This is a genomic window from Roseitranquillus sediminis (genome assembly GCF_016918935.1).
Lineage (GTDB): Bacteria > Pseudomonadota > Alphaproteobacteria > Rhodobacterales > Rhodobacteraceae > Roseitranquillus > Roseitranquillus sediminis.
This window is the reverse complement of the sequence record NZ_JAFFOB010000011.1, coordinates 1-57671: the sequence shown is the minus strand read 5'-3', so window position 1 is coordinate 57671 and position 57671 is coordinate 1. Positions and strand designations below refer to the sequence as shown.

Below are 57671 nucleotides of genomic sequence, written 5' to 3'. Positions count from 1 at the left end.
TCAAAGCCCAGTCCCGTGTAGCCAGGATGACGAGCGCAACACCCACGCCGACGCCAGCGTGAAGACCGTAACCTCGCAGGTACATGACGAACGCGCACCCCGCGAAAGCAAGACAGGTGAGAAGAAACCGTTCTTCCATCGCAATGCGCCGGAAGACAGCAATTCCCACCACGAAGAGAAGCGCTAACGGCGGTATCCAACCAATCCAAACCGTCGAAAGCAGGAAGCCTACAGCGCTCGCCCAAAGGTCGAAGCGTCGGTAGCCGAATACCCAGAACACCAAACCGACGACGATGTAGAAGACGAACTCGTAGGCCAACGTCCAGTATACCGGTTGCAGCCAGTCCCACGGTGTCAAGGGCGTTGCGTAGGCGATATGGGAGAGCACTTGAGGAACGGTCCAGCTTGGCGGTTCACCGGCAAATCCGGGAGCTCGGGAAGACAGTTCCCATAAAGCGATCACCAGGAGCACGCTGATCAGGTACGGCGGTTCAAGGCGGATGAGACGGCGGGCCATGTAGACCGGAAAGTCTCGTATTGAGAAGGACGGAAATCCTGCTCGGATGGATAGCGGGATGACTACGCCTGAGATGACGAAAAAAGCTTCGACTCCCAACCATCCGTATCTTCCGCTGTCGCGTACCCAGTTACCCTCGTACCCGTTTGTAAGATGAAACCAGGTCACAGAGAGAGCTGCCAGCCCTCGCAGAACCTCGATCGAAGGAATGCGGGTGTGTGCTCTACCGGCCCCGGCCGCAGCCATCACGCCACCTCGAGCTCGGGCAGGAGGTCGCGGAAATAGGTGATGGTGCGGGCGAGGCCCTCCTCGAGCGGCACCTGGGGTTCCCAGCCGAGCTTGGCCTTGGCCTGCCCGATGTCGGGGCGGCGCTGCTTGGGGTCGTCCTGCGGCAGCTCGCCGAAGACCAGCTCCGAGCGGGAGCCGGTCTGCGCGATCACCTGCTCGGCCAGCTCGCGGATGGTGAACTCGCCGGGGTTGCCGAGGTTCACCGGACCGGTGACGTTGTCATCGCTCTCCATCAGCCGGATGAAGCCCTCCACCAGGTCGTCGACGTAGCAGAAGGAGCGCGTCTGCCGGCCCTCGCCATAGATGGTGATCGGCGCGCCGCGGAGCGCCTGGACGACGAAGTTCGACACGACGCGGCCGTCGGCATGGTGCATGCGCGGCCCGTAGGTGTTGAAGATCCGGGCGACCTTGATCTGCAGCCCGTGCTGGCGGTGGTAGTCGAAGAAGAGCGTCTCGGCGCAGCGCTTGCCCTCGTCGTAGCAGGACCGGAGCCCGACCGGGTTGACGTTACCCCAGTAGGTCTCTGGCTGGGGGTGGACGTGGGGGTCGCCATAGACCTCGCTGGTCGAGGCCTGGAACACCTTGCAGCGCAGGCGCTTGGCGAGGCCCAGCATGTTGATGGCACCATGCACCGAGGTCTTCGTCGTCTGCACCGGGTCGTGCTGGTAGTGGATCGGCGAGGCGGGGCAGGCGAGGTTGTAGATCTCGTCAACCTCCACGTAGAGCGGGAAGGTGACGTCGTGGCGCAGGAACTCGAAGCGCGGGTGATTGTGCAGATGGTCGATGTTGCGTTTCGTGCCGGTGAACAGATTGTCGGCGCAGAGCACCTCGTGCCCCTGCTCGAGGAGCCGGTCGATGAGGTGGGAGCCGAGGAAGCCGGCGCCGCCGGTCACCAGGATGCGCTTGCGGCTGTCGTAAAGGCGGGTCATCGGATGAAAAACTCCTTGAACTGAAAATACGTCCCGGCCCGTCCGCAAAGACCCCACGCGGCGTCGCGCTGTCAACGGCCTGCGACGTTCCAGACCGCCAAGCGGAGGGCTTGTGCGTCCTCTGTCCGGTGGGCGCGCTTAAGCCGGTGCTGTTGCATATTCTGCGCCGGATAGAGCGGCGCGGTTAGCTAACGTGAAGACATCACTGAGAAGTTCATCCGGACTTCAAGCGGGTCCACGGAAGAGCCGGTGCGGGCACCCCGGGAGGCCTGCAGGGGCACCGTGCCTGCCTCGACCACTCCGCTCCCGCTGTCGACAGCGGCCAACAAATCGCTCACGCTGCAGCCCACGTTCCTCATCAAGCCACGGACCTGGAATGGGAAGCAGCCGCAATCGCTATCTGCCGAACCGAAGGGACGTTTTGATGTCAGGAATTTCCAGCGGGATAACGATCTCGTTCACCATCCGCATTTCCGGTGCGGCTGAACTGGAAGACATCACGGTCGATCCGGGAGACATAATCGTCGAGCCGGGCGAAAAGAATGCCCTCTTCGCCAACATCGTCACCGACTACGGCGCTGTAGGCGACGGCATAACGAACAACGCGACCGCCTTCAAGAACTTCCAGACCTGGGCTCAGGCCCAGACCCTGCCGATCACGCTGACCGTTCCCGAGGGCGCCTACGTCCAGGGCACGAACTGGATGCAGGGCATCGACAACCTAACGGTCATCGGTCCCGCCACCTTTGCCGACAACCGCCGGGTGGGCGGCGGTGGGCAGCAGCAAACCGCGCAGAAATCGCTAAGACTTGAGGCGGTATCGGAAGGCGATACCGTCCTGATGGTCAAGAACGTCGACCCGGCGCGGCTTCCCGTTTCCTTGGGCGACCCGACCGGCAACCCCAACCGCGACCTCGCCACGCTCATGGCGCTCGTGAGCGAGGGCGATTGGGTTCTGCTCTCGGCATGGGACACGATGGGCTACGGCTACCCGACGAACCCACAGGTATTCGAGTACGCGCAGGTCGCTTCGGTTGATGCCGGGGCGGGAACCATCACGCTCACGGCGGCCACTAGGAACGCCTACCCGGACACTTATCCGGTCTACTGGAACGGCGCGACGCTTCAGCAGGCGACGAACATCTCGGGCCTGTCGGGCACATTCCAGGCGGGCGAGCTGGTCACGGCATCGGGTGGCGCAACGGGTCTGGAGGTCCATTCTTACCCATCGAACTTCAACGGCGCGACAGATGGTGTCCGCTTCACTCTCGACAGCCTCGTGGGCAAGTCGGTGGCAGCCGGAGAGACCTTGACCGGGCAGACATCCGGGGCCACGGCAACAGTGGTCGCGACCGGTACAGGACTCGGGAACTATCGCAACTTCGAGGCGGATCAGGGCGGACCGGCGACGCTCTACGTTCTCGACCCATCGTGGGACACACAGGTCACGCTCCGCGATCTGACATGGCCGACGCTGGCCTCTGGTCAGGTAGCGATGGCAGGCCGCTCGCTCAAGTTTGAGAACGTTGACTTCACCGGAATGACGGCCACGCCGAACAGCCTCTGGCCCTCGGCTGCCAAGACCCTCACCTTCACCGACTGCGATATGAATGCGCCCGAGCACGACAAGCTCGTGGAGACGCTGACGATCCGGCGCGGCTCTGCCACCACCCACATCGTCCAGTCCGCCGGCATCGACCGCATGGTGATCGAGGATCACACCTGTAACAACATCAATGGAACGGTTCGAAATACGGAGATCAGGAATACGACGGTTTCCGGCACGGTCAAGATCAGTCCTGCCGCCTACGGACGCAGCGACAGCGTGGTGATCGAGAACAGCTCGGCGGCCACGCTGACCTGGAACAGCCGCGCCGTTCTGCTGGCTGACGTGACCTTCGATGCGGGTGTGTTCTCCAAGAGCGACGCCGGGTTTGAAGGCGTCGCCGTATTCGGTCGCGAGTGGGCGGTTCCCGGTACGCGGATCGCCCTCTCCAACAGCAGCGGTCAGGTGCTCGACATTGCGACCATCATGGCGTTTTCCGAATTGGGCGGCACGGCCTCCGTCACAACCGATCTAGCCGAACTGCCTGCGGGCGCTGATCGCATCTATCCCCACCCATGCTGGGACGTGACTGCCTCGGGCAACACGGGCGCTCTGGCCGTGCTCAACGGATCCACCAATCAGCCGCTTTTCAGCCACGCGAAACTCACAGGAACCGAGAGTATGACACTTTGGGGCCAACTTGCCGAGCTACGGGTCAACGTCACGGAGACCTACAAGGGCGATCTGACGATCACCGGCCCAGCGCGTACCGGGACATGGACGGCGAAGATCGACCTGAGCAAGGCTGGCGAGCGGATCATCACCGGAGCAGGCGTGACCGGAGCTCAAGTGGGCGATATGCTGCCGGATGCTGGCTGGTTCCAAGGCGCATTCACTGTGCTCGCCAGCGGCGGTACCTTCACTATCGATGCGACCACGGATCAGACGGCATCGCCGCCAGTTGAGGAAGAACCCGCCGTGACATCGCAAACCATCGGCTACTACCCGATGGACGAAGCGACTGGCGACTTCCAGAACGCGGTTTATCCTTCCACGTATCTTAAGCGGAATGACCCGGACGTGACGCAAGTTATTGAGGCCAATGGCCTCGTGCTCGCCCGAACGCAGGACAAAGCAGGCGGCGACGCGATCATCGGTAGTTCGGCGGATGGCATCATGCTTGCTGGCGAACGGCCTTGGTGCGTGCATGGCTTCTTCCGCTGGCGAAACAGTTTCACCACAAACAACACGCTGCTTTCTGCCGGAGCCCCTAGCGCGTGGAGCGGTGGTCCTCTTTTCAAATGGAATAGTCATGTCGGCGTTCTCCGTTTGAGCCTACTCAACGGCAGTGGCTCTAGCGTTAATCTGGACATGAACGGAGTGCCGACCAACAACAGTCTGTTGTATGTCGCGTATGGCTGGGACGGGAAGAATGCCTTCATCAAGCGGTCTTCGGATGGCGCGACTTGGGTAACGCAATCGGTTGCCATGCCCGAAAACCAGATGGAGATCGCCCCTTACCTCAGTAAAATCAGTTCGGGAGGAGCAGCGGTCGATCTTGGAAAATTGTGTATCACACGCGACATCCCGTCTGAGGCGGACCTAACATGGTTCGCAAACGGAATGGCTGGACGCGCGACCTCAGAAGTCACGGATCGCCTAGGCTCATGGCCCGAACTGCAAGAGCTTCCGGCCACAGTGCAGACCGGGGGCGGCACGACCTGGGACGGCACGACGCTCCTGACGCATACCGGCTGGCTCAAAAACACGGCGTCGGTTGCCGACGATCTCTACTGGTGCAAGCCGTACCACCTGCGAGGCATGAACAGCGCGCTGGCAGACAGCCATGGCGACTACGTGTGGTTCATGTCGTCCGACCATTCGGGCGGCGGTATAGTGGTTGGGTTCAGCGAAGACCCTTCGGTCCCGCCTGCTTCGTGGGAGCGTATCTGGGCGGCAGGCGCCTCGGGTGAGCCAGGTGCGAAGAATGCTGACATCTCCGGCTATCACGTTTCATCCGAGACACCGTGCCTAGTCTACAATCCAGACGACGTGAATGGCCGTCCGTTCTGGCTCTATTATCACGATATGGGCCGCTCCGTCGCAGAAAACGATGGCAGCACCGGCTACAACTCACCGCAGGAGACGCGCCTCATCACGAGCAACTCGCTCCTGCGTGGGAGCTGGGTCTATGAAAAGACCGTGCTTCCCGTTCGCAACTACCATCCGAACCAAGTTTTCAACCATCGCGGCTATGCCGTCGTCGTCCGAAACGGACCCGACGATTGGGAGGCATGGCACCTTGGAGCAGACCGGTCAGACCATACATATGCCCGTTCCACCTCAACGGACGGCCGAAACTGGAACATGGACTGGTTTATCGCCCCACCCGACCCAAAGCCGTACTACCGGCGATGGAACCAGCAACAATTCTGCCCGCCAGGTTTGCGATTGGAGGCACCGCTAGACATCTTCACCTTCCGTGGTCAGCGCTATGTGCTTTCGCACATGAATAGAGCCAACAGTGCCCGTTGGTCCAGCTTTCGCGACCCGAACAAGCGGTATGTCTGCATTGCGCCGCTCGGTTCTGACGGTTTTATCTCAGGCCCGCCGATCATTCTCTACGAGGCGACCGGACAGTACTACGACGCGGCGGATGGCAGTTACAACAGCGCAGAGCGAGCCGCAGATCACGACGGCTACATCCAGTCCACCAAGTGCCATCTCGACGGCTCCACGCTGCACCTCTACATCAAGCACCGCTACAAGGCGCCGTCGTTTATCGTTTACGCGACAGTAGATCTTTCACCTTTGGCTGGATGAGGAGCGATCATGGGCGTGCTGCGCGAGCAGGCGGTCGGCGCGACGACGGCGGAGGTATGCCGGCGGCACGGGATCGGCAGTGGTCTGCTCCCCTCCGGTCCCTCGATCATTCTGAGAGTCCTTGGGTTGCATAGCCTGTTCGTTGCGTTTTCGGTAGCGGCCGATCGGCGGAGACTGCCGGCGATCGGAGCCGGTCGGCCGCGGCGCGATTGCGCGCCGCGGCCGGGGTCAGTCCGTCATGGGCGGAGTGCGGCCTGATGGTGTTGAAGTCGCGCCGCCATGCTGTGATGGTGTGGACGGCCTCGCCACCTGATCACCTTGCTGGGTAGCGTGGTCGTCCTTTAGGGCGTCATGTGTGGACGGCCTCTCGGGCGCAGGGGCTTCAACGTGCGGCGCTCGGTCGAGTGCAGTCATGTGTTCGGCCTTTCGTCGCGGCATTGCCGCTGGCCTTGATGAAGTCCGCGGATCGGCTCCCTGATCACAGCAACGGGCTCGAGGCCCTTTGACCCCCCTGGGTTTTGCCAATCCCCGGCTGCGGCCGGATCGTCATCACGTCTCACCACTCTCGCGTCCTCGGCGTCACCCCGTGGTGGAGGCTTAGCCGGTCTCTCAGACGGCGCGCGGCGCGTACCTGCCGTCTGCGTAGACACCGTGAACCTGGAACACGTTCTTCGCCAGATCGAGCCCTACGACTGCGACGTCCTTCATCTCTCGCTCCTACTGTGACGCCCTAAAGGACGACCACGCTACCCAGCAAGGTGATCAGGTGGCGAGGCCGTCCACACCATCACAGCAGCCTTAGAGCAAATCACGCAGTTCCAGCGGGTCCACCGCAATGAGCGCCGTGCCGGCGTCGAGGCGGGCGGCGGTGAGGCGGCCGGTGTAGTAGGCGCCGGTGTCGAGGCAGAGCCGGGCAGGGGTGACGACTGGCTCGGGGTCGTCCCAGTGGCCGTGAACTACGCGCAGGCCGGAAGGGGGGCCGCTCTCCAGGAAGGGGGAGCGGCCCCAGAGCGTTGCCTTCTCGGGTTGGGCGTCGAGCGGCAGGCCCGGGTCGATGCCGGCATGGGCGCAGATGACGTCGCCGGAGCGCCAGAGGGACACCGTCCGTTCGAGGAACGCCACATGCGCTCCCATCGCCGCGGAGAGAGCGGCCGAGGCGGCGCGGAGTTCGTTTGCCTCGGGTTGGCTGGCAGGCACCGGCACACCATAGCTTGCGAGGGTCTGACGGCCGCCGAAGCCGAGCCAGGCGGCGCCGTCTCCGGGGCGCTCCAGGAAGTCCAGGAGCGCTGCCTCGTGATTGCCGCGCAGGACGACCATGCGGGGCCACTCCGCCTGCGCTGCCATGGCGATCTCCAGCGTCTCGCGCGTGTGGTCGCCTCGGTCGACAAGATCACCCAGAAGCACCAGCCAGGGCTCGCGACCGTCGCTCTGCCTCGAGGCATCGTCTGCCAGGCGCGGCAGCAACGCGCCGAGCAGGTCGTGGCGTCCATGCACGTCGCCCACGACGTAGAGGCGATGGCCGGGATCGGGCGTCGGGGTCACGGACCTGGAGGACCGCCCCGCAGCAAAGAGTTTGCGCAGCCAGGAGAACATCGGGCCCTTCTCGCATGACTGTCCGGGTCTGATCTAGGCGCGGCAACCGTCCGACGAATTCGGCCTAAGGTGGCCGCTGTACCATGTTAACCGAGGGCGCGGCGATCATCTCCGGATGGCTTGACCTGCGAGGGATTCCTGTGCGTAAGCCTGAGCTGTTGGTGGAATATTCTCAGGTTAGCGATTTTCATGAAACGCGCGTTGATCACCGGAGTGACGGGGCAGGACGGCTCCTACCTTGCCGAGCTGCTGCTGGAGAAGGGATATGAGGTGCACGGGCTGAAGCGCCGAGCCTCGCTGTTCAACACCCAGAGGATCGACCACATCTACGAGGACCCGCACGACGACCCGCGGCTGATCCTCCATTACGGCGATCTGACCGACACCTCGAACCTGACGCGGATCCTGGCCGAGGTGCGCCCCGACGAGGTCTACAATCTCGGGGCGCAGAGCCACGTCGCCGTCAGCTTCGAGGCGCCGGAATACACCGCCGACGTCGACGGGATCGGCACGCTGCGACTGCTGGAGGCGATCCGGTTCCTCGGCCTCGAGAAGAAAACGCGGTTCTACCAGGCCTCGACGTCCGAGCTCTACGGCCTCGTGCAGGAGGTGCCGCAGCGGGAGACGACGCCGTTCCACCCGCGCAGCCCCTACGCGGTCGCCAAGCTCTACGCCTACTGGATCACGGTGAACTACCGCGAGGCCTACGGGCTCTATGCCTGCAACGGCATCCTCTTCAACCACGAGAGCCCGCGCCGGGGCGAGACGTTCGTGACGCGCAAGATCACCCGCGGCATGGCCAACATCGCGCAGGGCCTCGAGGATTGCCTCTACATGGGCAACATCGACGCGCTGCGCGACTGGGGGCACGCAAAGGACTACGTGCGCATGCAGTGGATGATGCTGCAGCAGGACGCGGCGGAGGACTTCGTCATCGCCACGGGGCACCAGCATTCGGTGCGCGACTTCATCCGCTGGACGGCGGAGGAGCTGGGGATCGAGCTGGAGTTCGAGGGCGAGGCGGCGGCGGAGACGGCGCGCGTGACGCGGGTGACGTCCGACCGGGCGCCGGCGGTGCGCGAGGGGCAGGTCGTGATGCGGATCGACCCGCGCTATTTCCGCCCCGCAGAGGTCGAGACGCTTCTCGGCGACCCGACGCGCGCCCGCGAGCGCCTCGGCTGGGAGCCCGAGATCGGGGTTCGTGAGATGTGTGCCGAGATGGTCACCGAAGATCTGCGCGTGGCACAGCGCCACGCCTTCCTGAAGTCGCACGGCCACGCCGTGCCGATCAGCTTCGAGATCTGAGGTAGCGAAGGGCGCTGCCCGTTCGCTTTCGCGAGCCTGCCATGAGCGACGCCACCCCCGACCTCGGCTTCGGAAGGCGGTGACGAAGGCCGGAAATTGCGCATGATGGGGCGCAGATTTTTCAGGGCGCTGCGCGGCCGAGCGTCAGGCCATGTCCGCGCGATGTTTTCAGGGAGATACTGATGACCGACCGCATCTTCGTCGCCGGGCACCGGGGCTTGGTGGGTAGCGCCATCCTACGGCGGCTGCAGGCGCGGCGCGGGGCCGGCGCCGATCTCGAGACGATCACCCGCGCTCGGGCAGAGCTTGACCTGACCGACCAGCGGGCCGTGGCGGCCTTCATGGAGGCGGAGCGGCCCGACGCGGTGATCCTCGCCGCCGCCAAGGTTGGCGGCATCCACGCCAACAACACCTATCCGGCCGAGTTTCTCTACGAGAACCTGATGATCGAGGCCAACGTCATCCATCAGGCCCACGCGGCGGGGGTGCGGCGGCTGCTGTTCCTGGGCTCGTCCTGCATCTATCCGCGCGCCGTGCCCCAGCCGATGGCCGAGGTCGCGCTGCTGACCGGTCCGCTGGAGCCCACCAACGAGCCCTACGCGATCGCCAAGATCGCCGGCATCAAGCTCTGCGAGAGCTACAACCGCCAGTACGGCGCGTCCCATGGCACCGACTACCGCTCGGTGATGCCCACGAACCTCTACGGGCCGAGGGACAACTTCCACCCCGAGAACAGCCACGTCCTGCCGGCGCTGATCCGGCGCTTCCACGAGGCCGCCGAGGCCGGCGCGGCGCGGGTGACGATCTGGGGCACCGGCACGCCGCGGCGCGAGTTCCTGCATGTCGACGACATGGCCGAGGCCGCGCTCTTCGTGATGGATTTGCCGCAGGCCGCTTACAGGGCGAAGACGGAGCCGATGCTGAGCCACATCAATGTCGGGACGGGCGAGGACGTGTCGATCCTGGAACTGGCGCGGATGGTCGCCGAGGTGACGGGCTTCCGGGGCGAGATCGCGACCGACCCCTCGCGGCCCGACGGCACGCCGCGCAAGCTGATGGACGTCTCGCGTCTGGACCGGCTCGGCTGGCGCGCGAAGATCAACCTGCGCGAGGGGCTTGAGGAGACCTACCGCTGGTACCTCGAGAACGCTGCTGCGGTGCGGGCCTGAGGCCAGGGTGGCGCGGCCGCGCAGGCCGGTGATCCGTACGCTCCTGGGACTCGCCGCGATCGCGGGCGTGGGGCTTCTGACGCTGCACCCCGACGTCAGCCAGTGGCGCGAACCCTTGGGCGTGGTCGACCTGCATGTCGCCCTGGGGCTGGGGCCAGGCGGGCGGCCGGTGGTGGCTCATGTGATCGTCTTCGCGGCCCTGACGGCGGGGCTGGTCGCGCTCTGGGGGTGGCGGGCGTCGGTCGCGACCGCGATGCTCGCGGTGGGGACGGAGCTGGGGCAGGTGGCGGTTCCTGGACGCTCGGCGAGCTGGCAGGATCTGGCGGCCAACGGCGCGGGCGTGGCGGCGGGGCTGGCGATCGCCCTGGCGGCGTCGAGGCTCGGCTCAGCCCTCCGGCACCTGGGCCGCGCGCCCGGCCCGGGGAAAGGCCTGCGCCCAACCGATGCCGAGGATCGCGGCGAAGAGCGCCGCGGAGGCGGGCATCTGCAGCGAAAAGTCGAACACGGCATGGACGCCCCCCGTCACCAGGACCGCGAGCGCCAGCGCCGGTAGCGCCCGGTCCGACCCGCGGACCCGGAGTCCGACCAGCAGCCGCGCGGCGATCCAGACGAACACGAGGTAGAAGACCGCGCCGGCGGGAATGCCGAGCTCGAAGAGGTTCTCCAGATAGCTGTTGTGGGCCATGTCCCACTCGAACCTCGCGGCGGCCTCCGGCAGGTGCGGGCGGAAGGCATCCTGGAAGGCGCCGATCCCCTGTCCCAGCCATGGCCGCTGGAGGATCTGCTCCACGATCGCGGGATAGACGACAAAGCGCAGCTGCTCCCCGCCCGGCGCGATCAGCCGGTCGAGGAGGTCGGAGCCGAGCACGAAGACGACGAACCCGCCGATCGCCGCCAGCACCAGCCAGAGCGTCAGGTTGCCGGCCCGCCGGCCGCCGCCGAGGACGGCGAGCAGCGCGATGAGGCCGAGGACGGCCGAGACGCCCCCCGCCCGCGAGGCGCTGAGCACGACGGCCGCTGCGCAGAGGAGCGTGCCGAGGACATGGATCCAGGCGCCGTCGAAGAAGCTCTCCAGAAAGTCGCGCAGCGCCATCCGCCCGCCACGGCTCCGGCTCCATCCGGCCAAGTGGATATAGGCGGCAAGGTTCGCCAGCATCCCGAAGGCGGCGTAGGTCGCGTAGGAGTTGCGGTTGACGAAGGTGGCGCTGACCGCCGTCCGGCCGCCGTCGAGACCGAGGATCGGGTTCTGTCCCGTCAGTCCCGCCCAGAGGCCGTAGACGGCGAGAGCCGAGGAGAAGATCGCGACGGCGCGCACATAAGCCCAGGCGCGGCTGCTCTCCAGCGCGCTCGCCACCAGGATCCAGGCGATCATGGCGTAGCTCGCCAGGCGCATCAGGATGTGACGGCCGCTGTCGGGATCGGCGCCGATCCGCGGCGTCGCGCCTTCGGGCGCCGCCGCCCAGGCCGGGTGGGCGAGGGCCTGCGGCACCGGCAGCTCCACCTGCACCCAGCCCCAGGCCAGCACCCCCAACCACAGGAGCCCGGGCAGCACCGCCCGGTTCAGCGCGACCGCCGAGGGCCGCAGGACGTGCAGCACCAGCTGCAGCATGAAGAGGCCCGTGGCCGCCGTCGCCAGTGCTGTCCAGACGATGGCGAGATTTGCGCCATACGGAATGACCGAGACCAGGACGAGAGCCAACGTCATCCATCCGAGGATCGCCTGCGCACGCGCATAGGGCCCATCGAAGCGCGCTCCGGTCTCAGCCATGGCCCGTTTTCCCTAAAGTTGTTTTTCTCAATACGCTCGTCGCGCCTTGCGACCGCCTCGCACGTTTATCAGGCAAGCACGAGGGAATCGCGAGGGGATGGCGCGACCAGAATTGCCCCTGTGGCATGGCGGTGGTAATGCATGGTCATTGATTAACGAGACCATAGAGACCGTCGCTTCGGGAGATTGTTCCAATGAGGGCTTTTCGTTCTGTCATTCTGGGGCTCGCGGCGATGGGCCTCACGCTCGCCAGCGCACCGGCCCATGCCAGGGGCAATCCTCACCATCCGATGTCAGTCCTCGAGGCGCGCATTTCGCAGGTCGAGGATGAGATCGAGACGTTGCGCGCCTCGCTGAACGCGATGAGCCCGGAGGAGCAGTCCGCCCTCGCCGAGGAGATCTACGGTCTGACCTTGCGCCTCTCCTACCTCAACGCCTGCAAGATCCACCTGGTGAACCTGCCCAAGGACGAGGCGGTGGCCTTCATCGAGCACGTGATCGGCCAAGTCGCCAGCCCGAGCAATCCTCGGCGCTTCCAGAACAACGGTTTCGGGAACGGCAATCAGGACGCGCCCGGAAACTCGGAGTTCAACAACAACGCCGAGAACGCCGGGGGCAACAACTGATCCCGAGGTCTCGCGCGGCGAGGGGGATCACGCTGGTGCGCGACACGCAGCGCCAGCTGCGCAGGTTCGATCCCGCCTGAAGATTCCGCTGTCCGTGGGAGCCGGTTCCGCCGGTCGCATGCCGATCATGCAGCCGCCTGCGGCGCCGGATGCCCCGCGGCTCACTGAAGGGCGGCGGCGGGAATTGTCTGCAGGTCCGAGGGCGCCCGGACGTCGCCCTGGAGGGCGGTGACCCGCCAGGCGAGGGGGTCGGAGGGGATGTCGAGACGGAGCGCAGAGAGCGAGAGCTCCTCGCTGGCGACGGGCGAGCCGTCTTCGGCGAAGACCTCGACGAGGAAGCTCGCTCCGCCCGAGGCGTCGGAGGTCCAGACGAGCTCGACCGCTCCGTCGCCGGTGCGGGCGGCGCTCAGGAGCCGGGGCGGCGTGGGCGCGGCCGCGGTCGCAGGTTCGGCGACCTCCTCCAGCCGCTGCTCTTCCTCGGGCATGGACGCGGCCGCGTACCAGGCGCGGGCAAGGTGCAGGTTGTAGGGGACGCCGTCGGCGGTCTCGTAGAGCTGGCCCAGATAGTAGGCCGACCGCTCATGGCCGCGGACGGCGGCGCGTGCGAAGGCGATCGCGGCGGCACCGGGATCGGCCACGGCGAGGTCGAGTGCGAGGAGATGCAGGTCACTGGCAGTGGCCTCGGGATCTGCATCCGCGGGCAGGGCGGGCGTGGCCGGGATCGCGCCGAAGGGATCCGCCTCTGCCGTGGCGGGGACCGGCGCGCGAGAGGGGATCGTCGCCGCGGCGGCCAGCGGTGGCGGCAGGTGCTCCTCCGGCGTGGCGGTGCGCGCCAGGTCCCGCTCGGCGGCATAGATCTCGCGATAGCCTGAAAGCCTCGACGCCTCCATCGGGAGGAACTCCGCTCCCTGCAGGAGCCCCCACAGCACCCAGCTGCGCAGATAGGCCAGACGCGGCATCGTCGGGCTGAGCGCCCGGCTGCGACCAAGTGCGGCGAATGCCGCCTCCGGTCTGCCCGTCGCCGCCAGTGCTTGGGCATAGACGAACCAGGTGTGGGCATTGGACGGGTCGCGCGACACCGCCTCGGTCAGAAGCTCGGCCCCACGGCGAGCGCGTTCGGCCACGACCTCGGGCGACGCGATCTCGTCCGGCGCCTCGATCGTCGCGAAGGAGTAGGCATCCGCATTCACGAACCCGGCGCCGGTCTGCATCAGGTAATCCGACCGGGTGTACATCGCGGCGCGATTCTCGGTTCGCGTGCTGCCGGCAAGCCCCTCGATTCGCAATCCTTCAGCGAAAGCCGGCGCATGCCGTACCGCATTGGCTGTGGATAACATGCCCATGAGGCCGAGGAGCAGGGCGAAGATGGGTGCGATTCGCTTGATCATCGCGGCGACACTCCGACGGCGAGGATATCTACCCCAGGTTGAATTTTACGGACACATTCTGCCAAGAATGGGTACTCCGATTGGTTACTCCACCGACGCCCACTCTCCGGTAGAGCCTGCGCAGTGTCCATCTTTCTTGGGTGTGCGTGATGAATCGTGCGGCTCGCCAGCGTGACCGAAAGTCTATGCTTGACGGATCGCTAACGACCGTTAGAAGAAGATTAAACAAAAGTTGATTCATCTGCAATTCATTGAGGCGCTTGTGCAGCCGCAAGTAGATATAACTGTCCCAGCCTTCTTTCAGGGACGTGGCCGGTACCACTACGCAATAAGTGAAAAGAGACCCAGTCATTGGTCGCTGGTCTTCCGGATCTACAAGACCACGTTTGACATCGTCCTCAGCCTGATCGCACTGCCGCTGATCGCCGGCGTGGCGCTCGCTCTGCTGCTGCTCAACCCGTGGTTCAATCCAGGCCCGCTCTTTTATGTGCAGGATCGGCTGGGCCGGTATCGCGAGCCGTTTCACGTAATAAAGTTTCGCACCATGACGGTCGCGCCCGAGGGGAGCCGGTCGGCCGCCGACGGCGTCGAAACGCAGCGCATCACGCCGCTCGGCCGGATCCTCAGGCTCTCGCGGATCGACGAACTGCCAAACTTCATCAACGTGTTACGTGGGGAGATGAGCGTCATCGGGCCGCGCCCCGACACCCGCTCCCATGCCGAGCAGTACCTGATCCAGATCCCTCACTACTCCTACCGCTACCTGGTGAAGCCGGGCATCACCGGCCTCGCACAGATCGAAGCGGGATATGCCGAGGGGGAAGAGGCGACGGCAACGAAGGCTCAATACGATCAGCTGTACGTGGAGACCTCGTGCGGGCGTCTGGACGTGTACATCGCGTGGCGGACACTCGCCGTGATGGCGTTCGCGCTGGGGGCGAAGTAGTCGCTTCGCCGCGCGGTGCATTTTCGGCCTGCTGCCTCGGTTGCAGGGTTGCTTATTAAGTAGACGAGTACGGGTGAAAACGATCGATAATTGGTACCTCGCTGTAACGCGCCCAAACCAGCATCGCCGCGCCGGGGCCAACCTGGACCGGCAGGGCTACAGCTGTTTTATGCCGCAGCGCCTGGCAACAAAGCGCTGCGGACAGAAATTGGTTAACGAACTCGGTCCGCTGTTTCCGGGATATCTCTTTGTCCGGATCGACTCCGATCGTCCGTGGCGACCTGTTCAGTCTACTTATGGCGTCAGCGCCCTCGTCATGCGGGCGGCAAACACGCCGCAGCCCGTTCCGGGCCAGATCATGGCCGATCTGTTCGCGCGCACCGATTCGGACGGCGTGCTTCAGCCGACGCCGAATCTTGCGCCGGGCGATCACGTGCGAATCACTGTCGGCCCGATGGCCGGTTTCGTCGCGCGTATCGAGCATCTGTCACAGCGGGATCGAGTCGGGCTCTTGATGGAAATGATGGGGCAGGCGGTGCGGACCGAGCTGCCGTGCGCGCACCTGATGCGGCTTGCTGGCTGATCCGAGCGATTGCCGCTGCATCGGACGCTCGTCCGTCTGACCCGGCGACTTAGAATAGCCATATTCAGCCAGTTAGATCAGCCGGATCCGGCCGCAGTAGGTAGAGATGTCATAAGACATCTTATGTTTAGAGTTCGGCCAGACCGAGAACCATAACCCTGTCTCTCTTTTGGGCCCAATGATATAGCGAACGCCATGGAACATGTCCGCCCGGTCCCCTCGCATCCCGGCCAGCGCGATCCCTATGGGCACAACCCTGCGGGCAGTCAGCGGCGCGAGGATGAGCCGCAGGAGAGCGAGCTGGACATCCGCCAGATCCTGGCGACGGTCTGGCGCGGCAAGTGGATCATTGCTGTCTCCATCCTGTTCGTCGGCGTCATGGGCGTTCTGACGGCTACGCAGCAGCCGCCCATCTATCAGGCCTCCGCCAAGGTGATGTTCGACATCCCGCGCGCCAATGTCGAGGCTGGCGAGGCAGTGGTGAACACCGCGCTGGGACGGAATGGCCTGCAGAACCAGATCGAGGTGCTGCGTTCGGCCTCGCTGATCAAGCGGGTGATCGAGGATCTGCGCCTCGACCAGAACCCCGTTTTCAATCCCAGCCTGCGGCCGCCGCGGGAGACCTGGCGCAACCGGGTCACCCTGCCCCCCGAGGTGGAGGACATCATGCTGGCCTGGGGGCTAATCACGCCACCCGGGCCACCGCCCGATCCGGAGGTCGTGGCCGAGCGGATGGAGCGGGTCATCATCGAGAATGTTCTGAACGGGCTGCGGCTGCGGCCCGTCAATGATTCCGACGTGATCGAGATCGGGTATGTCTCGGGCAATCCGCGCCTGTCGGCGCAGATCGTCAACGCCATTGCCGACCAGTACATCGTCGATCAGCTGGAGGGGAAGCTCGAGACCTTCCGCTCCGGCACGTCTTGGCTGACCGAGCGGGTGGCCGAGCTGCAGCAGCGCGTGGAAGCCGCCGAGGCCTCCGTGCTCGCGGCTCAGGCCCGCGTGGCGGAAGAGGCGGGTTCGAGCCTCGATGCCCTCAACCAGCAACTGGCGACGCTGACTGGCGCGCTCGCGGCCACGCGCGGCGAGGTCACGCAGATCCAGGCCCGCTATGCCCGGCTTCGCGATGCGCTCCAAGGCGGGGCGGAGATGGGAACGATCTCGGAGCTGCGTGACTCGCCCATCATCGCGAACCTGCGCAGGCGCGAGTCGACGCTCAAGACCGAGGACGATCAGCTGGCGCGGGCGTTCCCTCCCACGCATCCGAGCCGGGAGCAGAACGCGACGGAAATGGCCTCCGTTCGCCGCGAAATGGCCGATGAGGCAAGACTGATCCTCGAGAGCGTGCGCCTCGACCTCGAGACCGCGCAGGAGCGCGAGGCGCAGCTCGCGCGCGACGTTCGCAGGGTCGAGGAGCAGGTGCTGCGGCTCTCGACCAACAGCGTCGAGATCCGCAACCTCGAGCGCGAAGCCCAAGCGAGCCGCATCCTCTACGAGAACCTGCTCTCCCGCCTGCAGGAGACCAACGCCCAGAGGGATCTCCAGACCGCCGACGCCCGGATTCTCACGCCCGCCGAGCCGCCGCTCTATCCGATCAACAGCGCCAAGAATCGCACGCTCATGACTTCGCTCGTCGTCGGCGCGGCGCTCGGGATCGGCATCGTGTTCCTCCTCGACAAGCTCAACAGCACATTCCGCAGCCCGCAGATGGTGGAGCAGATGACGGGCCAGCCCGTCCTGGCGACGATCCCGCGGGCCGGCAGCCGGATGAAGCGCGCGGAGGTCGTCAATCTCCTGCGCAAGAAGCCCACCTCGGCCTTGGCGGAGTCGATCCGCAACCTACGGACCTCGATCCTCTTCTCCAACGTCGACAATCCGCCGAAAGTTGTGATGTTCTCCTCCTCCGCGCCGCGCGAGGGGAAATCGACCACCTCGATGCTGGTGGCGCTGACCTCGCGGCAGATGGGGAAGTCGGCGATCATCGTCGATTGCGACCTCCGCATGCCGGCGCTCCTGAAGGTGCTGGAGGTGTCAAAGGGCGAGAACGAGAAGCCTGGCCTGCTGTCGGTGATCAACGAAAGCGCCGCCATCGAGGACGCGATCTATGTCGAGCCGGATACCGGGCTGCACGTGCTGATGACCCGTCCGGCGGAGCGGGCCGCCAAGATCAACGCGGCTGACGTCCTCGCCTCGGCTCGTTTCCGGGCGCTGATCGAGGAGCTCAGGCGGCGCTACGACATCGTCATACTCGACACGCCGCCGACGCTGGTGGTGACCGACGCGCGCATTGTCTCGGCGCTCGCGGATGCGGTGGTCTTCGCCGTCCGCTGGGACGGCACGCCGCGGGCGGCGGTGAAGGAAGGCCTGCGCGAGCTGACCTCAGTCGGCGCCCGCATAACCGGCGTCGTGATGACCCTGGTCAATGAGCAGCGTGCGGCCTCCTACGCCTACGATGGCTACCGCTACTACAAGGGCCTCTACCGCGATTACTACGAGAGCTGAACGCTCGCTGGCAGGCGCAGGCTGCAGCGAAGCAAAGGGTATTTCCTACCTTGGCAGGTACCCTTTCGCGTGCGAGGCGACCTTCCTCAGGGCCCGCTTCCAGAGCGGGTCCGTGAAGATGACCTCCTTCACCGATGCCATGTCCAGTCGATGCGCATGATCGGCGAAGCGATCAATATGCCTGAGGTGCATCCGCTTGATCCAGTATGTGATGTCGAGCTTCCCGAAGTTGAAACGCCTTTCCAGGAACTCTTCATACATGCTGTTGATCGTCGATACCGGCAGGTCCAGGAACTGAGACCAGTCGTCGACGAAAAGTATCGGGAGATCCTCGAGGTCATCGAAGAACACGGCCTCTCGTTTGACGACAGGAATGACGCCGAGATAGAGGCAGTCCCACATCCTGTAGGTCTCGATCCCAAGTCCGCGCGGGCAGATCGCGAACTTTGAGCGGGAAAGGCGCGCGAAGAACTCGTCTCGGCTGATGGGGTACTGCATGAAGCCCCCCATGTGCTCGCACGTGATGTATTCGCGTTTCGTGAGGTCCTGCGCGAGGCTCACGCGCGACGGGTGAGTGTCCACCGAGAAGTTCGCATAGCACAGGATGTCCCGGTCCTTGAGCTTCTTGGTCCGTTCGGCAGAAGCCCTGGAGCGGAAGTCGCAACCGAGGGGGAAGTACAGAACCCGCGGGTCCCTCGTGTTGACGTTGCACGATACGAGGGTGGCCACGTTCTCCGGCAGATCCTGAACGAATTCGTCGTTGATCTCGAAATGGGTCTTCCCGATGACGACCGAGCAGGCCTCTGATCTCGCGGCTGCTTCCTCGACGAGCTTCTTCAGCTTGGGCCTGTCGACGCGCATCCTGTCGAAGGACATGTCGGGAGAGCCCACGAACCACATGTGGTAACCTCGCCCGGGATCCCTCGCGCGGAGAAAGTCCGCGCCTGAAAGATAGTAGAACGGTTTGTTTCTGAGGGTGTAGATCCGCTGGGCCGCCGGATGCGGCGGAAGGTCCAGGAACTCCGCCAGACGCAGTGTGTGGCTTCCTTCCGGGTCTGGATGGCCCAATTGTCCGAAGCCGCTCATTGGAAGTACGCCGCCTGGCGGCCGAAGAGGTCGGCGTAGCGGCCGTCGGCGGCGAGCAGCGCATCATGCGTGCCGTGCTCGGCGATGCGGCCGCGGTTCAAAACGTAGGTGTAGTCGACGTGGCGGATCGTCGACAGGCGGTGGCTGATGATCAGCGCGCCGCGCCCGCCGATCCGCTCGCGCAGCGTGTCGAACAGCTCCATCTCCGCCGCCGGGTCCACCGCGCTCGTCGGCTCGTCCATCACGATGAACGCTGTCTCGGGCAGGAAGGCGCGCGCCAGCGCCACCCGCTGCCACTGGCCGATCGAGAGCTCCTGCCCGTCGTCGAAGATCCGGCTGAGCGGCGTCTCGTAGCCCTTCGGCAGTGACGCGATGAACGGGTCGGCGCCGGCGCGCCGACCTGCATCGCGGATGCGTGCGGCGTCCGGCGGCCGGCCTGCGTCGCCATACCAGACGTTGTCGCTCACCGTCGCCGCGTACTTCGCGAAGTCCTGGAAGATCACCGAGAAGAGCTGCCGGTAGTCGACCGGATCGAAGTCGCGGACGTCCCGCCCGTCGAGCGTGATCCGCCCTGCGTCCGGGTCGTAGAGCCGCGTCATCAGCTTGATCAGCGTCGTCTTGCCCGAGCCGTTCTCGCCGACGAGCGCCACCAGCTTGCCCGGTGGCAGGTGCAGGTCGATCCCCTCCAGCGTCTGGCGGTCCGTGCCCGGATAGCCAAAGCTCACGCCTTCCATCCGCAGGCCCTCCCGGACCGGCTCCGGCAGGGCCGCCGGTCGCGCCGGCGCGGTCAGCTGCGGCTCGACTGCCAGGAACGAGAAGAGCTGCGACAGGTAGAGCTGGTCCTCGTAAAGCCGCGACAGGCCGTTCACCGCCTCGCGCCCGCTCTGCTCGGCCCGACGGAAGAGCAGCACGAAGAGCACGATGTCGCCCAGGGAGAAGGTGCCCGCCAGCGTCCGCATCACCAGCCAGGCAATGGCGCCAACGAAAACCACCGCGCCCACGACCGAGACGCCCGCCTCGCCGAATGCGCGGGCGCGCTCGATCCGCAGCTGCTCGGCCCGGATCCGGCGCCGCAGGTCGGAATAGGCGTCGCGGAAGACGGCGCCGAGGTCGTGCAGCCGCAGCTCCTTGGCGTGGTAGTCGGAGGTGAGGAGCCAGTCGAGATAGCCCGCCCGCCGCTCGAGCTGCACCCGCTGCCGCTGCCACTCGTAGAGCCGGCGCGTGAAGTAGAGCCGTACCGCCAGGGCCGAGACCACGGCCACCAGCAGGACCGGCAGAAGCCGCCACTCGATGCCCGCAAGCAGGACGAGAACGCCGACGAGGAAGACGAGCGCCTTCGCGAGCCCGAGCACGGTGGCGACCATCTGCGCCGGCCGCTGCGTGCCCGCCTGCCGCGCCCTCTGGAGCGAGTCGAAATAGGCAGGGCTCTCGTAGAAGGCGAGATCGACGGAAACCGCGCGGTCGTGGATCTCGCGATCCACATAGTCGGCCACCAGCATCCCCTGCCGGACGCGCAGGAGGTTGCCCCAGGCCTGCGTCACGAGCGCCGCCAGCGTCGCCAGCCCGGTCGCGATCAGAAGCCCGAAGACGCGACCCGCCGCGTCCATGGCATCCTCGGCCGAGAGCGCGTCGATCAACTCCTTGATCAGCCACAGGCCCAGGATCGCCAACCCGGCCTCGAGCAGGGTGACGAGACCGACCAGGATCGAGAGGCGCCGGGAGGAATATCGCAGCAGACGGACGACCTGCCGCCAGAGCTGCGCCCTCTCCCGCAGCCGGTCACCCAGCTCGGAGGTTCCTGCTAGCCACGACATGTTAGGATCGCCGCTTCGGCTCAATCGCTCTGGATCGCATCCCGGATCACCGGCAGAGCTTCGGCCAGCCGCGATATACTGCTCGGGACCGTCAGTTGCGCGACGGGGTAGCGCGTCGCAACTGCACTGCACTGTCGTAGATGCTTCGCTACGACCTCGCGCGGCATGTCCTCCAGCCTGAAGCGGACGAGGTAGGAGAATTGGATGACGCGCTCCAGCGCTTCGGCGCCGGAAGCCGGCATCAGCACCGGCTCAGAGTCGCGATCGAGGATGCAGATCAGCCCCACTTCCATGCGCTCGGCCGCAAAGCCTGGCCCGATCCGGTGCTGTGACTTGATCACCCCGGGGAAGAGATCCCTCTGGTCGATCATCTCGGAGCTAAGGCCGATGTCGCGTGTCGCCTCGTCCGACAGCTTGATCTGGTCAAAGGCCGGTAACACCCAGCCTCGCCCCTCCGCGTCGAAGCTGATCGCCACGACATCATCGCTCAGCAGCCGGCACCCGGCTGCGACCATTGCTGCGGCAGTGGTCGACTTGCCGGCGGTCTTGTTGCCCAGGAAGATGACGGCGCGATCTTCCAGAGCGATCGCGCTCGCATGCAGGACCAGCATCCCTCGCTGTTCCAGCACGGTCGCCATCACCGGGCCTAGAAGCGGAAAGGAAATCAGCCGTTCGTCCGCGCCCGGGCTCGGCTCGAACTCGACAAGGCCTGAGGGATGAACGGCAAAGCGGCCGACCGCCTCCCAGTGCAGCCACTTGATCGGCCCGGAGAAGTCGAAGCTCTGTGGAGGCAGCTCCTCGAAGCGAGCACGCGAGATAGTCAGATCCACCGGTGCAGCGGGCGATGCCGGACCCAGTTCCGGAACAGGGAAATCGGAGCTGATCGTCATGCCGTACGCCGAGTAGCGGTACGGAGCCGCAGATGTGCGGCTCTCGGCCTCGGGCGACACCCGAACAGGTCGGCAAGAAGGCTGGTTCATGCCGCACACCCTTGGCAGCGGGAGTCCTGTCGGTGCCACAGGTGCACGCAGAGGATGCGCCAGATCATCATGATCTCAGCTCCATTCAATGCATCCGGATTGCGCAAGAGTGCCGCAACATCGTCCCGCAGCGTGTTCATGTTGACGCACTCCGCAATCCGGTCGTCCGGCTGCGCAAGAAGCTCCTCAAGCGCCTCGCGATGTCGTGCCACAAGGCCTTTCGCGAAATGCGGCAGGAAGTTGGTCTTGTCTTGGCGCCGCCGGACGGAGGGCGGCAGGTCGGCGGCCAGACCGCGTCGCAAGATGCTGCGCGTTTGGTTGAGGCGGAGCTTTTCGGAGGCGGGCAAGCCAAGGCAGAAGGTGACCAGCCGGCGGTCGTAGAACGGATAGCGCGCCTCGATACCGGCTGCGGCCGAGGCCCTGTCGAGCACCTCGAATGCGGCCGGAATAGATGGCTGAGTAAGCGCCCTGAGATGATTGGCGCGATCTGAGGAAGAGATCTCTTTGGAGATCCCGGCTACCTCAACGTACCGCTCGGCTATGGCGGCAATGCGAAGAGCCTCGGGGCGCAGATACCGTCGCCACGCCGGGCTGCTCGAGGTGTTCATGCCGCGCGCCTGCAGCAATTGCGTCCCGACCCGGCGCAGAAGCCGGCCAGCCCGAGATCCGGAGGCATGCAACCTCAGCAGCAGGACGAGAATTTTCAGTGGATCTTCGCCGGAGGCTCTGGTGCTTGTTCGCAACAGCGCCAGTGCATGAAGCCAACGCCCCTCCGCCGCAAGCTCCAGAAGTCGCGTGCCGCCGTGCCAGACAACTTCGTCGCCCCCATGTCCGTCGAGCAGAATCTTCATGCCATCGGCTGCCGCCCGTCGGTAGAGGCAGCTCGATTTCGTCAGCCCTGGAGCCAAGAAAGGGCCATACTGCTCGCCCATTGCCGCCTCGATGTCCTGAAGCGGGTGCCACTTGGAAAGGTCGATCTTGACTGGCCGGAAGCCGCCCTTCCGAAGTACGGCCTTAATGAAACGGCTTTCGTCGGCCGGCGGCTCCTCAGGATAGATAATCGAGTAGGTCGGCAACGGCCGTTCTGAAATCGGTGCAGCCACCGTTGAGATGGCAGAAGAGTCCAGCCCGCCGCTGAGCATAGCTGCCACCGATTGAGCATCTGCGATGCGTGCGCGCACCGAAGCGATAAAGATTTCCCGAAAGCGTTCGGCGGGGTTCGTGCTGTCCGTAAGGTCCGGTGCAAGCTCCCAATAACGATGAGTGCGATATTGCCCTGCCTGCCACACCAGGGTATGTCCGGGCATCACGCGACGTAATCCGTTTGGCCCTGCCTCTTCGCCATACTCTGCCAGTCCTGCCAGGTAGCTGATTAGGCGGCGGCCCTCCAGGGGCGCGTCAAGCGGAACTCCAAGCGCGCTTGGCTCGGAAGCAAAGGCGATGCTCTCGTCGCGCAGGACGTAGAAAAGCGGACGAACACCTATGTGGTCGCGGGCAATAAGTAGGCGGTGTTCATTGCGATCCCAGATCGCAAAGGCGAAGTCGCCTAGCATATCGTGGCAACAAATATCACCACCCCAGCGATGATAGGCTGCGACGACGATCTCGGCTTCGGTGGCCGTTGGGGAAAGGTCTAGCCGAGCGGCAAGTTCGGCGGCGTTGTCGAGGCGAATGTCGCCGACGAAGAGATATCGCCCGCGTACAGGTTCGTTCTGAGGCATGCGCCGCCGAAGAGCGTTTGCGGGGGGGCCCAAATGAGCCTGGACGAGAAGCACGTCCTCATCTGCAATCTCGGTGATGCCGTCGGGTCCGCGACGCGCCAGTCCGGCTATCAGTCTAGTAGAATCCTTGCGACTTCTTCCTCCGACAAGTCCTCCAATTCCGCTCACGCTATCCTAGGCTTCGCTGCGGCTCCAGCGGCTGGTCCGGTTTCGTGAGAGATGATGCGGCTGTAGCGCTTGAGCGAGCGCTGATCCCCACCCATGACGACGATGCTATCGATTTCTATCCAAGCATGTGCGCCGAAGCCGCCGCTTGGTGTGAGATTTACGCCGAGATGTAAGACCGAGCGGACGCCGCGACGGGCCAGAAGGACTTGAGCAGCAAGGGCCTGCGTAAGACAACTGGCACCCGGGATCCATCGCGCTGCCCTGCGCACCGCCCTCGGCACGCGCTCTGCATGTTCGCCGGCATGCCCGATAGAGCAGGTCTGGCAGAACTTTAGTAGCTTCTGGTACGGACGCAGCCAGAGCGACGCGCGGATGAAGATTACCCAAGCTAAGGCCTCAAGCAGCAACAAGGTGCTGCCAGTTCGCCTGCTGAGGCCTTTCCTACGGCTCATCATCGTTCGCGGGTACGATCAAATCACGGGTATGTAATTCAGCCACCAGCGTTCTGACGTCGTCTAGCATCTCGTCTTGACTACCGTTGAACTCATCAGCGAGCGCCTGTCCGAGCTCCATGGCAGAACAAGGGCGCTGCTGCAGTCGCGACCACAAGAATGCTCCAGTCGCGTTAAGTGTGAAGTATGTGTTCGAGCGATGGTCGAGGAGCGCCACCTCGTCGCCGAGTGGCGTGCTGATCACGTCCGAATTCGCGACCCAAGGCCGCGCTTCGCTAAACTCGACAACCATCGAACACTCACTGAACGAAGGACTCAAGCCGCAGGCGCAGAAGCACTGGCTGCTACAGCGGCAACTGACTCCCCTCGCGGGGACGTCCACGGGCATGATCATCAACGTGACCATGCCCGCTTCGATGTTTCAATCTTAGGAAAAGACGTCAAAAGGGACGGGCGCCTCCTGACCTTCCACAAGAGTCTGGTCCAGTCGCGAGCCTGTGGCGTTGCCACGCGTCATCTGTTCGACCGTTCCGTGCTCACGCAGAACAGGCTTGGTATACTTCTTCATAGAAATCGTCTCCCTACACATGACGTCGTACTTAGCAGAAGTCTGTAGCCAATGCACATGATTCCGCTTCTTTCGTCAAGAAAGTTAACCTCGGAATCAGCGAAGAAACCATGAGCAGCGGGTCATAGCGATGGCCTTTTCTACTTCGTCTTGCGGCGCCACGGTGCGAACGCAGCCGCAAGCTGTGCTAGATTGCGGAACAATTTTTCCTGCACCTCGCTTCTTGCGAAGCTCCTTGGCTCGACGCGCGAGAGAGGCGGCTGCCAGAACGATGCTCATCGTTCCCGACCCGCGGCGCGGCGTGCCCCTATGATGGCCCTGCCTAACGGATAGAGCCAGTGCAGCCACAGCGGCAGCGGACAGGCCTGGTACTGATCGAGGTTCGGCGTGAGGCGGGAGCGCCAGGCGCGGTGGCGGACGGTCTCGTGCAGCGCGTCTGAGGCGCGCCAGTCGTCGGTGGGGTCGATTCGCTCAAAGTAGAGGCCGCGTTCGGTATCGACGTGGCCGTCGGCGATCATCAGGCAGAAGCGGCGGCTCTCTTCGGCGCGGGCGCGGGCGAGCGGCGGCTGTGCGCTGGGGCGGCCGCGGCTCAGGTCGTCGAAGGCGAGCGTCGCCTCGACCACCTCGCGCAGCGCGAAACGGTCGGCTACGGACCAGGCCCTGGCCTCGTCGAAATCGGGTGCCGACCGGATCGCCGAGATGTCGGCCAGCCAGTTGAGCGACGACCAGAGGTGCCGGTTGTGATGGTGGCAGAGGTACACGAAGAGCTCCGCCGTCGGCATGACGCGCAGCTCGATCCCGGCCATGGAGCACGTCTCGGCCCTATCCAGCAGCGTCTGGCTGTCGACGAAATCCGCCCCATGCCAGAGATCGGCATGCACCTCGATCGGGATGCCCTCGGGCGACACGAGCGGCACGTCGCGCTTGTAGCGGAGCACCGCCTCCACATCGCGCGCGCACTTCGCCAGATGGCCCGTCCGCCGGTCGAGGATCACGCGGTAGCCTGCGTCGGTTGCCCGCTCGATCAGCGGACGCACGTCCGCCTGCCGCACGAGGACGTCGATGTCGCGCGATGTCCTGAGGCTGGGCTGCGCATAGTACCTGGCAAGCGAGACGCCCTTGAAGAACAGGTGCGGCGTGCCGTGGGGGGCGAGGCAGGTCTCGACGAAGACCCGATGCGCCTGCGCGTAGGAGAGCCAGCGGGACGCCAGGACGAGGGTGATCTGCTTCATCTCCTGCCGCAGCGGCGCCTCGGGCGGCAGGAGGTCCAGCGCGGCCACATGCCGATAGACGAAGGGCAGGCACCGCTTTGACATCGCCGTCCGCACCAGCATCGGCCAGTCCGTGACGCTTCGAGCGAGGGCCCGCGCGCGATCCGCCTCCGCCGGGGTCAGCGTCTCGCGCGAAAGCAGCAGCAACAGGGGGGCAATATGCGCCACATTGGGCGCTATCTCTGTAGGCAACACAGACTGTGAAACTGAATACATCTTACTTACCAGCCTAAAGCGACGCGTCAGGTTCCTCGATTGCCGGAGCTATGCTTTTGACGCGTCCTCGCAAAAAATTGTGGCCCTGCAATGGCCGCAAGCCGATTTCCCGTGCAGGATTTCCCGCGACGATTGCGCGAGACGGAACCGTTCGGATCACCACGGCCCGGGCCCCGGCGACGGACCCTTCTCCGAACGTCACGCCAGGGCCGACGAAGGCTTCGGCCGCGACCCAGGAATCGGCCTCCAGCACGATCGGCGCCGAGATCAGCTCGAAGCCCGGTGAGCGGAGGTCGTGGGAGGCGGTGCAGAGATGCGCTCCCTGGCTGACGATCGCCCGGGGCCCCAGCCGGATCGTGTCGACGGAGTAGAGCGTGGCGCCGTCGCCCACGGTGGCGCCCTCGGCGATTTCGAGCCGCCATGGCGCATAGATCCGGGCGCCCGGATAGATCGCGGCGCGCGCGCCGACCTGCGCCCCGAACGCCCGCAGCAGCGCCCGCCGCCAGCCGTGGAAGGGCACGGGGCTCGGCGCGAAGAGGAGCGCCCGGACCATCTGCCAGAGCCCGCGGCGCAGCCTGTCCGAAAGGGGCGGCGCCGGGCGCGGACGTGCCTGGTCGGTGGCGGCGTCCCTCGTGGCCGAACCATCAGGCATCGGCGCGGACCTCGTCGTAGAGCACGTGCGTCCTCTCGGCGCAGCGGTGCCAAGTGAAGGTGCTCTCGGCCAGGCGCACGGCGTTCTCCGACATGGCGGCCGCCGCCGCGCCGTCGCCGAGGAGCGCAACCACCTCCCGCGCGATGGAGCCCACGATGTCGGTCTCGTCCAGCGCCCGGCCGGCGTCCGCCGCGACGATCTCCTGCCAGATGTCGACCTGCCGGGTCGTCAGCACCGGCACGCCGCTGCGCAGGGCCTCGGCCGCCGCGATGGCGAAGTTTTCCTGCTGGGACGGCAGGGTGAAAAGGCTCGCCGCCGCGAGGACACGCCATTTGCAGACCCCCGTCCGCGGCCCGAGGAGCCGCACGGAGCTGCCGAGGCCGAGCTCCTGCGCCTGCCGGGTGAGCGCCTGCACGATCCGCCGTTCGCCGCCGCCGACGAAGAGCAGCACGGCGTTCGGCACCGCGGTCAGGATCGCCGGCATCGCCGCGACCAGCGCCTCCGGGCGCTTCTTCGGATGCAGCCGCCCTAGGAACAGCAGCAGCGGGCGGCCTACGAGGTCGGGGTGCTCGGCCAGAAAGGCCGCGGCAAGCTCGGCGCGCGGCGCGGGCGGGGCATCGGCGCCGAGCGGGATCACCGCGGTCCGGGCCCCAGCCTCGAGGAGCGTGGCCTGATCACGCTCGGCGGCGCTGGTGAAGACGACCCGTGCGGCGTTGGCCACGGTTCGCCGCTCCACCAGACCCCAGTAGATGCGCTTGCGCAGGGACTTCTGCCGTGTCGACCAAGGGGCCGCCATGCCGTGGGGCGAGAGCACGTAGGGCACCCCGGCCCTGCGGGCGGCGGCCGCCGCCGCGGCGACGAGCGGGCTCCAGAGCGTGTGCAGATGGACGATGTCGACGGCGCGTACGATCTCCGCCACCCGCCGCTGCCCGCTGCCGAAGATCGCGCGGGCCTGCGAGGGCACCACCGCTACGCCATGCCGCCGGCCGAGGGCCGCGCCCCCGTCCTCGGTCAGGGCCGCACTCGTCAGGATGCGAGCGGCATACCCGTTGGGGTCGGCGCCTTCGGCCAGCCGCTCGACCACCACCGGCGGCCCGCCGGCCGCGGCATCGAGATACGGCGTCACATGCAGCACCCGCCTCGTCATGTGGCGACAACGGCTGCCGGAGACCGCCCGCGGATCGCGCAGACACGGCCGTAGAGCACCTGCGTGGCGCGCGCCATTGCCTCGCTGCTGAAGCGCGCCCGCGCGTCCTGCCGGGCCACCGCACCGATCTGCCTGCGCAGGCCCGCGTCGTCCAGGAGCCGGCCGGACGCCGTCTTCCAGTCCCCGGCGCTCGCGCAGAGAAACCCGGTCTCCTCGTGGCGCAGCGCCTCCGCCATTCCGTCGGTTCTGCTGGCGACGACCGGCAGGCCGGCATGCAGAGCCTCCAGCGCCGCGAGCGGCAGGCCCTCGAAGCGCGACGGCATCGCGAAGAGGTCGAAGCCTGCCAGCCGCGTCGCCGCGTCCGAGCGCCAGCCATCGACGATCAGCGGCACGCCGGCAGCGGCCGCGTGGCGCTCGAGCTCGCCGCGCAGGGTGCCGTCCCCGATCCAGACGACGCGGATCCCGCGCCCGGCGAAGGGGTGCAAATGGTCGATTAGCGCGAGGGGACCCTTCTGAGCTTCGATCCGGCCGACCGCCCCGACCACGATCTCGTCCTCGCGCACGCCCCAGTCGTCCCGGGCGCGCGCCCGCGCCGCCGCCAGGACGTCCGGGTCGGGAACAGGCACGCCGTTATGGACGACGTGAACCGCCGCATCTCCGCCGAAGCGTGCCGCCAGCTGGTCGCGGGCGGCCTCGCAGACGGCCACATGGTGCCCGCCGGCGCGGGTCAGGACGGCCGCCGCCAGGCGGTCGCGGAGACCGCCGAACCGGGCCCCGAGATCGACCGCCGATCGGCCGACATGGATGGTCGAGAGCCAGGGCAGACCGCTCCGCGCGGCGGCCTGCACCAGGTCGAGCCCGTCCTCCGCCACCTGCTGGTTGACGTGCAGGACATCCACCTCAAGCGCAGCGAACCGGGTCGCAAGCGCCTGGATTTGCGCCCGATCGAGGCATGCTCCAAGCGTCCTCGTCCGCCGGTCGTAAGTCGTCCGGAACGGGATGCGCGTGACCTGCGCCGAACGGCCAAGACGCTCCGCCAGCTCGTCCATGCGGGGCGCATCGGGCACGAGCGCCGTCACCTCGCACCCGAGCGCCGCCAGCCCGTCGGCCAGGAACGCCAGGTAGATCTCGCCTCCGCCGCGCGAGCCGGACCCGGATGAGACGAGCCCCACCCTCACGCGGCAGCCTCGCCGCCCACGATCTCCGCAGTCGCGGCGCGCCAGCGGCGGACGCCCTCGGCAAGCTCCCAGTCCTGCGCCATCCGCTCGGAAGTCCGGCTCATCTCGGCGCGCCGGCCGTCGTCTGCGAGCTGCTCCAGCGCACGTGCCAGGTCCTGCACATCGCCGGTCCGAACGACGAAGCCGTTCCGCCCCTGCGCAACCAGGTCATGCCCGGCGCCCACGGCATCACTGACGATCAGCGGCAGGCCCGTCCCGAGTGCCTCGTTGACGACGACGCCCCAGCCGTCATGCCGGGACGGCAGGCAGAAGATGTCCGCCTGAGCGAACACCTCCGGCAGATCCGCCGGCTCGCGATGGCCGAGGAAATGCACCCGCTCCCGCAGCGCCTCGGGCACCATGGCGGCAAAGCGCGCCTGCTCCGGCCCGCCCCCCAGCAGCTTCAGCCGCAGCCGCGGATGGCGCGAGGCCACCTCACCGAAGGCCGAGATCAGGACGTCCACGCCCTTCCGCTCGATCATCTGCCCGCTGAAGAGGATGTCGATGCTCTCGCGCGCGGCGGTCGTCCGCGCCCGCGCCTCCCGATAGGGCGCGAGGTCGCAGAAATAGGGGATGTTGGAGACAGGCTTGCCCGGGAAGAGGTCGCGATACGCCCGGGCCGCCCCCGACCCAATCGCTGCGATCCCGGCCGCCTTCGCAAGCGGAGCCTGAAGCTGCCTGCGCACGAGGCTGCCCAGCAGGCCGCGCTTCGAGAACCCCGGCACCTCTCCCCAGAAGACGAACGGCCGCCCCTGTCGCGCAAGCCGGCGCATGACCACCTGCGCCGTCGGCGCCGAATAGTCGCTGACGACTACGAGATCCGGCAGCACCTCCTCGATCTCCGCCATCACGTCCGGATTCCAGTGCGCCGATGGCCCCAGCTGCGCCAGCGTCCGCCCCGCCATGACCTTCTCGAACGGATGAAGCTCCGGCAGCTCCCACTCCCGATCATGCGCCCCGCCTGTGTAGTACCGCACGGCAACATCCATCCCCGCCGCCGCCATCGCGGCGAACAGCTGCCGCTGGTAGGGCGACGGCATGACGGTAAAAAACAGAATGGCCAAACTGGGAAAAGCTCCGAAAGAGTCTAGCCGATAGTATTCATATAAAGCTGATAAAACCTGTCATACATCTTCTCATAAGAAAATCGTTCAAGCGCCACCTTTCGCGCGTTCTCTCCAACCCTTGTCAACCTGTCAGGATTAAGCAACACAGATAAAAGCTTGTCGTCAAAAGCGGTCGGATGTCCCGGGTCATACAAAAATCCGCTGCACCCATCGATGATCTGATCCTGCGCACCCTGAAGATTGCTTCGAAGTGATGGAACGCCACATAAAGCAGCTTCCACGACGACAAGGCCAAAGGTCTCGTGCGAGACGGACGGAAGCAGAAGAAGGTTGGCGGCCCTGTACATTTCCTCCACTGAATCGGTGTGAGGGACGAAAAACACCTTGTCTCTTAGCCCATAGGCGTCTCGCTTGGCGAGAAGCTGAGCCTTGAGGTCTCCGTTTCCGACGATCAGTGCCTGCGTGTTAGGCGGATTATGTCTGCCAAAAAAGTCGATAATCTGTCCTACGCCTTTTTCTGGCGCAAGGCGCCCAGCGTACACAGCAACAAAATTGTTTTCTGGGATCCCTAAGCGCTTTCGCACCAGGGAATGTTGGCCTTGGCTCAATGGAGTGAATCTCTGTGCGTCAACTCCGAAGTGACATATCGATATTTTTGACCTAGGAATTCCGTATAGCTCGGATAGATAGTCCCCGGCATCATGAGACGGTGCGTGGATGATGTCGCTGCGAAGAATTAGTCGTTTGGCTACGAATCTTTTAATGCGTCCTGAATTTACCGCCCAGTGAAATGTATAAACTACCCGAAAGGTATGCTTGCTCGCCAGCTTTAGCTGAACGGCAAGCGCTAGAGCCGCTAGACTGTGACAATGGACGATGTCAGTACTACTCAGGATTTCACGCAAAATCATCGATGATCGGGCAAATCCAGAAGCTCCTTTGTTAAGATATAGCTCGTGCCCATTCCTTACTCTTGTCGATGAGCCGGAGCCGTATATGTGAACCCTATTGCCATTTTGCAAGAAAACTGATGACAGTCCGGCAAGGGCCGTCCAGTCGCCTCCCTGTCCCGCATGAGTCGTTATATGAACTATTTTCACACAATGGCTTTCACTTTGACGATCGGGGCCCGACGATCCTTGTTAGTAGATTTAGCGCGATTAACGGCAGAAGTGTTGGCCCCACACCTAGAAAGCTTCGCATCGCGATCCCCGCTGGGAAGAATCCTGACGCGAACAGGATCAGCGTCATGTTTGTTGTCGCGACTGCGCCGATCCGGTTCCAGCGTGCTGCGGCCGCGCCTAATGCAAGTGCCATAATCGCGATCGCGGGAAACCCGCCCGCCATCCAGAGCTCCCCGACGAAGGTTGCAGAAAGCGTCATGCCGGAGACGCCGATTACCTCCTCGATCGACACCGACAGGCCCTCCGGCTTGCCGGGCCAGAGGGCACGGGGGATAGGGCGGACGGCGGCTGTGAAGGGAATTTCGAAGCCGAGGTATCCGACCTGGTTGGGGAAGGCCTGGGTCAGGATGGCGATGTTGATGAGGTTGAGGTCGACGAAAAGCGAGTCCGTCCGCGCCGTCTCCAGTTCGAAGTTGCCGAGGCCCACCGTGCGGATTTCCGGCAGGTAGTAGACTGCGAAGCCCGCCACCGCAAAGAGGGGCACCGCTAGAGCCAGCAGGCGCCAGAGCGTCAGCCGCGGCATCAGGAGCGCGTAGGTCACGGTGAAGGTGATCAGGTGCGTCAGGAAGACGTTTCGCGTTCCGCCTGCGAAGCCTTCGTAGAAGACCAGCCCGACGATCGATGCCGCGATCGCCCTCTGCACGAGGGTGTAGCGGCGCCCCTGCGCGAAGACAGAGGCCGCCAATGGCGGCAGCAGGTACGTCAGAAGCCCTACTTCGTTCAGGAGCGTCGAGAAACCGCCGAGCCGCCCGCGCGTCCAGGGCTGCGAGAAACGCGGCCGCGACATCTGGTAGATCATCTCGAAGATGTCGAAGCGCACGGCCAGCAGCATGTAGAGATAGCCGAAAAAGGCGCAGCCCAGGAGCAGCCAAATCGTCACCCGCGGCGAGACGCGGAAATGCACCTCCGAGGGCAGCGGCCGTCGCGCCGGGAAGACGTGCCGGCCGAGGACGATCCCGGCAAACCCCAGCAGAGTCGCCTGCACCGCCGTCTGCGCCGCCTCGAGCGTCACCAGCGGCGGCACCGGATCCTGCGGCAGGAGGAACTCGAAGAACGTCAGCAGGTAGAGGACCCCGAGCATGAAGAGGTCCACCCGCACGAGGTTGCGCAGACCCGCCCGCGCCTCGACCGTCGCCGCGATCGCCAGCGCCGCGCCCACGAACGGCGCCGGGTAGGCGAAGGCCTGGTTCGCCGTCTCGGCGTAGAGGATCGCCACGCCGGCCACGAGCAGCCCCGCCAGCACGATCACCGTCGACAATGTCGTCAGGTCGTTCAGCCGCCGCGCCGGGACCATCCGCACGGCCCGCCGCTGCGCCTGCGCCGGCGGCCGGTAGGGGACGGAGTGCGCCGGATAGGGCATCGTGCGCACCTCAGGCCGCCTGCAGCCGGTCGTCGAGGTCGAGGAGCGCCCTGCCAAGGGCGTCGAGCCCGAAACGGGGATCGAGCCGCGCCGCCTCGTGCCAGGCAGCAATCCGGTCCGGCCGCTCCACCAGCCCGCGCAGCACCTCGGCCAGAGTTCCGGCATGGAGCGCGGTCAGCACCTGCCCGTTCACCCCGTCGCGCACCACGCGACCGCAGCGGTCCGAGGCGATCACCGGCACGCCGGCGCTCAGTGCCTCCAGCTGAGTGAGACCGAAGCCATCCGACCGGGTGGGAAAGAGGAAGACGTCGGCCTCCGCGTAGAACCGCCCGACCGCGCTGCGTGGCACCGGGCCATGGAGCGTGATGCGGCGGTCCCCCGTCACCCAGTCCGGCGCCGCGACCTGCAGCGGTCCCACGACGTCGAGCCGCAGGGGCAGGTCCGGCAGCGCCCGCATCGCCTCGAGCGCGAGGTCGATCCCCTTGCGCAGCGTGACCTGGCCGAGGAACAGCAGCCGAAGCGGCCGCTCGGCATCGAACTGCGCGGGCGGCGTCCGGGGATGGGGGGAGAGCGTCGGCTCGTAGGCAAGCGGCACCGTCACGATCTTCGCCTCAGGAACGCCCTCGGAGACGAGTGCCCGGCGCGACCATTCCGAATTGACGAGGACGACATCGGCGAGCGCCGTCTCCCGCCGCCATGCATCCCAGTAGGCGGGCGGGATCGGCTCATGCGCGCCCCCCTGCCCCGCCTCGGCGTAGAGCGCATCGACCAGCCGCGCCTCCACAGGCCCCGGATCGATCTGCCCCAGCACCGTCCGCCATCCCGCCGAACGAGCGGCGGCGAGAATGTCCCCGGCAGCGTAGCTGTAGGCGAAGACCGTCCCGGGCCGACCCTGAAGGAGGGGTTGGAGCCGTCGCGCCGCCGCCCGCTGGAACCAGGCGTTGCGGGCCAGGATCTGCTGCCAGCCGCCCCGCCCGCGAGCCCGGTCCAGCATCTCCCGCGCCAGTGCCCGCCCCGTGATGCCTCGAACTCGCGCCCCCCGCAGCTTTGGATGCGTCCGCTCCGCCAGCCGCCCCGGCAAAGGCGCGCCCCCCGCCCAGACGTCGGTCATGAGGGCGGCCAGCCGCCCCCGCCCATGCAGCGCCCGCGCCACCGCATAGTTCTCCCGCGCGCCGATCTGGCAGACGATCCAGGGTGCCGCCTCAAGCATCATGCCCGGTCGGCCTCGCCGATCGGCCTGCGGCGCAGCGCGCGCAGGGCGGTCACGGTGTCGGCGCGGACGGGGCGGCGGTGCGTGCGATATCGCAGGAGGGTCGCCGGCGTCTGCAGGATACCCCGGAGCACCCCGCCGAGATGTCCCCGCCGGGTCGAGTAGAGAACCCGGTTCGCGAACTGCGCGGCGCCGAGCGAGGCGTGCCCCAAGGGGTAGCGCAGGAACGCCAGAAGGGCCGTGTTCCGCACATGGGCCGCGACGATTGGACTCGCCGCCTGGTGCGAGCGGTCCGTGGCGTGGCGCACCCGCAGGTCGTCGCGGTGGACGATCTCCCACCCGCCATCGAGCAATTGCAGGGCGAGGTCGGCCTCCTCCATCCCGTAGGCGGGGTGCAGCGGCAGATAGCCGGACGTCGCCAGGAACGCTGCGCGGCGGTACGCGCAGCCGCAGCCGACGAAGTCCGCAACCGTCCGTGCTCCGGGGCCGCGCGCCGGGGTCTCCTCGTCCTCATGGACAATTGTCATGGCCAGGGCACCAGCCCGTGGGTGGGCGTCGAAGGCCTCGCTCACGGCGGCGAAGAAATCGCCGTCGATCGGGTAGGAATCGTCGTCGAGGCTGACGATGAGATCGTGTAGCGCCGCCGCGACGAGCCGGTTGCGGGCGCCCCCCGGCCCCAGCGGGATCTCCGACACCAGAACGCGTACCTCCGGGAACCGCTCCGCCAGCATCGGCGCCGTCTCCGTGTCGCCCGCGTCGACATGAACAATCACCTCGGCCGGCCCCGGCACGCACACGCCCACCCGCTCGAGCGTCTCCGCCAACCGCCCTGCGCGCCGGAAGGTGGGGATGACGAGGGAGAGGGCGGCCGTCTCAGGCATGCGCTCTGCCCGCCGATGGCATCACCGCTCGCGCCGGAACACCGGCAACGCGCGCGCCGGGCGCCACGTCGCGCGTTACCACGGCCCCGGCGCCGACGACTGCGTCATCACCGATCCGTACGCCCTTCATCACCGTCACGCCGGCGCCCAGCCAGACGCGGTCACCAATGATCGTCTCCACCTCGACGAGCGGCAGCGCACCCGGGGCCACGCCCGGCGCCGTATCATGATCGTGGTCGGTCACGTAGCAGAACGGCCCGATCATGACGTCAGCGCCGACAGTGATCGAGAGGGAGGCGTCGAACATCGTGTGCCGATTGACGTAGGTCCGGGCCCCGATCTCGATGCGCGGACTGCCCCGCCGCGGGCCGAAAGCCAGGAGCACCACCCGCTCGTCGAGCGCCACCCCGTCATGCAGCCGGACGTCCCAGGGGTTCGTCGGCACCGATACCCGGACCAGCCGGCAGCGCCGCCCGATCTGCATGCCGCAGGCGCGCAAAGCCGCGATCCGCACCCGTGAACGCAGACCCACAGGCGCGCGCAGCAGCCGATTGATCAACGCGTCCGGCATTCACTGGTGCCTCGGCTCGGCCGGTCGGCCGGAGAGCATCCGGCCGAGGCACAGCGCGGGTGCGCCGAGAAGGAAGGCCGTGCGGCCGGCCCACAGGTTCCACCCGAAGGTCGCCAGATAGAGGCCGAGCGCCTGCCGAAGCTGTCCCGACCGAATGGCGGCGACCACCGCAGGGCGCACATGCCACGCGATCACCGTCCTGCGGGCCCGCCGCCGGCCGGCACCGCCCGGATAGCCGTTCGCCCGCTCGGTCGCCACGAGGCGGGCCAGCCCTTCCAGTGTCTTGCCCAGATCGCCCATCTCGTTGCCCGGATGCACGCGGTGGGCGACGGTGACCGGCGCCGCCACCTGCACGAAGCCCGGCGCCTCGCCGAGCCGCAGCGCCAGGTCGTGGTCCTCGGCGTTCATTCCATCCTCGGTAAAGCCTCCAGCGGCGAGAAAGCGCGCCCTATCCACCACCATCATGCCCGCGCCGGCGAAACAGCCCTGCCCGGCTGAGGCGAGAAAATCGACAAACACCCTCCCCTCGACCGGCTGCGCCACCGCCACCGGCGGTCTGTCGCCGTCGAAGTCCTCGAAGCGGGCGAAGATGAGCGACGGACGGTGCTGTTCCACCAAGGCCGCCATCGCCTCGAGCGACCAGGGAAACCATAGATCGTCGCTGTCAATGAACGCCAGATAATCTCCGGACGCCGCTGCTGCACCCCGGTTGCGCGCCGCTCCGGGGCCGGCATTCGCCTGCCGGATCAGCGTCACGCCCGCCATCCTTTCCACCGCCTCGATCGTTCCGTCGGTCGAGCCGTCATCCACCACGATCACCTCGTGCGGCGCCACCCGCTGAGCCGCGACGCTCTCCAGGCACTCGAGCAGGTACTCCCGCCGGTTGTAGGTGGGTATGATAACAGACAAGTTTGCAGTGGGTTGCATTAATGCGCTTTTCCCCCTTAAAGGCATACCCATTGTTGTGCGCGCAATCTTTAAGATTGGAGGTAAGCAAACGCTTGTTTTTGGCGAATTCGAGTGCCTCGCCTGCGTCGGCGCAGATCTACCTAATTTATAATTTATCTAGAGACCACACATCTCTAGGTGTCCAAGGCGCTGAACCAGTTTTCCTCAACCTGCGCAGTTAGGCATCCTTTTATAGAACTTCTGGCATACTTTGCCAATGTTTTTAAAGGATTCTGTCGAGCGATGGACTTAAGGTTCGGGTCCTTTATATATCCCCTCCCTACATCGAGATGAAGTGCGGGGTCATTGACATCTGAAATAGCCTCGCTGAGGTGATCTTTCATCCAATGCGTATTGCTTCCGTGAGTTCGATGGATCTCGCCGCGCCTTATCGAAATGCGTCGCTCAATCTGCGGAACGTCACGGTACTGGTAGTGGCGAAACTGAATGTTGCGATCAGAAAGATTGGACAAATTACTCGGGAACTCGCTATCTACATTCCAGCGCAGCCAAGGCAAATTGTGGAAAAAACGGATCTGCTGGGTGTGGTAGCGGTAGTACCTTCGCCGCTTTGTAATTGAGAGCGATCGCGACTGAAGGTTTTCTTCTCCGGCCAGCCATTTTTCGTGGTCAGCGTTTGTGTAGTAGTAGTTGACGTGTTCTCCATTAACGTGATCAGCGAGGATTTTTGAAGCGTGCATCAGCCTAGGCCGCACCTGCTCAACGTTGAGGAATTCGTCTGCGTCTGCAAACACCCACCAATCTCTATGACTGAAGGACTTTCTGTGCGCGCTCCATATATGACGTTTCACTTGCATTGGCGTCATAGGTGCAATCGAGCCGAAAAACTTGAAATTCTTATATTGGTGCGCCAGGTCTTTCAGGATTTGGGGCGTATTGTCTTCGCTCCCGCAATCGACGCTAAGGATGACATCATAGGCCTTTATCGCGGCCGTCGCGCTTTCGAGGAGAATATCTTCCTCGTCACGTACAGTCATGATTCCGATTACCTTCATCCTAGAATCCTCCCGAGCGAAGCGAACGCACCCTTCGCATTACTGCTGCGAGCCACTCCGCTGCTTCGAACCCAAGAACAGAAGCCACGTGCCAGTATGCCGGAGGAGCGGCCGGTCCTCGTGGGCAGAAGTCACGGGTAGAAATGACCGCTCGCAGCGCCCGAGCTTCGGCACGATCCTGAGGCCAAGCGGAGCGGGCCATGTCGAAACGGGCCTGGTCGATGGCCCACTGCCGCTCCGGCGTCAGGGCTCCCGTCGAGGCGAGGTGTTCCTCGATCCTCTTCTCGATCTTCAGCCGCTCGCGCCGAACCAGGGACGGGTTCCTGGTCGAGAGCGTCCCATCCGAGAACCGCCGGTACACCGCTCCGCCCGCCGGATGATAGGCGAACCGCTTCCCGGCGAGGAGCAGGCGCAGGTAGAGCTCATGCTCCTGACAACAGGGCTGGTCCTCCCGCCAACCGCCGACGTCGAGGAGCGCCTGCCGCCGCCACAGGGGCGCTCCTGTCTGCGGCAGCTTCCAGAGCGCCAGCAACACCCACGGGTCGCGCGGCTCGGGTATGTCGGAGATGGTCCGCCGCACCACATCGGATCCGGCCTCACGCCACTCGACGGTCTCTGGTCCATAGAGGACGTCGACATCTTCCATCCGCCGCAGCGCCTCGAGCTGAGCCGCCACCTTGCCGGGCATCAGGTAATCGTCCGCATCGAGGTACTGCACCCACGGCGCCTCGGCGAGCTCCAGGAGCCGGTTCCGCGCCGCCGGCGCGCCCCGGTTCGGCCCCGTCTCCCACCGGATCCGCCCCTCAAACGCCGCGATCCGCTCCACCGTCCCGTCGGTCGAGCCGTCATCCACGACGACCACCTCGACATCAGGCCCCTGCCTCAGCGCGCTCTCGATAGCTTCAGTAATCCATTCCTCGGCGTTATAAGCCGGGATGAGGATGGAAACATGCTCCAAATTAACAGTCCTGCACTATCCGTTCGTCTGGGGCAAAATCTGAAAGGAGGATTCGCTCCGCGTTTCGGTAGCGAGCTGAATGCTTAACAACAAACAGAGCATTCTTGATAGCAGTCTTGATCTTGCGGCTTGGAGTGCTTGATCTTTCGCCTGAATGCCTCGAATGCTGGAGGCGGTGGTGAACGTGCACCGCTGCCGGAAAGGGGCAGCGATCGAGTGGTTTGCCTGCCAAAGCCATTTGGCGCTCGATAATCGTATGACCTGCCATGAGAGGTATGCAAGATGCGCGATCATCCGGTGAAAGCCGCTTCGGAAGTTTTACAGAAGCTGTGGCAACGACGCTGTTGGTCCCGCAGTTGAACGTGTCAGGGACATACCGAATAAATTTGCCGCCTAGCGAGTACTCCCAGCCATCCTTGAGGATCAATCCGTTCTGGGGCATCATGTCGCGCAAGTGGCAGTACAGCCGCTTGGAGACAAGATCGTCAGCATCGACGAACATGAAATAGTCTGGTGGATTCCTCTCGATCAAAACTAGTCCCTGAAAAAGCTTTGACCATTTGTCTTCCATTCCAGTCGAACCAGCTGTCGAGCACGGTACCGAAGTCTGAGCTGGAGCGAATGAAAGCCGATCGTCGTCAACATCGTAAAAGCCCGATGGTCTCTCGTGTCCGATCATGATAACGCGAATTTCGGGTGCGCTATTAAGTAGGCAGGAACGAAGAGTGTTCATCGCTAATTGGGAGACAAAATTCCAATCTGTGCCTGGAATATTTGGGCGCAGCGGCACTAAAAATGTTAGTGTGCATTTAGTACTCATTTATTGCCCATCTCCTTACGTTCTAAGAAATACATACGGGGAGTATTTCCGCACGTGATGCCGCCCGAAAACTCAGATCCTCGTGCAACGATTCGTCGCGCAGCGCGTTGGCGCGGCGAAGATTTTGCTAAAAGTACTTGCATGTTGCTCCGCAATTCCTAGCCAGTCGTCGGACACGTGTGCTGGCGCGTTCGCCCAGCGAACTGGCTGCAGCCCCCTCAGGATCGAATCACCGAGCGCTTCCGGCCCAGTGTTCTCGGCCAGGATTGCACCAACCGCGTCTGTGGCGCTCGGCACGCGCGGCACCACAACCGGCACATTGTAATCTCGTGCCAGGCGCACGGTGCCCGAGGTCAGGCTTTGCCCGAAGGGCAGGACCAGGAGATCGGTGGCCGCCATCAGGACCGGCACCTCTGCGTCCTCCACGAAGCGCAGGTCGAGCCGTATGTTGTCCGTCTGCGCCGCCAACGCCTCGATCTCGGCCGAATGCTTCGGATCTTGGGCCAGACCTACGACCAGCAAGAGGGCGTCGCCCCTGCGACCCTTGAGGCCAGACCAGGCGCGTAGCAAGTTCGGTACGCCTTTGTAGGGCCGGATCATCCCGAAGAAGAGCACCAGCGGTCTTTCCACCTCGATCCCAAGGGCCGCGCGGGCCTCGGCGCGGGAGGGCAGCTCTCCGTAGGCCGGCCGGAATGAGCCATGGGGGATGACCGTGACCTTCTCCTCCGCCGCGCCGAGCTGGCCTGTCACCTCCGCCCGCGCCGCCTCGCTGTGGACGATCAGCCCGTCGGCCAGCGCCGCCAGCCGGGCCGAGAACCACCGCTCGAGGCGCGGCGTCGGCGTGTCGTGCGAGACGAGGTTGTGCACCGTCCAGACCACGGGAATGCCCGCCCGCCGCACGAGGCTCAGGTCCATGAGCGTCCGCATACAATAGGCCGCCCGCGCCGCCGGATGCCGGCTGCGCAGATAGGCGCTCGGCCAGTGGAGATGCAGCAGGTCGGGCCGTGGCTGCGGCAGGACGGCTCGGGAGAGCGGCAACCCGCGGCGATAACCTGCCGGGAACACCATCTCCACGCCGAGCGGCGCGAGCGCTTCGGCCAGCAGGCGCTGGTACGGATTGTCCCGGCGCCAGTCCGGAAAGACCGCGACCCGCATGACCTACGCTGCCGACGCATTCTGCAGCAGCGGACCTTTCAGTTTGCGCATGCCCTCGGTGTACATCCGGTCACGGACCGCACCCACGTAATGGCGGTAGGGCCGGTCCTCCACGCGTCCTTCCAGGAACACGCGGTAGTCCTCGGGCAGCAGCTCCACCCCGAAGCGCGAGGCGCAGAGCGCGAAGAGCGTCTGCTCGATACGCCAGAAGTGGCCCTCGGTCAGGCCGGGGATCTCGCTCAGGAACTCCTCCATCCAGTCAAGCCGCATGCTGTCGCGGTGGACGACGCCGAAGCCCGAATTGACCTCCGGCTCGATAGCGAAGCCCGCGGCGCGGATCGTCTCGATGTCGACGGCGTAGGCGGTGCCGACGTCGCGGTTGAACGTGTTCACCCGGCGGCCCTCGTCCTGCAGGTAGGCGAGGAACGCGTCCGGGCGGGCGAAGAACAGCAGGTCGCTGTCGAAGAGGATCATGCGCTCCGACCTGAGCGTGTGGATGAAGTCGAAGCTCTTGATGGCGAGCGTGTTGGTCTCGCGCAAATGCCGGCAGCGCGGGTAGGCGGCGAGGCCGTCGAGCACCTCGTCCCGCACGTCCCTCTGCTCGATCACCCGCGCATCGGGGAACTGCCGCCGGAACGCCTCGACGGCCTCGGCCGGCAGCGAGGCGTCTCCATGGATCGCCAGCGCATAGCGCCGCGGCACCTGCGCATAGAAGCTCCTGAGCGCCCAGATCGTGTTGATCCAGTCCTTCTCCGAGGTCAGCACATGAACCTCGGCCGCTTCGTCGGTGGTGCCCGAAAACGGCGGCGTCCGCAGGATCCGCGGCCGCACGACGTCGCGGTGGAAGATCAGCGCCGGATCCGTGCGGGCGAGCCGCCGGACCTTGCCGAGCATGCGCCGGGCGGGAGTCGTGAGGGTGTTCACTGTTGCGAGCATTCAGGCGCCAAGCCAGTTCCGGACGATCTTGCCGGCATGTCGCCGGAACGCGGGGCTGTAGAGCAGCTCGGGCCGGGACAGGACCGCGCGCGCCATGCCCGTCCGCCGCCTGATCGCGGAGGTTCCGTCCTGCTGCAACGCCCCGCCCCGCTTGGCGTAGACCTCGTCGAAGGCCCAGTTGCCCCGCAGCCGACGGCGCAGCGCGGCCGAGATCGGCGTCCGCGGGTCTTCCACATGCCGGATCATCACGTCGCGCAGCTCGTCCGCCGCCTTCTGCGCGGCCGTTGATTTCTGCTGATCCCACAGTCGGAACGCGGCGATATCCCGGTCGATGTGATGGACCTTCGCGCCGGCAAGAATGGCACGGCACCAGTAATCATAGTCCATCACGTAGTGCCGGCTCTCGTCGAAGGGCCCGATCCGCTCCGCGATGCGGCGGGTCCAGAACACCTCCGGCTGGACAAAGTTGCGGCCCGCGAACCAGACGCCCCAGAGGTCGAGAATGTCGGCCGGCGTCTCGATGTCGCTGAAGTAGCGCTTGGTCAGCGGGACGTCGTTCTCGTCGATGGTGATGCAGCGGCCGTGCAGGATGTCGGCATCGGGATCCGCCGCATGCGCCTCCACCACCGCCTCCAGCGCCCCCGGCAGCAGCAGATCATCGCTGTTGAGGTAAGCCCGGATCTCCCCCGTCGCCCGCGCCATGCCCTTGTTAATGGCATGCGTCTGTCCGCGGTCGGGTTCGCTCACCCAGTACGCCAGCCGATGCCTGTAGCGCCCCAGGATGTCTACTGAGCCGTCCGTAGAACCGCCATCCACGACGATGACCTCCACCGGCACAGCTTGATCCAAAACCGAAGACAGCGTCCGTTCCAGAAATTGCGCCTGATTGAACGAAGGGATAATGATCGATATGCAGACCATCTAATATCGCTTTTTTGCTTGGATTGATCGGATCGCTTCCCAAGCCCGTGCCCCGATCAAATTGATGGCTAGCCGCCTCACGAACCGACGGACGCGTATGCCGATCGAATGGACAGGAACGCGGTGCCGCACGGCCAACGCAGCTCTCTCTCTGCGCCGCCCCACCCTTATGGCCTTTGGATGCTTCAAGGGAAAGCTGAGCGACGATAGATCCAGTCGCGCTAGGGCCGAGGGTGCTGACGTCGTGTGCGTAGCGTTTGCACCGAATCCAATATTTCGGACTAGGTTCCGATTAGGCACGACCACGAACCCGCCACGATTCATGATCGAATAGGTCCAGCGATAGGCCCAACTATTATAGACTCCAGCGCGTGTTCGACGAAACTCTTCGGCCCAATGTGCGCCGAAGTCGACAGCGCCTGGACCTAATTTATCGATCCGATCGAATGTCTCCACGTCGTCAAGGTCGGCCATTTCGTCATCGTAGTGAACCCACGCACGTCGCCACGTGGCCCAGCCCCAAGGATCGAAGATCCGACTGAACACATACGAATCTGTCGAAGCAAGTTGCCTTGGGAAGTGGGAGCCGCCGCAGATCGCCATGACTCGTTCGCTCTCGCGATACCTATCCAAAAGCTCAGCGCAATATGGGAAGAACGTCTTGTCAGGAAGCGTGTCATCTTCGATGATGATGCCTTCTTCCTCGTGCTCGAAGAACCAGGTAATCGCCGAACTGACAGACCGACGGCAGCCGAGATTTTCCTCGCGAAACAGTGTTTTAATTTCGCACGGCCAATCTACAGCAGCTGCAAGCCTCCGCGCCTCTCCGCACCGCACCACGTCGCCTGCATCACTTGGCCGCGGACCATCAGCCGCTACATAGAGCTTGACGGGTCGTGCATGTCGGATCTGCGCGAAGGCACGTGCCACTAGCTCAGGTCGATTGAAGATCAAAAAAAGGACTGGGGGAGTCATCTAGTCTCGCAATTAAAATCCACCACATCAACTGAAATTGATTGAGCGCTCTACCTTCACGCTATCGAGATAATCTCCAGCAAGCGCCGCCGCTCGGAATCTCGACTGAACTTGCTCCGCACCAAATTGATAGCGCAATTGCCCATCGCCTCCCGCTTGGCTGGGCAGTTGGCTAGAGACAACAGGGCCCTCGAATGGGCTTCAATGTCGCCAGGAGTAACGAGGATGCCTGTATTCCCGTCAAGGACAATCTCCGGAACCCCTCCGCTCCGCCCGGCAACGACAGGCAATCCTGCAGACATTGCTTCCAGAAATGCCACGCCGAACGCCTCTTCCTGTCTTGTGATCGGCCCTTTACGATTATGTGCGGTGAAAATGTGGTGCGACGCCCGAAGTTTCTGCGCCTCGAGCGGACTTACTGAACCAACTATGTGGATCTTCTCCCTGGATTTCGACTGCTGACGCAGAAGCTCGCACGTCACACGCAATGGACCGTCACCTGCGATTGTCAGGCTCGCGTTCATTCCCGCGCCAATCGCGTGATCGAACGCCCTTATAACTAAATCAGGCCCCTTGCAATCGACCAGCCGACCTAAAAATAAAATCCGAGCTTCACCTGAATACTTCGCCTCGTCGGCGAATTCTTTCTCTACGTCTGCTGAGAAATATTTTACGTGCACGTTGGACTCAGGAGCGCCATTCGCGAGAAGTTGCCGCTTGGTGAACTCCGAGTTCGCGATGACGTTGACGCTTGTTAGCAATTGCGCGGCCGAAGCGGCGTAATTAGGCTCGTGAAGCTCTCGATAAGGATCATCGGGTCTTCGCATATCCCACATGACGTCGTACCCGTGAACGTGGCAGACTACCGGGACACCAGCGTTCTCGACAACGTCCCAGTACTTCAAAAGGAAATCGAGGTAATTGAAGAAAACGACGGTCGGTTTCTTTGTTCGTATCAGCCTCCGCAGCAAGCTCTTGCTATCGTACTTGTAGCCAAGTCTGGACCGCATTCGGTCTCCGACAGACAACGTCGGGTTAAGGCTGTAATGATCCCACGGCAGCTTTCTCGAGGAACTGGATTGCGCGTCCTCTGTGACTATGCCGCATATCTCCTCGCTCAACAGTTCCATCATCCGCCACATCCACTCTTCGGACACCCTTGATCCGCTAGGCGTTACCCAGAGAATGCGCATTTTTCTATTTCAACAGTCCATACTGACGTTGTGGTGCAGTATCCATTTTTTGCTGTAGCAGCATGCCGTCTCCGCTGCTTCTCCGGATGCTCAACAACGCGGAAACTGTAAGCATTTCTGACCACATCAAGTGGCTGCATGGACTGATCATGCAATCCGATAAGCAAATTAAATTGTCCTGGCTGTAGCGGCAGATTTGCTACATGCACCCTAATGGCGTGCCGGTCGATGCTTCCAATGCTGAACGTCGGATCATCGTCTGAAACAATTTGGAGAACCCTGTGGTCTTCAGGGGAAAGACATAGAGCGGATATAACTGCATCTCGCGGAACCGGCCCCGAAAACTCTATGAGCAGTGAGATGCTTTCCCCGAAACATATCTCGGATGAAGCGATGCCTCTGCTGTCCAGCAGGACTATGCTCGAGAATTTGGTGTCGCCGCTCCCGTAGCGATCATTGTGATCGCGGAGGTCGCGCCTCGCGCCTGAAGACAAGATGTTGGAAGTTGCACCTCTGTATGCAGCAAAGACCTCGTCTATCGCCCCTACCCCAGCAGAGCGGCCGTCAGTTAGTAGCATAGCCTGCTCACACAGCCTGGATACTGCGGCCATGTTGTGACTTACAAATAGTACAGTCCGGCCTTGCTGTGCGACATCTTCCATTTTCCCAAGGCATTTGCTTTGGAATTCGGCGTCTCCGACTGCCAGCACCTCGTCTATGATAAGGATTTCTGGTTCCAAGTGCGCGGCCACTGAAAAGGCGAGCCTCACACGCATACCTGAGGAGTAGCGCTTTACGGGGGTATCCAGAAATTTCTCCACCCCCGCAAAATGGATGATCTCGTCCAGCTTCCGCCGGATTTCCGCGCGGCTCATGCCGAGGATAGCGCCGTTGAGGAAGATGTTCTCGCGGCCCGTGAGCTCGGGATGGAAGCCGGTGCCGACTTCGAGGAGCGAGGCGACGCGGCCGCGGATGTCGACGCGCCCGGTGGTGGGCTCGGTGATGCGCGACAAGATCTTCAGGAGCGTCGACTTGCCGGCCCCGTTGCGGCCGATGATGCCGACCGTGTCGCCGCGGCGGATGTCGAAGTTGACGTCCTTGAGCGCCCAGAACTCCTCGACCTCGCCCTGCACGAGCTGCTCGCCCCGGGCTGTCTTGGCCAGATTGCGTGCGAGGCCCCCTGCCCCGGCCATGATCCGCTCGCGGAAGGTCTGGTTCCGGTCCACCGTCTCGTGGCCGATCAGGTAGCGCTTGCCCAGGCCCCGGGCGGAAATGACGACGTCGTTCATCAGATGTAGTCCGCAAATTGCCGCTCGGTGCGGCGGAAGGTTCGTATCCCGGCCCAGAGCATCAGCCCCGTGACCCCCAGCCCCAGGAGGAAGCCCGGCCACCAGATCTCGCCGCCAAGGATGCACCAGCGGAAGCCGTCGATGGCCGAGACCGCGGGGTTCAGCGAGTAGAGGAGCCGCCACCCCTCGGGCACGACCTCGGACGAGAAGCCGACCGGCGAGATGTAGAGGCCGAACTGCACCACGAAGGGTACGATGAAGCGGAAGTCGCGGTAGCGCACGTTGAGCGAGGCGAGATAGAGCGCCGGCCCCAGCGCCATGGCCACCGCGTAGACGATGAAGACCGGCAGGAACAGGATCTTCCACGACGGCACGTAGAGGAACGCCAGCATCAGAAGCAGGAACACCGCGAAGGACACCGCGAAGTCGACGAGCGAGACGATGGAGCTAGCCGCCGGAGTGATGATCCGCGGGTAGTAGATCTTGCCGATCATGCCCGCGTTGCTCACAAGGCTGTTCGAGGCATCGCCCAAAATGGTCGAGATCAGCATCCAGGGCAACATACCGGCATAGACCATGACCGGATAGGGCACGCCTGGCTCCGAGGGCAGCTGCGCTACCCGGCCGAAGATGATGGTGAAGACGAAGACCGCCAGCAGCGGCCGCACCACCGCCCAGGCGGCGCCAAGGGCCGCCTGCTTGTAGCGCACCGCCACGTCGCGCCAGGCCAGCACGATGAAGAGCTCGCGATAAGCCCAGAGGTCGGACCAGTAGTTCCGGTCGAGCCGCCCGGGCTCGATCACCAAGTGCCGCTCGGCAGGCGTCCCGGCCGCATTCTCCTGCGGCAGGTCGAGGGCGGTAGCATCGGTCATGAGGGTGTCTTTTCGTTCAGTTCGGCTTCAATCTCGGCAATCTCGGCCTGCAGGGTCTCGTACTCGACGAGCTTGTGGGCCAGAAAGCGGCGGGTGAGCGCCGCCTTTCGGGCAAGGCCCGAAGGCGTCAGTACGTAGGCGTAGCGCAGCTTAGCATCCGTGGCGCGAAAGTTTTGCACCTTCACCAGGCCCTTCTGCTGCAGCGCCCGCAGGCAGTAGTTCACCGCGCCGAGGCTGGCGCGGACCGAGCGCGCGATGTCGCGCTGCGTCGCCTTCGGAGAGCTCTCGATCGTCCGCAGCACACGGAATGCGATCTCGTCACGCTCGCTCAGCGTCGCCTGGTCTTCTGGATTTTCGGGCAATGGCTACCGCACCGTCGCTGGCTGCAGCCGCGACCTCAGAACGACATGTGTCCATTCGTTCACGGGTGAACGCATAGCCGCATCCGGCCGCCGCAGTCCACCCTTTATCCGGCGCTGCAGTTAACGGGATGCCGCTCACCGACGAGACGAGCGGCACGTCCCAAGGAGCGAGCGCCAGGAACGCTTCGGCCGCAGCCCGGTCGTCGAAGCGGCGTCAGCGGTGCTTGAGTTCGCCGAGATTGATGACCGAGGTGTACCCTGCTCGCCAACGCGGAAGCCGCCGAGGCACTCGATCAGCGCCGTGTCTTCGTCTGCATCGCGCAGAGCACGATGTCGGTGTCGGTGTCGAGCATATAGCGGGAGCCGACCATGCCGGCCTAGCTGCGTCCGTTCTCGGCGGCCGCGGGCTAATGGCGCTCCTGATGCTCTCCGCGGTCCCGCTCATAGCCTTGCATTGCGGCGCCCATCCGACGCAGCGCGGCGCCAAGGCCGGTCAGTCGGCGCGCCGCGGGACGGATGACCACCTCGTCGCCGCGGCGGACCAGCTCGACCTCGATGTCCTCCGGGTAGGCCAGATCCTTCGGGATAAGCACCGCCTGCGATGTGCCGGCGCGGTAGAGACGGGTCCGGTGGGGACGTTCGGCATGAGCCATGATGGGTCCTCTGGTGCGTCGATACCGACAAGCGAGGTCCGGCAACGCCGCCTGTCTGTGCCGGACGATATCCTGCGCGGGCTTGTCCGTCTTGCGCTCGCTGCCGGTGTGTTCCGCCGACAGTGCGTGACCCGGCCGTGATCCGACGGCTGCCCGGACGCGGGGCTGCGTCCGGGCGCTCTTGCGTCAGTGGTCCAGCGTGGTCGCGGCCGCAGGCGTCGGTGTCGTGGTGAGCTCCCAGTGATACGGCGCCGAGAGGACCAGATCCCGCAGGTCCTCAGGATGCTCCGCCCCTTCCACGCTGTCGGCGCCGGAAACGGCGGCGCGGGCGAAGGCCACCATGCGCTCGCCGATCACCTGCACGTTGCCCGGTGCGTGTGTGCGGGTGCCGTGCGGACCGTGAAAGACGAAGATCTCCTTCGGCTCCGATGCCCGCTCGAAGGCAGCGAGAGATCCCTCGAGCCCCTCCACGTAGTCCCAGGTGCCACGGATGATCGACACGCCCGGCCACTCGGCGATGCCCTCGAACACATCTCCGTCAAGCCTGTAGGTGGTGCCGAACTCCGCACGCAGCGCGGCCTCCTCCATGTCGTGTCCAGGCGCACGCCATCCGAGTCCGCCCGGATTCGGGCCGAACAGGATCGCGCCCTTGATGCGCTCGTCGCCACGCGCCGGTCCGCACTCCGGTTCGGCCTCATTCGTGTTGCAATCCTCGACGAAATTCTTGTGCATCGCCCACTCGACTGCATAGGAGCCACGCGAGTAGCCCCCCAGCACCACAGGCAGCGTGTCCGCCCCGGCTTCAGGGAAGAGCACGTCGGAGGCGTCCTGCCCCTCCAGCGTCTCGCCTTCGGGGGTCAGCACGCGCAGGCCCTCGCCGGTTTCCAGCGCCTCGAGTTCGCGGAACATGTCGATCCCCTGCTCGGCGGTGTCGTAGCCGTGGTTGCCGCCAGAGATCCCGTTGCCGCGGCGATCGGTGACCAGGACGTCGAAGCCGGCCGCATGGAGGTCGGAGATGAAGGAGCGCCAGACGCGCTGACCCGGCTCTTCCGAGAGCGGGTTGTCATAGGGGGCGTTGTTCCAGTTTCCCGTCTCGCCGTCGTAGACCACGCCTTCGAAGCCGGGCAGGTCGCTGGCGGTGATCTCGCTGTTGCCGCCGTTGTTCATGATGACGAGCGCGCGTCCGGTCGTGCCGTCTTCCAGCGCGACCCCCTCGCCGACCATGTACCAGCCCCGGAGATGGATGTCGTCCTCGAGGCCGAGATGCACCTTCTCGTAATTGTCGCGCGGCACCGTGAATTCGATCGTGTAGGTGTCGCCTTCGGCAGCCGCGATCGCCTCGCTGTAGGGGCCCTCGCCGAAATATGCGGGGCGGCGAATATCGGCGAGATCCACCTCGCTGTGCGGGTCGATCCGGCCGTTCGGATCACCGGCGCCGGTGTCGCGTTCGGAATCCTTGGTGAAATTCGTGGCGCCCTTCATGGCCGGTTCGGCGCATTCAGGGGTCGCCTTGCATTCCGCCCACCGATCCCGGATCGCCGCATGGGTGAAATGTTCGACGTACCAGTCCGCCGACGCGTTTTCCGGAGCGGTCGTGTAGGTGGACTGGAATGGATGACAGATCCCGGCTTCGTCGGTGTAACCCGGCAGCACCGCGTTGCTGTTGTAGCCGGTTCGGGCGACGCAATCGGGTTCGGGATGACCCGGATTGAGCGATGGCGTCGTCTGCGCAGCGACCGCTGCAGGGGCAAGCGCTGCTGCGAGCGTCACCGAATAAAGGGCTCTCATTCCGTCTCCTCCCGTGATTGTGGGCAGACCCTAGAAAGCGAGAACCGGGCGAGCAAGTCTCCCTCCGCGAGACGACCTCCACAGCCCGCGACAAACTCGGAGACAGGGGCAGCTATCGGCTGATCCGGGCTTGCGGAGGCGGAGTGCTTTGGCTGGCCGATCTGATGACACCTGACGCAGCACCCAAGATGCTGGACGGCAACCAGCGAATCGCCTATTTTGGGTAACAAGGGAGGACAGGCACAACACCTGGTGCGGGAACAACGCCGCTGTCCTTCAGTGATGAGCCAGACGAGACGGAGTACCAGGCGCACCTCAGCCTACGCTGGGAAACCCGTCGGTTCTGGCGCGACATCTCAGACGCGATTCGCCCCGGTCGCCGGAGCGAAACGTTCGCCGCCGTCGCTCTCGCCCTGCTGACGGAGGCAGAGGGACAGGGGCGATGGACATCCTACTCGCGCTCCAAGCCCCATTACGAGAAGCCTCGCCGCTACAAGTCTTCGCTCTATGGCTACAGGCGCGTTGTCGGGGTGGTCGACGAACTCGATGGCCTCGGCCTGATCAATCACGATCGCCGGCCTCCCGGCCGGCGGGGTTGGCAATCTGCCATGTCTCCTACTCCGGAGCTCCTCGAGATCGTCCGCACCGCGATGGCGGGAGAGCGTCCGAAGCTGCTGCCACTGCACGAGCCGCTTCTCTTGCGGAACGAGGACAGGAGCCTCATCGACTACCACGACACCGCCACGACAAACCAGATGCGGCATGAACTCCGCGCCCAGAACGAGGCCATGGCCGGCGCGGACTTCGGGAACGTCCTGCCGTTCCCGGCACGCCTCCGGCGGATCTTCAACGGCGACTTCGCTCACGGTGGCCGCTTCTACGCCGAGGGTGGCGCGTGGCAGACCCTGTCCAAGACCGAGCGGCGGGCGCTCCGGATCGACGGAGAGCCTGTCGTCGAGATCGACTACGCCACCTTCCACCCCGCCCTCGCCTACGCAGAGCGTGGGCTGCCCCCTCCCGAGGCTCCGTACGAGGTTGCCGGTTTCTCCCGAGACCTGGTGAAGGTCGCCTTCAACATCCTGCTGAACAGCTCCGGCCGCCCCGGGGCCCGGCACACGATTGCCTGGAAGCCGGCAATGGCGACCCACCTGCTTGACGTAACTCCGCACAGGAACGAGCTGCCAAGCGCCTTCCTGCGCCGCGTCTATCAATCCGATCCATCCTATCCCCATCGTGCCAGCCGCTGCGCCGAGGAGCTGATCGAGAAGCTTCTCGCGAGGCACGCGCCGATCGCCGATCTCTTCTTCAGTGGCCTTGGCCTCCGCCTGCAGCGTCTCGACAGCGACATCGCAGAAGGCGTCATGCGGAGGATGCGACGTCACGGCGTTGTCGTCTTTCCGATCCATGACAGCTTCCTCGCGCCCGCCTCGAAGGCCGACCTTATCGAGGAAGCGATGGTCGCCGAGGCCGCGCGGCACGGCATGGCCCTCTCATGCAGTCGTTCTCCTTTCGTATCAGACGATTATGCGTAAATGACCCTACATATGTCTCCCCCCCCCCTCTCTCTCTTCTTCTTCTGGATCCAAGCGGTTCCCCGTCACCACCGTTACCAGACTGCCTCCGGACATTTGCCAGCCGCGCCACGGCTTCTATGCGGGAAAGGCAGCCACAGGCCCTCCCCCCGCGGGACGAGTCACTGTCTGGCAGAGTTTGCCCTTCGGGTGCGCCGCGATCTTCAAGCCACTTCGGTGCGGCAAACTTCCAGCCCCCGACTACCGGCGATCCCTGTTAAGGAATGTTAAGGTGAAGACGGTTTCTCCAAGCTGAGCCGTCTCAGCGCCGAGTCCGAAATGTTGACATATGTTAACCTCCGGAAGGGCGACGAGCTGGAGTCGTACTGGGCCCAGACGGAGGGTGTTCGCCGCATCGCCTAGCAACGGATCAGGATGACGCCCATAACGGAGCGACCTCGCCTGCTTCCTACGTCCCAAAGGCCGCCGCCGCGCTCGCGTAGCGGTTGGCGGGGGCGGGGCTCAATAAGCGACGAGGTCGACAAGGTACTCGCGGACGAAGTGCTGGCGCTTGTAGGAATCAGCCATGGCGGACCTGGCCTCAGCTTGAAAACGCGAATTGTTTTTCAAGCTGCCTGTTTCAACCTCCAACAACGCGCTCCGTCTCGGATGTTGCCTGTGCCATTCGCTGCCCCGGGTCCGCCCTCCCCCCCCCCCGCAACTCGCCTGCCACGTCCCCGAAACGCCACCCCGACCGGGGACCGCGCGGCGGCGGGAAAAGTCTTGCGCCGTGCTCCGCCATGGCCAACACTTACGCTTGAGAGCGCGACAGGCGCCGATTGCCGTAACAGGCAGCGACACGAGCAGCGAACGAGGCAGTGATGGCCCGCGACCATGTGGACGGGCGCCCCGAAAAGCGCCAGGGCAGGCAGCAGCGGATCGACCAGCTGGTCGGCGCGCATGCCGGGCGGCTTTCCCAGCGTCTTCAGGCGCACCGCGCCCAGCTCTTTCCCGAAAGCACCCGCAGGGAGCTGCGCCGCTTCACCTCCGGCGAGGCGGCCGAGCTCCTCGGCGTCAAGGACGCCTACCTGCGCAAGCTCCATCTCGACGGCCGCGGCCCCTCGCCCGAGATCCGCGCCGGCGGCCGCCGCCTCTATTCCCACGCCGACATCCAGAGCTTGCGCGAGATGCTCGAGGCGGGCGCCAAGACCCCCGGCACCTACCTGCCCGGCCGCCGCGCGGGCGACCCGCTGCAGGTGATCTGCGTCATCAACTTCAAGGGCGGCTCGGGCAAGACCACCACCGCCGCGCACCTGGCGCAGAAATGCGCGCTCGACGGCTACCGGGTGCTGGCGGTGGACCTCGATCCGCAGGCCTCGCTCTCCGCCCTGCACGGCTTCCAGCCCGAGTTCGACCTGCTCGACGGCGGCACGCTCCACGACGCGATCCGCTACGAGGACCCCCTGCCCCTCTCCGCCATCGTCCGGCGCACCTGCTTCACTGGCCTCGACATCGTGCCCGGCAATCTCGACCTGATGGAGTTCGAGCACGAGACCGCGGGCGCGCTCGGCCGCCGCTCAAGCGAGCTCTTCTTCACCCGGATCGGCGACGCGCTCTCCGAGATCGAGGCGAACTACGACCTCGTCGTCATCGACTGCCCGCCGCAGCTCGGCTTCCTGACCATGTCGGCGCTCTCGGCGGCGACCGCGGTGCTGGTGACGGTGCATCCGCAGATGCTCGACGTCATGTCGATGTGCCAGTTCCTCCTCATGACCTCGAACCTCCTCGGCGTCGTGGCCGAGGCGGGCGGCGACATGAGCTACGACTGGCTGCGTTATCTTATAACACGCTACGAGCCGGGCGACGGGCCGCAGAACCAGATGGTGGGCTTCATGCGCTCGCTCTTCGGCGAGAACGTGCTGAACCACGCGGCGCTGAAATCCACCGCGATCTCGGACGCCGGCATGACCAAGCAGACCCTCTACGAGGTCGAGAGGAGCCAGTTCACCCGCGCCACCTACCAGCGCGCGCTCGACTCGCTCAACGCCGTGAACGGCGAGATCGAGGGGCTGATCCAGGCGGCATGGGGGCGCTGATGGCACGCAAGAACCTCCTCAAGGACCTGATGGCGCCCGAATCCGAGCCTGGGCCCGAGACCGCGGCGGCCGCCCCCCCTGCCCTCCCCGAGCGGCCACGGTCGGCCAAGGGCGCGATCGGCGCCGTCGGCCGCTCGATCGCCGACCTCAAGGCCCGCGCGGTGGTCGAGCTCGATCCCTTCGCCATCGACCAGGCGGGCCTTCAGGACCGGCTGGAGCACGACGCGGCCGAGGAGGCCCGCCTGCGCGAGTCCCTGCGCGACCACGGCCAGCAGGTGCCGGTCCTGGTGCGGCCCCACCCCGAGGCCGAGGGGCGCTACCAGATCGTCTATGGCCGCCGCCGGGTGCTGGCGCTGCGCGACCTGGGCCAGCCGGTCCGGGCGCTGGTGCGCGAGCTCGACGACCGCGCGCTGGTGGTGGCCCAGGGCCAGGAGAACACGGCGCGACGCGACCTCAGCTTCATCGAGAAGGCGAACTTCGCGCGCCAGATGGAGAAGGCGGGCTACGAACGCCGCTTGATCTGCGCCACGCTCTCGGTCGACAAGACGCAGGCGAGCCGGATGCTCTCGGTTGCCGCGCGGCTGCCCGTCGCGCTCATCGAGGCGATCGGCGCGGCGCCCGGCATCGGGCGCGACCGCTGGACGGCCTTCGCCGAGACGTGGGAGAGCCACGGCGCCGACCTCGAGGACGCGCTCGCAGTCCTGGACACCGCCGGAGAGCGATCGGACGCGCGGTTCGAGGCGCTGGCGACTTGGCTCGCCGGCCGCCGGGCGCGGGAAGCCGTCGCCGCCGCCGCGCGCGCGCCCGAGATCCTGCGCACCGAGGACGGCCGCCCCCTCGCCCGCCTCACCCGCAGCCGCGGCGGCCTCAGCCTCAGGCTCCCTGCCCGGGGTCTCGACGGCTTCGACGAATGGCTGGCCGAGAACCTCCCCGCCCTCCACCGCGACTGGCAACGCACCCGCACCGAGTAGCGCCCTTGTCGAAGTTGACGGCTGTCAACTTCGGCCCCCTTCGGAACCGGCGGCCTAGCGAAGTTGACAGCCGTCAACTCCTCGACCGGAGACTTCGTCCCGTCGTCCTGAACTCGGACCCGCAATCATCCAGCGCTCGCGACAATGGAATTGGACGACCCGCTACTGTGGACGCACTCGAAGCGACAGGCCCCAAATTGACGGCTGTCAACTCGAAGCCGCGTCAGCGCCAATGGTCGCGGCAGTGACGGCCTGTTTTGTGGGCGACCAGGCCGAGGAAGCCTTGGGGCGACTTCATTGGGAGGCTCGTGGGAGTTGACCGCCGTCAACTCTTCGACCCTTCACCCGTCCAGTCGCTCTGGTTCGAAAGCCGCAAACATCCAGCGCCGCAACGAGACGGAACCGTCGACCCGCTACTGCGCACCTAAAGCGACGGGCGGCGAGTTGACGGCTGTCAACTCAAGCCGCGTCAGCGCCAGGCCGAGTAGAAGGCCCAAAGGAGTTGACAGCCGTCAACTCGGAACCGCGCCACCTGTGGCGCACGGCCGCGCGAACGCCACTCGTTTGGAAGTCCTAGTGCGTTGGCAATCTTTGCCATACCTATGAGGACGCGACGGAGGAGGGTCCCATGGCCACTATGAACATCTCCCTGCCTGACGAAATGAAGGCCTGGATCGAGCAGCAGGCCAAGGGCGTCCGCTACAGCAATACCAGCGACTATGTGCGCGACCTTGTCCGCCGCGACCAGGAGCGGCAGGAGGCGATCGCCGAGATTCAGGCGGAGATCGATGCGGCCCGCGAGACCGGTCCCGCAGAGCCCTTCGACCTCGACGCGTTCGTCGCCCGGAAGCTCGGGGCGCATGGAGGCTGAGCCGCTTCGGCTCGAGCTCACCCCAGCCGCTCGGCAGGATCTCGAGGCCATCTGGGACTATTCCGCGCGCACCTGGTTCGCAGCCCAGGCCGCCCACTATCTGCGCGGCCTCCAGGTCCTGCTCCGGACGCTGCAGGCGTTCCCTGAGCTGGCCCGCGAACGCACCGAGTTCACGCCGCCGGTCCGCCTGCACGCCTACCGGCGCCACCTCGTCGTCTACCGGATCGAGGCGGACGCGCTGATCGTCCTGCGGATCCTGCACGCGCGCCGAAACTGGCAGACCCTGCTCGCCGAGCCTGACTGACCGGGACGCCAGAGAGTTGACGGCTGTCAACTTCGGCAGCCAGGCCTCATCGGAAGCGGGCAGGGGCAGGGGCAGGGAACGTTGACGGCTGTCAACTCAAACGTGGCAGCCTGCGCTCATGGAACTGCTCCGGCATCGGAAGTTGGTCGCCTGAAGTAAGCAAATCCCGGCTCGGGTCGCCAACGTCCGCAGGTCCGGTCGGAGGAAAGGAGTGGCCGAGTTGACAGCCGATAACTCGAGCATCACGGCACTCTCGGCACTGGTCGAACTGCGCCATTCCCTGCACTGCTGCCCTGTCGGAGTTGACGGCTGTCAACTTCCCTCCGCTGGCGCGGCGCTCCGTCCGACACGCCGCACCTCCGTCCATGGACGGGGCAGGGGCCCGGTGGACAGCTGTCAACTCGGACGCGACTGCCTTGTCATTAAACTGCTCCGGCCTCGGAAGCCGGTCGCAGAAGGAAGCGGAGTCCGGATTGAAGTTGACAGCCGTCAACTTTCGCTCCGGCACGGATCGCCACCATCCGCAGGTCCGATCGAAGGAGGGGGCGGTGGCCGAGTTGACAGCCGTCAACTTGAACATCATGGCGCTCTCGGCGCTGGCCGACTGCGCCACTCCCTGCACGGCTGCCCGTCGGAGTTGACGGCTGTCAACTTCGGGCGTTCAAGGGGGGCCGCGGCGTTCGTACCATTTGGTGCAGAAGCCGACGAAGGCCTTCCGGGGGTTCCGAGGGGCGTCGAGGCCGCCGTCGGCCATCCAGCTGCGCCAGGCCTGCTCGAGCTGGTAGACGTCCCAGCCGGGCGCGGCGGCCCGGGCGGCCTCGTAGGCCGAGGCGGGCAGGGCAGGGACCTCGTCCTGGGACTGGTCGGCCTTCCTTGGCCCCATCGTGCCGCGGTTGGTGAAGACGACGCAGTCCTCGTCCATCCGGATCGCATAGTCGGGCATGTGGTCGTGACGGGCGTCGGCCTCGACGATCGCCGTCACGAGGCGGCGGAATTCGCGCGGGGTGGAGGCCGAGCCGCATTTCTCCTGCAGGTTCCCGAGGCCGATCTTCCACTGCCGCTGGCGTCCGCAATGCTTGCGGGCGAGCTCGTAGAGGCGGCGCTCGAGCGGCTTCCTCAGGCGGAAGTAGTTGCGGTGCAGCGTCAGCACCTCGCGCGCGCGGATCGCGTTGAAGACCCAGTCCGAGAGCTCGATCTCGATCTCCTGCATCCGACCGTCGCGGGTCTCGCGCACGATGCGGGCTCGGTCGATCAGGCTGAAGATGTCGAGCTGCTCGGTGCCGCCGGTGATGATGTTGGTCTCGATCTGCGTGCCTTGGAGCCGGCGCAGCGCCGCCCGCAGCGCCTCGTAGCCACGCCCGTCGGTCATCCGGTTGGTCGCCCGCAGGAGGTCGTAGGCCCTGAGGCGCATCGTGCGGGCCACCGGCCGCCCCTCGTTCAGGGCGCCGATGACCTGGCTGATGCAGTAGATCAGGACGTCGCGGTCATGGATCGTGGCCAGCCCCTCGACCGAGGGACGCACCTCCACGTAGTTCTTGCCCGCCGCATCCTGGTAGCGCCGGATCCGCCGGTCGGGCTTGGTCGAGAGCGAAAAGATCGGATGCGCCATCGAGGCCATGTCCGCCTTCAGCGAGGCATCGAAGATGTCGCAGACGAAGAAGTCGGCCTGCTCCTGCCGGTCGGGCAGGAGGGGCGCACGCTCGTCTTTCGTGATTTCACCCACCATGCGGCCAGCATCGTGATTTCACCCACACCCGTCAATGCTTTCGTGATTTCACCCACGCAGACTCGTGACTCTACCCACGCTCTTTCGTGATTTCACCCACACCCATGCCTGTATATCTCTGATAAGATTTCAGAAATATCGACAATCCACAACGTAACACTGACTCTAACACGTAATAACACAAGAGGCGGCAGGCCGCCGGCAGCGGCCAGAACGAGATGCCGTGAAAGCCAATTCCCGACCCGTCACGCCAAGCGCCGGAAATCCTGCGAACCGAGCCGTGGGGCTGGAAACGCTGAGTTAATCGCTAAGAGCCGTCCCAAGGAGGCGGTCCGTCCGCTCGGCTGAGATTTATCTCAACGATGCTTGTCAACTGTCGGGATGCGGGCGGGGCAGGGGCGGATGCTGTCCCGCCGGGTGGTGTAGGTTCTGGCTAAGGTGGTCACCGGAGGTTTGCCGGTAGGTTCTGGTTGCTATCGCCAATTCGTACCGGAGAGACCACCGATGACCGTGGACATGATGAACCTGCGGGACTTCGTCGAGAAGACCCCTGACGCCGACCTTCTGCGCGAGATGATCGGTTTCGCGGCCGAACGCCTGATGGAGCTGGAGGTCGGCGCCGTGACGGGCGCGGGCTATGGCACGAAGATCCCAGCTAGCCGCGTGCAGCGCAACGGATATCTGATCTTGCCCCCGTTTCGCCGGACACTCAGGCGGTTGCGGTTTGAGCTGCGATGAACTCGCGAGGCGAGCGCATC

General features: G+C 65.0%; 47 protein-coding genes and 3 pseudogenes (1 of these 50 running past the window's edge). 14 read left to right on the top strand and 36 right to left on the bottom strand.

What is annotated here, in order from left to right; all coding sequences use genetic code 11:
• Together JM664_RS05900 and JM664_RS05895 are read right to left on the bottom strand one after the other, a co-directional pair.
• A protein-coding gene (locus JM664_RS05900) for an acyltransferase family protein (protein WP_227418997.1) crosses the window boundary here: on the bottom strand, positions 1-763 show its 5' portion. 308 nt of this gene lie to the left of the window's left edge; 763 of the gene's 1071 nt are visible here — the first part of the coding sequence; its start codon is at positions 761-763; its stop codon lies beyond the left edge, outside the window.
• On the bottom strand, positions 763-1734 hold the full coding sequence (locus tag JM664_RS05895) for a UDP-glucuronic acid decarboxylase family protein (RefSeq protein ID WP_227418996.1): 972 nt from the start codon (positions 1732-1734) through the stop codon (positions 763-765). Before JM664_RS05895 ends, JM664_RS05900 begins: the two co-directional genes overlap by 1 nt.
• 376 nt (positions 1735-2110) lie before the next feature.
• Between JM664_RS05895 and JM664_RS05890 the strand changes: the two genes are divergently transcribed.
• Complete coding sequence (locus JM664_RS05890; RefSeq protein ID WP_227418995.1) at positions 2111-6103, top strand: hypothetical protein; 3993 nt, start codon at positions 2111-2113, stop codon at positions 6101-6103.
• Between the two features lie 106 nt (positions 6104-6209).
• Here the strand turns inward: JM664_RS05890 and JM664_RS18980 are convergent.
• Together JM664_RS18980 and JM664_RS05880 are read right to left on the bottom strand one after the other, a co-directional pair.
• Positions 6210-6395: pseudogene (locus JM664_RS18980) on the bottom strand (integrase core domain-containing protein); the annotation flags it as partial.
• 506 nt (positions 6396-6901) lie between these two features.
• The gene (locus JM664_RS05880) at positions 6902-7645 is read right to left on the bottom strand and encodes a metallophosphoesterase (RefSeq protein ID WP_227418994.1); all 744 of its coding nucleotides are present in this window, start codon (positions 7643-7645) and stop codon (positions 6902-6904) included.
• A 240-nt stretch (positions 7646-7885) separates the two neighbouring features.
• Here JM664_RS05880 and gmd point away from each other — a divergent pair, with 240 nt between their 5' ends.
• The 3 genes and pseudogenes from gmd to JM664_RS18975 form a co-directional block, all read left to right on the top strand.
• Positions 7886-9001, top strand: a complete 1116-nt coding sequence (gmd, locus tag JM664_RS05875; protein ID WP_227418993.1) for a GDP-mannose 4,6-dehydratase — start codon at positions 7886-7888, stop codon at positions 8999-9001.
• 182 nt (positions 9002-9183) lie between these two features.
• Entirely contained in the window at positions 9184-10170 is a 987-nt protein-coding gene (fcl, locus tag JM664_RS05870) for a GDP-L-fucose synthase (RefSeq protein ID WP_319637516.1), read from the top strand.
• A gap of 7 nt (positions 10171-10177) precedes the next feature.
• A pseudogene (locus JM664_RS18975) lies at positions 10178-10525 on the top strand (VanZ family protein); the annotation flags it as partial.
• Between the two features lie 30 nt (positions 10526-10555).
• Here the strand turns inward: JM664_RS18975 and JM664_RS05860 are convergent.
• Positions 10556-11938 carry an O-antigen ligase family protein gene (locus JM664_RS05860; protein WP_227418992.1) on the bottom strand — a complete coding sequence of 461 codons (1383 nt, stop codon included), beginning with the start codon at positions 11936-11938 and terminating at the stop codon, positions 10556-10558.
• Between the two features lie 194 nt (positions 11939-12132).
• Between JM664_RS05860 and JM664_RS05855 the strand changes: the two genes are divergently transcribed.
• Positions 12133-12564 (top strand): hypothetical protein, encoded by a 432-nt coding sequence (locus JM664_RS05855; protein WP_227418991.1) that lies wholly within the window; start codon positions 12133-12135, stop codon positions 12562-12564.
• Positions 12565-12725: 161 nt separating this feature from the next.
• Here the strand turns inward: JM664_RS05855 and JM664_RS05850 are convergent, their stop codons facing one another.
• Positions 12726-13952, bottom strand: coding sequence for a tetratricopeptide repeat protein (locus JM664_RS05850; RefSeq protein WP_227418990.1), 1227 nt, complete (start codon positions 13950-13952; stop codon positions 12726-12728).
• 232 nt (positions 13953-14184) lie between these two features.
• Between JM664_RS05850 and JM664_RS05845 the strand changes: the two genes are divergently transcribed.
• The 3 genes from JM664_RS05845 to JM664_RS05835 all read left to right on the top strand — a co-directional run bounded on the left by JM664_RS05845 (position 14185) and on the right by JM664_RS05835 (position 17983).
• Entirely contained in the window at positions 14185-14898 is a 714-nt protein-coding gene (locus JM664_RS05845) for a sugar transferase (RefSeq protein ID WP_227418989.1), read from the top strand.
• A 73-nt stretch (positions 14899-14971) separates the two neighbouring features.
• On the top strand, positions 14972-15481 hold the full coding sequence (gene nusG, locus JM664_RS05840) for a transcription termination/antitermination protein NusG (RefSeq protein ID WP_227418988.1): 510 nt from the start codon (positions 14972-14974) through the stop codon (positions 15479-15481).
• 195 nt (positions 15482-15676) lie between these two features.
• A complete protein-coding gene (locus JM664_RS05835; protein WP_227418987.1) occupies positions 15677-17983 on the top strand; it encodes a GumC family protein in 2307 nt (768 codons plus the stop codon).
• Between the two features lie 45 nt (positions 17984-18028).
• Here JM664_RS05835 and JM664_RS05830 read toward each other — a convergent pair whose 3' ends face one another.
• From JM664_RS05830 to JM664_RS05690, 29 genes are all read right to left on the bottom strand, one after another.
• On the bottom strand, positions 18029-19069 hold the full coding sequence (locus JM664_RS05830) for a glycosyltransferase family 47 protein (RefSeq protein ID WP_227418986.1): 1041 nt from the start codon (positions 19067-19069) through the stop codon (positions 18029-18031).
• Positions 19066-20883 (bottom strand): ABC transporter ATP-binding protein, encoded by a 1818-nt coding sequence (locus JM664_RS05825; protein WP_227418985.1) that lies wholly within the window; start codon positions 20881-20883, stop codon positions 19066-19068. Before JM664_RS05825 ends, JM664_RS05830 begins: the two co-directional genes overlap by 4 nt.
• Before the next feature lie 20 nt (positions 20884-20903).
• Positions 20904-21773, bottom strand: coding sequence for a hypothetical protein (locus JM664_RS05820; protein ID WP_227418984.1), 870 nt, complete (start codon positions 21771-21773; stop codon positions 20904-20906).
• 86 nt (positions 21774-21859) lie between these two features.
• Positions 21860-23584 (bottom strand): asparagine synthase-related protein, encoded by a 1725-nt coding sequence (locus tag JM664_RS05815; RefSeq protein ID WP_227418983.1) that lies wholly within the window; start codon positions 23582-23584, stop codon positions 21860-21862.
• Between the two features lie 164 nt (positions 23585-23748).
• Entirely contained in the window at positions 23749-24204 is a 456-nt protein-coding gene (locus tag JM664_RS18970; protein WP_227418999.1) for a lasso peptide biosynthesis B2 protein, read from the bottom strand.
• Positions 24194-24496 carry a PqqD family protein gene (locus JM664_RS05805; protein WP_227418982.1) on the bottom strand — a complete coding sequence of 101 codons (303 nt, stop codon included), beginning with the start codon at positions 24494-24496 and terminating at the stop codon, positions 24194-24196. Before JM664_RS05805 ends, JM664_RS18970 begins: the two co-directional genes overlap by 11 nt.
• 551 nt (positions 24497-25047) lie before the next feature.
• Positions 25048-26190 (bottom strand): nucleotidyltransferase family protein, encoded by a 1143-nt coding sequence (locus JM664_RS05800; RefSeq protein WP_227418981.1) that lies wholly within the window; start codon positions 26188-26190, stop codon positions 25048-25050.
• A gap of 82 nt (positions 26191-26272) precedes the next feature.
• Positions 26273-26911: an LbetaH domain-containing protein gene (locus tag JM664_RS05795; protein ID WP_227418980.1), complete on the bottom strand. Its 639-nt coding sequence runs from the start codon at positions 26909-26911 to the stop codon at positions 26273-26275.
• On the bottom strand, positions 26904-28058 hold the full coding sequence (locus JM664_RS05790; protein WP_227418979.1) for a glycosyltransferase: 1155 nt from the start codon (positions 28056-28058) through the stop codon (positions 26904-26906). Before JM664_RS05790 ends, JM664_RS05795 begins: the two co-directional genes overlap by 8 nt.
• Complete coding sequence (locus JM664_RS05785) at positions 28055-29236, bottom strand: glycosyltransferase family 4 protein (protein WP_227418978.1); 1182 nt, start codon at positions 29234-29236, stop codon at positions 28055-28057. The genes JM664_RS05790 and JM664_RS05785 overlap by 4 nt, the downstream gene beginning before the upstream one ends.
• Positions 29233-30339, bottom strand: coding sequence for a glycosyltransferase family 4 protein (locus JM664_RS05780; RefSeq protein ID WP_227418977.1), 1107 nt, complete (start codon positions 30337-30339; stop codon positions 29233-29235). The genes JM664_RS05785 and JM664_RS05780 overlap by 4 nt, the downstream gene beginning before the upstream one ends.
• A 23-nt stretch (positions 30340-30362) precedes the next feature.
• Positions 30363-31442 carry a glycosyltransferase family 4 protein gene (locus JM664_RS05775; RefSeq protein WP_227418976.1) on the bottom strand — a complete coding sequence of 360 codons (1080 nt, stop codon included), beginning with the start codon at positions 31440-31442 and terminating at the stop codon, positions 30363-30365.
• Between the two features lie 10 nt (positions 31443-31452).
• On the bottom strand, positions 31453-32886 hold the full coding sequence (locus JM664_RS05770) for a hypothetical protein (protein WP_227418975.1): 1434 nt from the start codon (positions 32884-32886) through the stop codon (positions 31453-31455).
• Positions 32887-32896: 10 nt separating this feature from the next.
• The gene (locus tag JM664_RS05765; RefSeq protein ID WP_227418974.1) at positions 32897-34099 is read right to left on the bottom strand and encodes a glycosyltransferase; all 1203 of its coding nucleotides are present in this window, start codon (positions 34097-34099) and stop codon (positions 32897-32899) included.
• Positions 34096-34977: a glycosyltransferase family 2 protein gene (locus JM664_RS05760; protein ID WP_227418973.1), complete on the bottom strand. Its 882-nt coding sequence runs from the start codon at positions 34975-34977 to the stop codon at positions 34096-34098. Before JM664_RS05760 ends, JM664_RS05765 begins: the two co-directional genes overlap by 4 nt.
• Entirely contained in the window at positions 34970-35548 is a 579-nt protein-coding gene (locus JM664_RS05755) for an acyltransferase (protein WP_227418972.1), read from the bottom strand. Before JM664_RS05755 ends, JM664_RS05760 begins: the two co-directional genes overlap by 8 nt.
• Entirely contained in the window at positions 35549-36457 is a 909-nt protein-coding gene (locus JM664_RS05750; RefSeq protein WP_264465541.1) for a glycosyltransferase family 2 protein, read from the bottom strand.
• A gap of 173 nt (positions 36458-36630) precedes the next feature.
• Entirely contained in the window at positions 36631-37512 is an 882-nt protein-coding gene (locus tag JM664_RS05745) for a glycosyltransferase family 2 protein (RefSeq protein WP_227418970.1), read from the bottom strand.
• 1 nt (position 37513) lies between these two features.
• The gene (locus tag JM664_RS05740) at positions 37514-38470 is read right to left on the bottom strand and encodes a glycosyltransferase (protein WP_227418969.1); all 957 of its coding nucleotides are present in this window, start codon (positions 38468-38470) and stop codon (positions 37514-37516) included.
• Between the two features lies 1 nt (position 38471).
• Positions 38472-39290, bottom strand: coding sequence for a hypothetical protein (locus JM664_RS05735; RefSeq protein WP_227418968.1), 819 nt, complete (start codon positions 39288-39290; stop codon positions 38472-38474).
• A gap of 72 nt (positions 39291-39362) precedes the next feature.
• A complete protein-coding gene (locus tag JM664_RS05730) occupies positions 39363-40445 on the bottom strand; it encodes a glycosyltransferase (protein ID WP_227418967.1) in 1083 nt (360 codons plus the stop codon).
• A 3-nt stretch (positions 40446-40448) separates the two neighbouring features.
• Positions 40449-41369: a hypothetical protein gene (locus JM664_RS05725; protein ID WP_227418966.1), complete on the bottom strand. Its 921-nt coding sequence runs from the start codon at positions 41367-41369 to the stop codon at positions 40449-40451.
• A 12-nt stretch (positions 41370-41381) separates the two neighbouring features.
• The gene (locus tag JM664_RS05720; protein WP_227418965.1) at positions 41382-42302 is read right to left on the bottom strand and encodes a glycosyltransferase family 2 protein; all 921 of its coding nucleotides are present in this window, start codon (positions 42300-42302) and stop codon (positions 41382-41384) included.
• 1031 nt (positions 42303-43333) lie between these two features.
• Positions 43334-44434 carry a glycosyltransferase family 4 protein gene (locus JM664_RS05715; protein WP_227418964.1) on the bottom strand — a complete coding sequence of 367 codons (1101 nt, stop codon included), beginning with the start codon at positions 44432-44434 and terminating at the stop codon, positions 43334-43336.
• A 17-nt stretch (positions 44435-44451) separates the two neighbouring features.
• Positions 44452-45759: an ABC transporter ATP-binding protein gene (locus JM664_RS05710; RefSeq protein ID WP_227418963.1), complete on the bottom strand. Its 1308-nt coding sequence runs from the start codon at positions 45757-45759 to the stop codon at positions 44452-44454.
• A complete protein-coding gene (locus JM664_RS05705) occupies positions 45759-46631 on the bottom strand; it encodes an ABC transporter permease (protein ID WP_227418962.1) in 873 nt (290 codons plus the stop codon). Before JM664_RS05705 ends, JM664_RS05710 begins: the two co-directional genes overlap by 1 nt.
• Complete coding sequence (locus tag JM664_RS05700; RefSeq protein WP_227418961.1) at positions 46628-46993, bottom strand: MarR family EPS-associated transcriptional regulator; 366 nt, start codon at positions 46991-46993, stop codon at positions 46628-46630. Before JM664_RS05700 ends, JM664_RS05705 begins: the two co-directional genes overlap by 4 nt.
• Before the next feature lie 407 nt (positions 46994-47400).
• Positions 47401-47646: an antitoxin gene (locus JM664_RS05695; protein ID WP_227418960.1), complete on the bottom strand. Its 246-nt coding sequence runs from the start codon at positions 47644-47646 to the stop codon at positions 47401-47403.
• Between the two features lie 186 nt (positions 47647-47832).
• Positions 47833-49434, bottom strand: a complete 1602-nt coding sequence (locus JM664_RS05690; protein ID WP_227418959.1) for an alpha/beta fold hydrolase — start codon at positions 49432-49434, stop codon at positions 47833-47835.
• A 608-nt stretch (positions 49435-50042) separates the two neighbouring features.
• On the opposite strand from JM664_RS05690, the gene JM664_RS05685 reads away from it, so the two are divergent.
• The 5 genes from JM664_RS05685 to JM664_RS05665 all read left to right on the top strand — a co-directional run bounded on the left by JM664_RS05685 (position 50043) and on the right by JM664_RS05665 (position 55187).
• Positions 50043-50966: a hypothetical protein gene (locus JM664_RS05685; protein WP_227418958.1), complete on the top strand. Its 924-nt coding sequence runs from the start codon at positions 50043-50045 to the stop codon at positions 50964-50966.
• An 860-nt stretch (positions 50967-51826) separates the two neighbouring features.
• Entirely contained in the window at positions 51827-53041 is a 1215-nt protein-coding gene (repA, locus tag JM664_RS05680) for a plasmid partitioning protein RepA (RefSeq protein WP_227418957.1), read from the top strand.
• Positions 53041-54012 (top strand): plasmid partitioning protein RepB, encoded by a 972-nt coding sequence (repB, locus tag JM664_RS05675; RefSeq protein ID WP_227418956.1) that lies wholly within the window; start codon positions 53041-53043, stop codon positions 54010-54012. The genes repA and repB overlap by 1 nt, the downstream gene beginning before the upstream one ends.
• 628 nt (positions 54013-54640) lie before the next feature.
• Positions 54641-54883, top strand: a complete 243-nt coding sequence (locus JM664_RS05670; protein WP_227418955.1) for a type II toxin-antitoxin system ParD family antitoxin — start codon at positions 54641-54643, stop codon at positions 54881-54883.
• Complete coding sequence (locus tag JM664_RS05665) at positions 54873-55187, top strand: type II toxin-antitoxin system RelE/ParE family toxin (RefSeq protein WP_227418954.1); 315 nt, start codon at positions 54873-54875, stop codon at positions 55185-55187. Before JM664_RS05670 ends, JM664_RS05665 begins: the two co-directional genes overlap by 11 nt.
• A gap of 661 nt (positions 55188-55848) precedes the next feature.
• On the opposite strand, the gene JM664_RS05660 is transcribed toward JM664_RS05665, so the two are convergent.
• The gene (locus tag JM664_RS05660; RefSeq protein WP_227418953.1) at positions 55849-56913 is read right to left on the bottom strand and encodes a replication initiator protein A; all 1065 of its coding nucleotides are present in this window, start codon (positions 56911-56913) and stop codon (positions 55849-55851) included.
• Between the two features lie 504 nt (positions 56914-57417).
• Here JM664_RS05660 and JM664_RS05655 point away from each other — a divergent pair.
• Positions 57418-57594: pseudogene (locus JM664_RS05655) on the top strand (IS256 family transposase); the annotation flags it as partial.
• Positions 57595-57671: the final 77 nt, after the last annotated feature.

Coding starts and splice junctions, on each gene's coding strand:
- JM664_RS05695 (WP_227418960.1), bottom strand. CDS start 47,646: ATGGCTCATGCCGAACGTCCCCACCGGACCCGTCTCTACCGCGCCGGC.
- JM664_RS05805 (WP_227418982.1), bottom strand. CDS start 24,496: ATGGTTGTCGAGTTTAGCGAAGCGCGGCCTTGGGTCGCGAATTCGGAC.
- JM664_RS05665 (WP_227418954.1), top strand. CDS start 54,873: ATGGAGGCTGAGCCGCTTCGGCTCGAGCTCACCCCAGCCGCTCGGCAG.
- JM664_RS05815 (WP_227418983.1), bottom strand. CDS start 23,584: ATGCCTCAGAACGAACCTGTACGCGGGCGATATCTCTTCGTCGGCGAC.
- JM664_RS05735 (WP_227418968.1), bottom strand. CDS start 39,290: ATGAGTACTAAATGCACACTAACATTTTTAGTGCCGCTGCGCCCAAAT.
- repB (WP_227418956.1), top strand. CDS start 53,041: ATGGCACGCAAGAACCTCCTCAAGGACCTGATGGCGCCCGAATCCGAG.
- fcl (WP_319637516.1), top strand. CDS start 9,184: ATGACCGACCGCATCTTCGTCGCCGGGCACCGGGGCTTGGTGGGTAGC.
- JM664_RS05720 (WP_227418965.1), bottom strand. CDS start 42,302: ATGGTCTGCATATCGATCATTATCCCTTCGTTCAATCAGGCGCAATTT.
- JM664_RS05895 (WP_227418996.1), bottom strand. CDS start 1,734: ATGACCCGCCTTTACGACAGCCGCAAGCGCATCCTGGTGACCGGCGGC.
- JM664_RS05850 (WP_227418990.1), bottom strand. CDS start 13,952: ATGATCAAGCGAATCGCACCCATCTTCGCCCTGCTCCTCGGCCTCATG.
- JM664_RS05660 (WP_227418953.1), bottom strand. CDS start 56,913: ATGGTGGGTGAAATCACGAAAGACGAGCGTGCGCCCCTCCTGCCCGAC.
- JM664_RS05820 (WP_227418984.1), bottom strand. CDS start 21,773: ATGACGATCAGCTCCGATTTCCCTGTTCCGGAACTGGGTCCGGCATCG.
- JM664_RS05860 (WP_227418992.1), bottom strand. CDS start 11,938: ATGGCTGAGACCGGAGCGCGCTTCGATGGGCCCTATGCGCGTGCGCAG.
- JM664_RS05825 (WP_227418985.1), bottom strand. CDS start 20,883: ATGTCGTGGCTAGCAGGAACCTCCGAGCTGGGTGACCGGCTGCGGGAG.
- JM664_RS05770 (WP_227418975.1), bottom strand. CDS start 32,886: ATGCCCTATCCGGCGCACTCCGTCCCCTACCGGCCGCCGGCGCAGGCG.
- JM664_RS05790 (WP_227418979.1), bottom strand. CDS start 28,058: ATGACGAGGCGGGTGCTGCATGTGACGCCGTATCTCGATGCCGCGGCC.
- gmd (WP_227418993.1), top strand. CDS start 7,886: ATGAAACGCGCGTTGATCACCGGAGTGACGGGGCAGGACGGCTCCTAC.
- JM664_RS05890 (WP_227418995.1), top strand. CDS start 2,111: ATGGGAAGCAGCCGCAATCGCTATCTGCCGAACCGAAGGGACGTTTTG.
- JM664_RS05760 (WP_227418973.1), bottom strand. CDS start 34,977: ATGCCTGAGACGGCCGCCCTCTCCCTCGTCATCCCCACCTTCCGGCGC.
- JM664_RS05705 (WP_227418962.1), bottom strand. CDS start 46,631: ATGACCGATGCTACCGCCCTCGACCTGCCGCAGGAGAATGCGGCCGGG.
- JM664_RS05745 (WP_227418970.1), bottom strand. CDS start 37,512: ATGAAGGTAATCGGAATCATGACTGTACGTGACGAGGAAGATATTCTC.
- JM664_RS05835 (WP_227418987.1), top strand. CDS start 15,677: ATGGAACATGTCCGCCCGGTCCCCTCGCATCCCGGCCAGCGCGATCCC.
- JM664_RS05670 (WP_227418955.1), top strand. CDS start 54,641: ATGGCCACTATGAACATCTCCCTGCCTGACGAAATGAAGGCCTGGATC.
- repA (WP_227418957.1), top strand. CDS start 51,827: ATGGCCCGCGACCATGTGGACGGGCGCCCCGAAAAGCGCCAGGGCAGG.
- JM664_RS05830 (WP_227418986.1), bottom strand. CDS start 19,069: ATGAGCGGCTTCGGACAATTGGGCCATCCAGACCCGGAAGGAAGCCAC.
- JM664_RS05730 (WP_227418967.1), bottom strand. CDS start 40,445: ATGCGGGTCGCGGTCTTTCCGGACTGGCGCCGGGACAATCCGTACCAG.
- JM664_RS05710 (WP_227418963.1), bottom strand. CDS start 45,759: ATGAACGACGTCGTCATTTCCGCCCGGGGCCTGGGCAAGCGCTACCTG.
- JM664_RS05855 (WP_227418991.1), top strand. CDS start 12,133: ATGAGGGCTTTTCGTTCTGTCATTCTGGGGCTCGCGGCGATGGGCCTC.
- JM664_RS18970 (WP_227418999.1), bottom strand. CDS start 24,204: ATGAGCCGTAGGAAAGGCCTCAGCAGGCGAACTGGCAGCACCTTGTTG.
- JM664_RS05765 (WP_227418974.1), bottom strand. CDS start 34,099: ATGATGCTTGAGGCGGCACCCTGGATCGTCTGCCAGATCGGCGCGCGG.
- JM664_RS05690 (WP_227418959.1), bottom strand. CDS start 49,434: ATGAGAGCCCTTTATTCGGTGACGCTCGCAGCAGCGCTTGCCCCTGCA.
- JM664_RS05795 (WP_227418980.1), bottom strand. CDS start 26,911: ATGCCTGATGGTTCGGCCACGAGGGACGCCGCCACCGACCAGGCACGT.
- JM664_RS05755 (WP_227418972.1), bottom strand. CDS start 35,548: ATGCCGGACGCGTTGATCAATCGGCTGCTGCGCGCGCCTGTGGGTCTG.
- JM664_RS05685 (WP_227418958.1), top strand. CDS start 50,043: ATGTCTCCTACTCCGGAGCTCCTCGAGATCGTCCGCACCGCGATGGCG.